Origin of the sequence: Reyranella humidisoli, from assembly GCF_019039055.1 — a bacterium.
GTDB lineage: Bacteria > Pseudomonadota > Alphaproteobacteria > Reyranellales > Reyranellaceae > Reyranella > Reyranella humidisoli.
The window spans coordinates 55,764-113,434 of sequence record NZ_JAHOPB010000004.1 but is presented as its reverse complement, the minus strand read 5'-3'; the positions used below and the strand labels follow the sequence as shown (position 1 = coordinate 113,434).

Annotated in this window: 47 protein-coding genes and 1 pseudogene (2 of these 48 cut by a window edge); 17 read left to right on the top strand and 31 right to left on the bottom strand. The window is 67.1% G+C overall.

Annotated features, from left to right (window positions below):
• The 10 genes from KQ910_RS26300 to KQ910_RS26255 form a co-directional block, all read right to left on the bottom strand.
• Window positions 1-327, bottom strand: the 5' portion of a protein-coding gene (locus KQ910_RS26300) for an autotransporter outer membrane beta-barrel domain-containing protein (protein ID WP_216967033.1). Its footprint begins 2,475 nt before the window's first position; the window shows 327 of its 2,802 coding nt (coding positions 1-327); it begins with the start codon at window positions 325-327; its stop codon lies beyond the left edge, outside the window.
• A 115-nt stretch (window positions 328-442) separates the two neighbouring features.
• Complete coding sequence (locus KQ910_RS27325; protein WP_216967029.1) at window positions 443-3,706, bottom strand: autotransporter family protein; 3,264 nt, start codon at window positions 3,704-3,706, stop codon at window positions 443-445.
• Window positions 3,707-4,036: 330 nt separating this feature from the next.
• On the bottom strand, window positions 4,037-7,342 hold the full coding sequence (locus KQ910_RS27320; protein ID WP_216967026.1) for an autotransporter family protein: 3,306 nt from the start codon (window positions 7,340-7,342) through the stop codon (window positions 4,037-4,039).
• Window positions 7,343-7,393: 51 nt separating this feature from the next.
• Window positions 7,394-7,927, bottom strand: coding sequence for an inorganic diphosphatase (gene ppa / locus KQ910_RS26285; protein WP_216967023.1), 534 nt, complete (start codon window positions 7,925-7,927; stop codon window positions 7,394-7,396).
• A gap of 92 nt (window positions 7,928-8,019) precedes the next feature.
• Window positions 8,020-9,687 (bottom strand): MFS transporter, encoded by a 1,668-nt coding sequence (locus KQ910_RS26280; RefSeq protein WP_439653339.1) that lies wholly within the window; start codon window positions 9,685-9,687, stop codon window positions 8,020-8,022.
• Window positions 9,688-9,833: 146 nt separating this feature from the next.
• Complete coding sequence (locus tag KQ910_RS26275) at window positions 9,834-10,202, bottom strand: hypothetical protein (protein ID WP_216967020.1); 369 nt, start codon at window positions 10,200-10,202, stop codon at window positions 9,834-9,836.
• Window positions 10,203-10,220: 18 nt separating this feature from the next.
• A complete protein-coding gene (locus KQ910_RS26270; protein WP_216967017.1) occupies window positions 10,221-10,550 on the bottom strand; it encodes a hypothetical protein in 330 nt (109 codons plus the stop codon).
• A 2-nt stretch (window positions 10,551-10,552) separates the two neighbouring features.
• Window positions 10,553-10,873 (bottom strand): hypothetical protein, encoded by a 321-nt coding sequence (locus KQ910_RS26265; protein WP_216967014.1) that lies wholly within the window; start codon window positions 10,871-10,873, stop codon window positions 10,553-10,555.
• Between the two features lie 63 nt (window positions 10,874-10,936).
• Window positions 10,937-12,826: a sodium:solute symporter family protein gene (locus tag KQ910_RS26260; protein ID WP_216967011.1), complete on the bottom strand. Its 1,890-nt coding sequence runs from the start codon at window positions 12,824-12,826 to the stop codon at window positions 10,937-10,939.
• Between the two features lie 13 nt (window positions 12,827-12,839).
• Complete coding sequence (locus tag KQ910_RS26255; RefSeq protein ID WP_216967008.1) at window positions 12,840-13,109, bottom strand: DUF4212 domain-containing protein; 270 nt, start codon at window positions 13,107-13,109, stop codon at window positions 12,840-12,842.
• 242 nt (window positions 13,110-13,351) lie between these two features.
• Here KQ910_RS26255 and KQ910_RS26250 point away from each other — a divergent pair, with 242 nt between their 5' ends.
• On the top strand, window positions 13,352-13,948 hold the full coding sequence (locus KQ910_RS26250) for a hypothetical protein (RefSeq protein WP_216967005.1): 597 nt from the start codon (window positions 13,352-13,354) through the stop codon (window positions 13,946-13,948).
• A 31-nt stretch (window positions 13,949-13,979) separates the two neighbouring features.
• Window positions 13,980-14,621 (top strand): response regulator transcription factor, encoded by a 642-nt coding sequence (locus KQ910_RS26245; RefSeq protein ID WP_216967002.1) that lies wholly within the window; start codon window positions 13,980-13,982, stop codon window positions 14,619-14,621.
• Here KQ910_RS26245 and KQ910_RS26240 read toward each other — a convergent pair.
• Window positions 14,611-18,048, bottom strand: coding sequence for a NahK/ErcS family hybrid sensor histidine kinase/response regulator (locus KQ910_RS26240; RefSeq protein WP_216966999.1), 3,438 nt, complete (start codon window positions 18,046-18,048; stop codon window positions 14,611-14,613). The genes KQ910_RS26245 and KQ910_RS26240 overlap by 11 nt on opposite strands.
• 80 nt (window positions 18,049-18,128) lie before the next feature.
• On the opposite strand from KQ910_RS26240, the gene ettA reads away from it, so the two are divergent.
• Window positions 18,129-19,802, top strand: a complete 1,674-nt coding sequence (gene ettA / locus KQ910_RS26235) for an energy-dependent translational throttle protein EttA (protein ID WP_216966995.1) — start codon at window positions 18,129-18,131, stop codon at window positions 19,800-19,802.
• A 29-nt stretch (window positions 19,803-19,831) separates the two neighbouring features.
• Window positions 19,832-20,287 carry a hypothetical protein gene (locus tag KQ910_RS26230; RefSeq protein ID WP_216966992.1) on the top strand — a complete coding sequence of 152 codons (456 nt, stop codon included), beginning with the start codon at window positions 19,832-19,834 and terminating at the stop codon, window positions 20,285-20,287.
• A gap of 13 nt (window positions 20,288-20,300) precedes the next feature.
• On the opposite strand, the gene KQ910_RS26225 is transcribed toward KQ910_RS26230, so the two are convergent.
• Both KQ910_RS26225 and KQ910_RS26220 read right to left on the bottom strand, forming a co-directional pair.
• Window positions 20,301-21,953, bottom strand: coding sequence for a tetratricopeptide repeat protein (locus KQ910_RS26225; protein ID WP_216966989.1), 1,653 nt, complete (start codon window positions 21,951-21,953; stop codon window positions 20,301-20,303).
• 88 nt (window positions 21,954-22,041) lie between these two features.
• A complete protein-coding gene (locus KQ910_RS26220) occupies window positions 22,042-23,913 on the bottom strand; it encodes a nitrilase-related carbon-nitrogen hydrolase (protein WP_229601031.1) in 1,872 nt (623 codons plus the stop codon).
• 92 nt (window positions 23,914-24,005) lie between these two features.
• On the opposite strand from KQ910_RS26220, the gene KQ910_RS26215 reads away from it, so the two are divergent.
• Window positions 24,006-25,112 carry an NAD(P)/FAD-dependent oxidoreductase gene (locus tag KQ910_RS26215; RefSeq protein WP_216966983.1) on the top strand — a complete coding sequence of 369 codons (1,107 nt, stop codon included), beginning with the start codon at window positions 24,006-24,008 and terminating at the stop codon, window positions 25,110-25,112.
• On the opposite strand, the gene KQ910_RS26210 is transcribed toward KQ910_RS26215, so the two are convergent.
• The 5 genes from KQ910_RS26210 to KQ910_RS26190 all read right to left on the bottom strand — a co-directional run bounded on the left by KQ910_RS26210 (window position 25,109) and on the right by KQ910_RS26190 (window position 29,162).
• Window positions 25,109-25,801, bottom strand: coding sequence for a hypothetical protein (locus KQ910_RS26210; protein WP_216966980.1), 693 nt, complete (start codon window positions 25,799-25,801; stop codon window positions 25,109-25,111). The genes KQ910_RS26215 and KQ910_RS26210 overlap by 4 nt on opposite strands.
• 57 nt (window positions 25,802-25,858) lie before the next feature.
• Window positions 25,859-26,686 (bottom strand): sugar phosphate isomerase/epimerase family protein, encoded by an 828-nt coding sequence (locus tag KQ910_RS26205; RefSeq protein WP_216966977.1) that lies wholly within the window; start codon window positions 26,684-26,686, stop codon window positions 25,859-25,861.
• Between the two features lie 50 nt (window positions 26,687-26,736).
• Window positions 26,737-27,561 (bottom strand): serine O-acetyltransferase, encoded by an 825-nt coding sequence (gene cysE, locus KQ910_RS26200; protein ID WP_216966974.1) that lies wholly within the window; start codon window positions 27,559-27,561, stop codon window positions 26,737-26,739.
• Window positions 27,562-27,677: 116 nt separating this feature from the next.
• Window positions 27,678-28,268: an MlaC/ttg2D family ABC transporter substrate-binding protein gene (locus KQ910_RS26195; protein WP_216966972.1), complete on the bottom strand. Its 591-nt coding sequence runs from the start codon at window positions 28,266-28,268 to the stop codon at window positions 27,678-27,680.
• A gap of 90 nt (window positions 28,269-28,358) precedes the next feature.
• A complete protein-coding gene (locus KQ910_RS26190) occupies window positions 28,359-29,162 on the bottom strand; it encodes an MlaA family lipoprotein (RefSeq protein WP_216966969.1) in 804 nt (267 codons plus the stop codon).
• Between the two features lie 214 nt (window positions 29,163-29,376).
• On the opposite strand from KQ910_RS26190, the gene KQ910_RS26185 reads away from it, so the two are divergent.
• The 3 genes and pseudogenes from KQ910_RS26185 (at window position 29,377) to metH (ending at window position 34,992) form a co-directional block, all read left to right on the top strand.
• Window positions 29,377-30,360, top strand: coding sequence for an ArsR/SmtB family transcription factor (locus KQ910_RS26185; protein ID WP_216966966.1), 984 nt, complete (start codon window positions 29,377-29,379; stop codon window positions 30,358-30,360).
• Complete coding sequence (gene metF / locus KQ910_RS26180) at window positions 30,357-31,283, top strand: methylenetetrahydrofolate reductase [NAD(P)H] (RefSeq protein WP_216966963.1); 927 nt, start codon at window positions 30,357-30,359, stop codon at window positions 31,281-31,283. The genes KQ910_RS26185 and metF overlap by 4 nt, the downstream gene beginning before the upstream one ends.
• Window positions 31,280-34,992 (top strand): annotated as a pseudogene (gene metH, locus KQ910_RS26175) (methionine synthase). Before metF ends, metH begins: the two are co-directional and overlap by 4 nt.
• A gap of 178 nt (window positions 34,993-35,170) precedes the next feature.
• Here the strand turns inward: metH and KQ910_RS26170 are convergent.
• From KQ910_RS26170 to nthA, 3 genes are read right to left on the bottom strand one after another with little or no spacing between them, the layout of a single operon-like run.
• On the bottom strand, window positions 35,171-35,554 hold the full coding sequence (locus tag KQ910_RS26170) for a nitrile hydratase accessory protein (RefSeq protein WP_216966961.1): 384 nt from the start codon (window positions 35,552-35,554) through the stop codon (window positions 35,171-35,173).
• Entirely contained in the window at window positions 35,554-36,213 is a 660-nt protein-coding gene (nthB, locus tag KQ910_RS26165) for a nitrile hydratase subunit beta (protein WP_216966958.1), read from the bottom strand. The genes KQ910_RS26170 and nthB overlap by 1 nt, the downstream gene beginning before the upstream one ends.
• Window positions 36,210-36,839: a nitrile hydratase subunit alpha gene (gene nthA / locus KQ910_RS26160; RefSeq protein WP_216966955.1), complete on the bottom strand. Its 630-nt coding sequence runs from the start codon at window positions 36,837-36,839 to the stop codon at window positions 36,210-36,212. The genes nthB and nthA overlap by 4 nt, the downstream gene beginning before the upstream one ends.
• A 229-nt stretch (window positions 36,840-37,068) precedes the next feature.
• Here nthA and KQ910_RS26155 point away from each other — a divergent pair, with 229 nt between their 5' ends.
• The 4 genes from KQ910_RS26155 (at window position 37,069) to KQ910_RS26140 (ending at window position 39,982) form a co-directional block, all read left to right on the top strand.
• A complete protein-coding gene (locus KQ910_RS26155; protein WP_216967157.1) occupies window positions 37,069-37,791 on the top strand; it encodes a sulfite exporter TauE/SafE family protein in 723 nt (240 codons plus the stop codon).
• A gap of 53 nt (window positions 37,792-37,844) precedes the next feature.
• On the top strand, window positions 37,845-38,375 hold the full coding sequence (locus tag KQ910_RS26150; protein WP_216966952.1) for a hypothetical protein: 531 nt from the start codon (window positions 37,845-37,847) through the stop codon (window positions 38,373-38,375).
• Between the two features lie 87 nt (window positions 38,376-38,462).
• A complete protein-coding gene (locus tag KQ910_RS26145) occupies window positions 38,463-39,323 on the top strand; it encodes a phytanoyl-CoA dioxygenase family protein (RefSeq protein WP_216966949.1) in 861 nt (286 codons plus the stop codon).
• A gap of 146 nt (window positions 39,324-39,469) precedes the next feature.
• Window positions 39,470-39,982, top strand: coding sequence for a DUF992 domain-containing protein (locus KQ910_RS26140; protein ID WP_216966946.1), 513 nt, complete (start codon window positions 39,470-39,472; stop codon window positions 39,980-39,982).
• A 7-nt stretch (window positions 39,983-39,989) separates the two neighbouring features.
• Here KQ910_RS26140 and KQ910_RS26135 read toward each other — a convergent pair whose 3' ends face one another.
• From KQ910_RS26135 to KQ910_RS26110, 6 genes are all read right to left on the bottom strand, one after another.
• Window positions 39,990-40,847: a TauD/TfdA dioxygenase family protein gene (locus KQ910_RS26135; RefSeq protein ID WP_216966942.1), complete on the bottom strand. Its 858-nt coding sequence runs from the start codon at window positions 40,845-40,847 to the stop codon at window positions 39,990-39,992.
• Between the two features lie 22 nt (window positions 40,848-40,869).
• On the bottom strand, window positions 40,870-41,826 hold the full coding sequence (locus KQ910_RS26130; protein ID WP_216966940.1) for an AEC family transporter: 957 nt from the start codon (window positions 41,824-41,826) through the stop codon (window positions 40,870-40,872).
• Window positions 41,827-41,977: 151 nt separating this feature from the next.
• Window positions 41,978-43,120, bottom strand: a complete 1,143-nt coding sequence (locus tag KQ910_RS26125; protein ID WP_216966937.1) for an acyl-CoA dehydrogenase family protein — start codon at window positions 43,118-43,120, stop codon at window positions 41,978-41,980.
• Window positions 43,121-43,160: 40 nt separating this feature from the next.
• The gene (locus tag KQ910_RS26120; RefSeq protein ID WP_216966934.1) at window positions 43,161-44,357 is read right to left on the bottom strand and encodes an acyl-CoA dehydrogenase family protein; all 1,197 of its coding nucleotides are present in this window, start codon (window positions 44,355-44,357) and stop codon (window positions 43,161-43,163) included.
• A 140-nt stretch (window positions 44,358-44,497) separates the two neighbouring features.
• Entirely contained in the window at window positions 44,498-45,694 is a 1,197-nt protein-coding gene (locus KQ910_RS26115) for an acyl-CoA dehydrogenase family protein (protein WP_216966931.1), read from the bottom strand.
• 134 nt (window positions 45,695-45,828) lie between these two features.
• Window positions 45,829-47,043 (bottom strand): CaiB/BaiF CoA transferase family protein, encoded by a 1,215-nt coding sequence (locus KQ910_RS26110; protein ID WP_216966929.1) that lies wholly within the window; start codon window positions 47,041-47,043, stop codon window positions 45,829-45,831.
• Window positions 47,044-47,185: 142 nt separating this feature from the next.
• Between KQ910_RS26110 and KQ910_RS26105 the strand changes: the two genes are divergently transcribed.
• Window positions 47,186-48,313: a CaiB/BaiF CoA transferase family protein gene (locus KQ910_RS26105; protein ID WP_216966926.1), complete on the top strand. Its 1,128-nt coding sequence runs from the start codon at window positions 47,186-47,188 to the stop codon at window positions 48,311-48,313.
• Window positions 48,313-49,524, top strand: coding sequence for an MFS transporter (locus tag KQ910_RS26100; protein ID WP_216966923.1), 1,212 nt, complete (start codon window positions 48,313-48,315; stop codon window positions 49,522-49,524). Before KQ910_RS26105 ends, KQ910_RS26100 begins: the two co-directional genes overlap by 1 nt.
• 92 nt (window positions 49,525-49,616) lie before the next feature.
• On the opposite strand, the gene KQ910_RS26095 is transcribed toward KQ910_RS26100, so the two are convergent.
• The 3 genes from KQ910_RS26095 to KQ910_RS26085 all read right to left on the bottom strand — a co-directional run bounded on the left by KQ910_RS26095 (window position 49,617) and on the right by KQ910_RS26085 (window position 53,591).
• Entirely contained in the window at window positions 49,617-50,765 is a 1,149-nt protein-coding gene (locus KQ910_RS26095; protein WP_216966920.1) for a DSD1 family PLP-dependent enzyme, read from the bottom strand.
• Window positions 50,762-51,655: an SDR family NAD(P)-dependent oxidoreductase gene (locus KQ910_RS26090; protein ID WP_216966917.1), complete on the bottom strand. Its 894-nt coding sequence runs from the start codon at window positions 51,653-51,655 to the stop codon at window positions 50,762-50,764. The genes KQ910_RS26095 and KQ910_RS26090 overlap by 4 nt, the downstream gene beginning before the upstream one ends.
• A 76-nt stretch (window positions 51,656-51,731) precedes the next feature.
• Complete coding sequence (locus KQ910_RS26085; protein WP_229601030.1) at window positions 51,732-53,591, bottom strand: AMP-binding protein; 1,860 nt, start codon at window positions 53,589-53,591, stop codon at window positions 51,732-51,734.
• 78 nt (window positions 53,592-53,669) lie between these two features.
• Between KQ910_RS26085 and oxlT the strand changes: the two genes are divergently transcribed.
• A complete protein-coding gene (oxlT, locus tag KQ910_RS26080; RefSeq protein WP_216966914.1) occupies window positions 53,670-54,932 on the top strand; it encodes an oxalate/formate MFS antiporter in 1,263 nt (420 codons plus the stop codon).
• A 54-nt stretch (window positions 54,933-54,986) separates the two neighbouring features.
• Here the strand turns inward: oxlT and KQ910_RS26075 are convergent, their stop codons facing one another.
• On the bottom strand, window positions 54,987-56,078 hold the full coding sequence (locus KQ910_RS26075; protein WP_216966911.1) for a mandelate racemase/muconate lactonizing enzyme family protein: 1,092 nt from the start codon (window positions 56,076-56,078) through the stop codon (window positions 54,987-54,989).
• A gap of 115 nt (window positions 56,079-56,193) precedes the next feature.
• Here KQ910_RS26075 and KQ910_RS26070 point away from each other — a divergent pair, with 115 nt between their 5' ends.
• Entirely contained in the window at window positions 56,194-57,417 is a 1,224-nt protein-coding gene (locus KQ910_RS26070; RefSeq protein WP_216966908.1) for an acyl-CoA dehydrogenase family protein, read from the top strand.
• Window positions 57,418-57,619: 202 nt separating this feature from the next.
• Window positions 57,620-57,671 carry the 5' portion of a YidH family protein gene (locus KQ910_RS27080; protein ID WP_216966905.1) on the top strand. 317 nt of this gene lie beyond the right edge of the window, so the window shows 52 of its 369 coding nt (coding positions 1-52); its start codon is at window positions 57,620-57,622; the stop codon falls past the right edge of the window.

Genomic DNA, 57,671 nt, shown 5'->3' with positions numbered 1-57,671 from the left:
GGCAGTGATGTAGCTGCCGACCACCCGCAGGATCCCCGACGCGGAACCGAAGCTCGGCCCATAGGGCGTGCTGCTGGTAGCGCCAGGATAGTTGGAGGCGCCTACCGCCGCCGACGGGAACGGCGAGATCGAATCTCCCGACAGGCCGAATAGCAGTCCGCCCGTGCCGCCCGCGTAGGAGTAGTTTCCGGTCATGTTGTCGCCGCGGATGCCAGTGACCGTCGTGATGGCGCTCGTGCCGTACTGGTAGGTCTTGAATCCGAGCTGTGCCTGCGCCGGCCTCGTCAGGGCGCCGAGACCCGCCGCACCCACGAATACGGCGACCATGATGCGACGCGCTTGCGTGACACGCGATGACTCCAATTCTCTCACCAAACTCCTCGTCGTTGATCTGGTCTTCAGCCCGGCTCGCCGATCGTGCGTCCCTGGAAAGGCGCAGCGCTCACCACGTCATGCGGAAGCCCGCCGTGAAGGCGTGGGCGTTGTCCTGGCCGGAGACCTCGCCCTCGTAGCGCAGGTAGATCGAGGTCGCGTCGGCGATGGCGGTATTGGCCGCGAGGCCCATCACGACGCCGTCGCGCTGCGGCGCCACGCCGTAGGTCGTGAACGGCGCAACGGGTGCGCCGGCGAACGAGGCGGTCACGGGACGCGCCGTGTCGGCATACTCGTGGCTCCAGCCCAGGCGGACCTTCAGCGCCAGCCGGTCGCGCCAGCCCAAGTCCATCGAACCGCCCAGCTGCGCGCCCAGCACCGTGCGCAGCGAGTTCGTCGTCTGCTGCGCCACCGAGAGGTTCAGCGAGCCCGCCCCCGTCTCGGTGAAGGCGTTCTGGGTGCCGGTATAGGCCTGCAGCCGCACGAACGGCGTGACGAAGGCGTCGGCAAGACCGCCGAGGTCGAAGCGATAGCCGGTCTCGACCTGGCCGTAGAACTGGTTGGCGCCGGTGTTGCCGATCGCCGTGCGCGGCGCGAGGCCCGGGATCGCGATGCTGCGCCACATCTGGTTGGCGCTGTAGGCATAGCCCGCGATTGCGTCGGCATAGACCTTGTCCTGGCTGTAGTTGGCATAGAGCCCGGCCTGGAAGCTGTTGGAGTTGCCCAGCCCGCTGAAGCCCGAGACCCACTGGTTGGCGTTCTGGTAGCCCGCCGTCACGCCGACCCGCAGGCCCGGCGCCACCAGACGGTCGAGGCCGCCGGCGAAGCCGCCCGCGCTGTAGGTCAGCGTGCCGGCATTGGCGCCGCTGCTGGTCATCGTGCCCAATCCGCCCAGCGCGCCGCCCCAGGCGCTCCACAGCGCCGGCACCGTGCTGTCGCACGCCACATCGCAGGCCTCGGCCAGCGCCACGCGGGTCGAACCGCCCAGACTGACGCCGCCACCCGCCTGTCCCGCGAAGTTGCTCAGGAACATCTGGATCCCCTGCACCATCGTGCTCGAGAAGCCCGAGTAGTTCTGGCCGCTGATCGAGTTCATCACAGCCTGGCCCTGTTGCAGGGAGAGCGTGGAGAGAGCGCCGATGACCGTGGCATAGTCGCCCGTCGCACCGAGCGCCGTGGCGTCGAGAACCGCGGCGATGGCGGCCTGGTTCGGCGTTGTGGCCGCCTGCGCGAAGCCGCCGATCTGCAGGCTGAGATAGACGTTGTTGGCGTCGTAGCTGAGGCTCGGCTGCAGGAATGGCAGGGCGCTGCTGACCGAGGCGTAGGTTCCGTTCACGCCGCCCGTGGCGTTGAGCAGCGTGTAGTTCGTGCGCGCCGCGTAGATGCCGGCCTGCGGCACGACGAGCAGCGAGCTGCCCGCACCGATCGTGGCGGTGCCCGTGACATTGATGCGGTCGCTCTGGCGCGCGGCATTGACCTCGGACTGATACGCGCCGCCGTTCTGGCTGTAGTTCCCGCCGACGTTCAGCGTGCCGATCGAGTTGCCGGGTGCAACGACGCCGGTGCTGGTCAGGTCGCCGACGATCGTGCCGGTACCCGAGAGCACGCCCATGTTGGTGACGTTGCCGGTGATCGTGCCGGTGTTGCTGAACTGGCCCAGGCTGCCGTTGAACACCGAGCCCGTCAGCGTCCCCCCATTGGCCGCCAGCCCAAGGTTGGCGAGGCTGCCGTTGAAGGCGCCGTTGTTGGTGAAGCTGCCCCGATTCAGCTGCCACTGGAGCGACGTGTCGACCGTGCCGTTGTTGACGAAGCTGCCGCCGGCATTGACGGTGAGCTGACCATTGCCGCCGATCGTGCCGTTGTTGACCAGGCCGCCACCATTGTTGACGGTGACGTCGCCCAGGATCGAACCGGTGTTGGCAATCGTGAGAAGGCCGCCGTTCACGGTCGTTCCGCCCGCATAGGTGCCGGCGCCGCCCAGGGTGAGGTTGCCGCTTCCCAGCGTCAGGCCGCCAGGCCCCCAGATTGGGCCGGTCAGACCGGCCGAGCCGTTCTGCTGAACCTGCACCGTCACATTGTCCATCAGGTACGTCGTGAAACTCGCCTGGAAAGTGTCCGGCAGGTTCAGCATGCCCTGCAGGGCCAGCATCTGGATGATGCTTCCATTGCCCCGATAGTCGTGACTGACGGGGACGCTGTAGCCTACGAAGCCGTTCACCGGATCGTAGAGGTAATTGAGGTTTTCGAAGAAGGTGCGGCCGAGGTTGGTGAAGCCCGCCCCGTCCGTGACCTGCACGCCGTAGGGCAGGATGGAACTGCTGTCACCCAGGATGAAACTGTAGGCGGCCGTCGTTTGCCCCGGCAGAAAGACATCCACTGTACTGCCGGGCTGCAGGCAGTTGGTCTCCGCCTGTGTCCTAGCGCTGCACTGCCCCGTGCCGACCGGGACCTGGCCGGCGGTCGGCGCCGTGACGATCATGAAGGAGATGCCGCTATCGGGTAGCTGGTTCAGGGTCCCGAGATCGTAGGGTGGCTGTCCGTCGACCGTGATCGAGACCGACCCATTCTGGGAGCCCCATTGCACGGGGTAGGCGGTGCCACCGATGCTGTACCAGGACTGGTTGGTGCCGTTCGAAGGCAGGTTCTGGAAGGCGAAGCCGCTGGTGTTCTGGCTGTTGAGCCCAAGCAGGATACCCGGGGTGTTGCCGAGGCCGAGGCTCGGAAATCCGCTCATGCCGATGATGTAGCCCGGCTGCATGTTGCTGACGCCAGGGCCGCTCACCAGCGAGAGCAGCGGATTCATGTTCCATGAGTTGTTGGCCGCCTGCTGCAAGTCTTTACGTGCGTTAAGGTGCGGCTCGACCATGACGCCGCCGCGATCGAAGCCGACGCCCATTTGATGGAAGTCGCCTTTGGTGGCCGCGAGGATCGGAACCCGCGCGGTCACCGACTGGCCGTTTGCGCCATTGATCTGCACGTTCGTTAGGTAGAGGGAGCCCACCGGCTTGTCGCCCTTGGTGGAGTAATCGATGGTCGCATGGGGCGCGAGGACCGGATCGTTGCCGGGCGTGTAATACTTTGGGCCCGCCACAAGCCCGAGGGAGCCGGTATCCAAAATGAAATTATGGGGGTTTTTGTGGCCGTTGAGCGTCAGCGAGACGAGTACCTGGTTGGGCCCGCCAGCGGAGTTCGGCTCGGTGGTGAGCGGAACGAAAAACGTGCCGCCGCCGCCGTACATGTTCCAGGGTAGCGCCGATTGCGCCACGACCGGACCGGAAAACAACGAACACGCCGACAGGACGAGCGTTGCCCGCCAGACACCTTCACGGTTCACGCCTCTACTCCCCAGCACCCACCCTTTGCGACGCTCTGGCCGCTTCATGCCCAATCCTGAATGAAGCTCCGCCGAAGCTCAAAAAGAAAAAGCTGGTCCCTGTACGCCGGCGAGGGTAGGGGCCGGCGAATCAGAGCACGTACCCCCGTCGAGGGTGAGGCCGGCGCCCATCCTGTAGCCCGCCTCCCGGCTCGCCAGACAGGCGACCCAACCAACGGTCTCCGCCGCCTGTCCGCGCCTTGCGACAGTCGCCCACCCCGTGGATGCCGAGGAAGATGCCCTTCGCCGCGCCGATCCTGCGCGGCGCTCACCGCCCGATGGAACCTTCCTCTACCAGGTTATGCGGAAGCCGGCGGTGAAGGCGTGGGCGTTGTCCTGGCCGGAGACCTCGCCCTCGTAGCGCAGGTAGATCGACGTCGCATCGGCGATGGCGGTATTGGCCGCGAGGCCCATCACGACGCCGTCGCGCTGCGGCGCAACGCCGTAGGTCGTGAACGGCGCAACGGGTGCGCCGGCGAACGAGGCCGTCACGGGACGCGCCGTCTCGGCATACTCGTGGCTCCAGCCCAGTCGTACCTTCAGCGCCAGCCGGTCGCGCCAGCCCAGATCCATCGAACCGCCCAGCTGCGCGCCCAGCACCGTGCGCAGCGAGTTCGTCGTCTGCTGCGCCACCGAGAGGTTCAGCGAGCCCGCCCCCGTCTCGGTGAAGGCGTTCTGGGTGCCGGTATAGGCCTGCAGCCGCACGAACGGCGTGACGAAGGCGTCGGCCAGACCACCGAGGTCGAAGCGATAGCCGGTCTCGACCTGGCCGTAGAACTGGTTGGCGCCGGTGTTGCCGATCGCGGTGCGCGGCGCGAGGCCCGGGATCGCGATGCTGCGCCACATCTGGTTGGCGCTGTAGGCATAGCCCGCGATTGCGTCGGCGTAGACATTGTCCTGGCTGTAGTTGGCGTAGAGCCCGGCCTGGAAGCTGTTGGAGTTACCGAGGCCGCTGAAGCCCGAGGCCCACTGGTTGGCGTTCTGATAGCCCGCCGTCACGCCGACCCGCAGGCCCGGCGCCACCAGACGGTCGAGGCCGCCGGCGAAGCCGCCCGCGCTGTAGGTCAGCGTGCCGGCATTGGCGCTGCTGCTGGTCATCGTGCCGAGCCCGCCCAGCGCGCCGCCCCAGGCACTCCACAGCGCCGGCACCGTGCTGTCGCAGGCGACATCGCAGGCCTCGGCCAGCGCCACGCGGGTCGAACCGCCCAGACTGCCGCCGCCACCCGCCTGTCCCGCGAAGTTGCTCAGGAACATCTGGATCCCCTGCACCATCGTGCTCGAGAAGCCCGAGTAGTTCTGGCCGCTGATCGAGTTCATCACCGCCTGGCCCTGCTGCAGGGAGAGCGTGGAGAGAGCGCCGATGACCGTGGCATAGTCGCCCGTGGCACCGAGCGCCGTGGCGTCGAGAACCGCGGCGATGGCGGCCTGGTTCGGCGTTGTGGCCGCCTGCGAGAAACCGCCGATCTGCAGGCTGAGATAGACGTTGTTGGCGTCGTAGCTGAGGCTCGGCTGCAGGAATGGCAGGGCGCTGCTGACCGAGGCGTAGGCACCGGTCACCCCACCGGTCGCGTTGAGCAGCGTGTAGGTCGTACGCGGCGCGTAGCTGCCGGCCTGTGGCAGGACGAATACGGTGCTGCCCGCTCCGATGGTGGCCGTGCCCGTCGCATTGAGCCGGTCGCCCTGGCGCGAGGCGTTGACCTCGGCCTGGAAGGTCCCGCCGGCCTGCGTATAGTTGCCTGTGACGTTCAGCGTGCCGATCGAGTTTCCGGGCGCGACGACGCCGGCGTTCGTCACGTTGCCGACGATCGTGCCGCTGCCGCCCAGGCTGCCGCTGCCACCCACCGCCACATCGCTGGTGATGCTTCCGTTGACCGCGAGCAGGCCGCCGAAGATCCGGGTTTCACCGGTATAGGTGTTGTTGCCGGTCAGCGAGAGCTGACCTTTGCCGAACAGACTCAACCCGCCAGCGCCGGTGACGGAAGTGGCGAGCGAACTGGCGCCGCTGGCATTGATGCTCAGCCGGCCGGCGCCAAGGTCGAGCACGCCGCCGGAGCCGGACAGGTTGCCGATGGTCGGGCTGTTGCCGTTGAGATTGAGCTGCCCTGCGTTGATGGTCAGCGAACCGCCCGTCGGCAAGGCTCCCGCCGAAGCGATATTCAGAATGCCGCCATTGACGATGGTGCCGCCGGTGTAACCGTTGGCGCCCGACAGGTTCATCGTGCCGCTGCCGAGCGCCAGGCTGCCCGTCCCCACGATATCGCCGCTGATGGTACCGGTACCGGTCTGCTGAAAGGTCGTCGCGGCCATCAGGTAGGTCGGGAAGTTCGACGAGAAGTTGTTGTCGAAGGCGAGCGTGCCCTGCAGGGCGAGCATCGGCGTGACCGAGCCGCTTGGATCATGGTTCGATCCGCTCCAGCGATAGCCGACGAAACCGCCATAGGGATCGTAGAGATAGTCGAAGCCGCGAAAGAAATTGTGGCCGGTGTTCACATAGGGTGGACCATCGACCACCTGAACGTTGGTTGGCGCCACGCGGTCAGGCGTTCCAACCGTAAAAGAGTAGCTTGCGACGGTACCCAGCTGTCCCGGAAGTGAAATCGCAATAGTCGTGCCGTTAGGCGCATAGGTCTGTTCGCCCGCGACGAGACCGCTGCCCGGCGGCGGCGGTGACAGGAACATATACTCAATGCCGCTGTCCTGGAGCACGGTCCCGTTCATGGGGACGCCATTGGTCTTCACGCTCATCGTGGTCGGCTGGAAGTTGCCGTAGAGTAAGCAGTTATTCGTAGGCACAGAGCATCGCGGCACCGTGTTCGCGTACGGATTCGTATTCGGATTCGGATTCGGAATCGCCATCAGTTTCACGTAGGCGAAGTCGTTCAGGAACGCGCTGTCGAGGCCCAGCATCACGCCGGGCTGCGCCTGGTTGTTGGTGATGACGAAGCCCGCGCGCATGTTGGCGACCGACAGGTCGGATAGGTTCGCGAATCCGGTCAGGTTGAGAAACGGGTTGCCGCTGGGAGACAAAGCCGTCGCGGCGCCGGCGGCGGCGTTGGCGGACCCGCGGTTGAAACCCACTCCCATCATCCCGATCCCGGTAGGACTGGAATTGGGCTGGCACTGGCCCGTGGCTTGCTTGCCGGGCTCGCAGGTTATGTTGGTCACGAGAAGGACCGGCACCGTGGCCATCGCGGAGGTCTGCTGGCCGTTGACGACTGGCCCATTAATGAGGATGTCGGCGGTGTAGACGGTTCCTTCGTTGATGATGCCGCTGCTGGTGTAGGTGATGCTGCCCGAGCCCTTCGACGTGCCCGGTGCAGGCGTGAACCGATCCGAAGAGACGAGGATACCGGTCGACCCGGTGTCCATTACGAAGTTGGTGGATTTCAACCCGGGAGCTTCGCCCGGGATCGTGAAGGGCATCGACAGGCTGACACTCCCCATCGTGCCGTCACCCATCTGGCCACCGGCAAAGGGAACGTAGAAGGTCGAACTCGTCGTCGTCGGGTAATAGTTCCACGACTGGGCCGCCGCCGGCCCCGCGATCGCCATCGACAAACTGGCGACGAGCGTCGCCGACCAGCCACAATTCTTCACCCGCAACTCCTCCAGATCCCCCAATCCCCAAACCCGGCGGCGCCGCTTGCGTCAGCCCTTCGTCTTCGCCCGCTCGATCGCTTCGGTGATGAGGCGGCGGGCCTCGTCGACGTCGCCCCAGCCCAGCAGCTTCACCCACTTGCCCGGTTCGAGATCCTTGTAGTGGATGAAGAAGTGCTCGATCTGGTGGCGCGTGATCTCCGGCAGGTCGGTGTAGTTCTTCACATGGACGTAGCGCTGGGTCAGCTTGGGCGACGGCACGGCGATGATCTTCTCGTCGCCGCCGCCGTCGTCCTCCATGCGCAGCACGCCGATCGGGCGCACGTTGATCACGGCGCCGGCGATGATCGGGCGGGTATTGGCCACCAGCACGTCGATCGGGTCGCCGTCGTCGGACAGGGTATGCGGCACGAAGCCGTAATTCCCGGGGTAGCGCATGGGCGTGTAGAGGAAGCGGTCGACCACCAGGGTACCGGCTTCCTTGTCCATCTCGTACTTGATCGGCTCTCCGCCGATCGGCACTTCGATGATGGTGTTCACGTCTTCGGGCGGATTCTTGCCGATGGCAATGGCGTCGAGGTTCATGGCGCGATCCTGAACGAAGCCGCCGAAAAGCTCAAAAAGAAACCGGCGGCCCTTGCGGGGCCGCCGGTCCTTATCTTCTCGCAGACGGTGTGTCAGTCGTCGGCGTAGATGTCGCGGTCCTTGGTCTCGGGCATGAACAGGAGGCCGATCACCAGGGTCATGCCGGCCACCGCGATGGGGTACCAGAGGCCCGAGTAGATGTTGCCGGTCGCCGCCACGATGGCGAAGGCGGTGGGCGGCAGGAAGCCGCCGAACCAGCCATTGCCGATATGGTACGGCAGCGACATGCCCGAGTAGCGGATGCGGGTCGGGAACAGCTCGACCAGCAGGGCCGCGATCGGTCCGTAGACCATCGTCACGTAGATGACGAGGATGGTCAGGATGACGATGACCATCGTCATGTTGACCTGCTTGGGGTCGGCCGCGGCCGGATAGCCGGCAGCGCGGATGCCGGCGGTCGCTTCGGCGTTGAAAGCCCGCTCCTTGGCCGCGCCCTCGGCTCCCGCCTTCGCCTTGTCGAAGGAGGTCACCAGCTTGTCGCCGATCTTGATCTGCGCCGGGGTGCCGGCCGGGGCGGACTGGTTCGAGTAGTTCACCGAGTTGCGCGCGAGGAACGACTTGGCGATGTCGCACGAGCTGGTGAACGAGGCGGTGCCCGTCGGGTTGAACTGGAACGAGCACTCGTTGGGATCGGCGATCACCACGACCGGAGACTTCTCGATCGCGGCATTGAGCGCCGGGTTCACCGCGTTGGTGAGGGCATGGAACAGCGGGAAGTAGGTCACCATGGCGAGCGCGCAGCCCGCGAGGATGATCGGCTTGCGGCCGATCTTGTCCGACAGCCAGCCGAAGAAGATGAAGAACGGCGTGCCGATGGCCAGGGCCACGGCGATCACGATGTTCGAGGTCGTGCCGTCGAGCTTCAGCGTCTGGGTCAGGAAGAACAGGGCGTAGAACTGGCCCGTGTACCAGACCGCGGCCTGACCGGCGGTGCCGCCGAACAGGGCGATGAGCGCGATCTTGGCGTTCTTCCACACGCCGAACGCCTCGCGCAGCGGGGTCTTCGAACCCTTGCCCTCGGCCTTCATGCGCTGGAACGCGGGCGATTCCTGGAGCTGCAGGCGGATCCAGATCGAGACGGCCAGCAGCAGGATCGAAACCAGGAACGGCACGCGCCAGCCCCAGTCCGCGAACTGCTCGGGCGTCAGCGACAGGCGCAGCGCGAGGATGACCAGCAGCGAGAGGAACAGGCCGACGGTCGCCGTCGTCTGGATCCACGAGGTGTAGAAGCCACGCCGGCCCTGCGGCGCATGCTCGGCCACGTAGGTTGCCGCGCCGCCATACTCGCCTCCCAGCGCCAGGCCCTGGAGCAGTCGGCAGGCGATGAACAGGATCGGCGCCGCGATGCCGATCGAGGCATATCCGGGCAGCAGGCCGACGACGAAGGTCGCAATGCCCATCAGGGTCATGGTGACGAGGAAGGTGTACTTGCGGCCGATCAGGTCGCCCAGGCTGCCGAAGAACAGCGCGCCGAACGGACGGACCGCGAAGCCGGCGGCAAAGCCCAGCAGCGTGAAGATGAAGGCCGCCGTCGGATTGACGCCGGTGAAGAAGTTGGCGGCGATATTCGCGGCCAGCGAGCCCGCGAGATAGAAGTCGTACCATTCGAAGACGGTGCCGACGGAGGAGGCGATGATCACCTTCCTCTCTTCGCGCGTCATTGGACGCGAGTGGTCGTCTGCGGTGCCGGCTACGGCCATAGGCGTTTCTCCCTTATGACAATCGAATTGGACTCGATTGCTTAGAGATCGCCTTTAGTTGGACATGCGGGGTCCGTGCAATTGGACCAAGGTCACGCAAGACCAAAGTCGAATGCCGTCTGCGGAATTTCAGAAGCCGTGCGACGTCACCCGCGGAAGACCCATACGATCGCGGCACCGATGCAGAGCGCCAACGTCACGACACCCGCCATCTCCGCGTAGCGGAGGTAGGTCTTGCGCAGCACTTCGAGTAGCAGTTCGGGCGGGTAGTTGGGCGGCAGGTCCGCACCCTTGTTCAGGAGCACCCAGAGCTCCGTCGACTTGTGGTTCCATTTCGGCGCGTTGTACGCGAACAGGCCGAGCACCGATCCGTGCAGCGCCTCCAGGATCGCTCCCGACTTCAGGCAGAGCAGCAGGTCGTAGGAAAGGCCGAGCATGACCATGCAGATCGCCAGCAGCGCGAAGCCGCAGCCGCGACGCACGATGAAGTCCGCGAGATACTCGATCCGATCCATCGGCCCTCCGGGTGCAGCCTATTGCACAGCACCTGACATGAGCAAGACACGGACCAGGGCGGGGAAGCACAGAACCAGCGCGACCGCGGCCCAGACCCAGTTCGGACCGGGCGCCTCGCGCGAGGCGGGGACGGCACGCTCGATCAGGGCGGCCGGCACCCCCGAGACCAGCAGCGTCGTCGTCGCCACGATCAGACTGGAGAAATAGAACATGACGCTGGGATCGTTGGGCAGCCAGGGGGGTGCCCAGATGAGACTGTAGGCGGCGACGAGATGCACCAGCGGGGAGAAGATGCCGTTGAACACGGCCAGCCCCAGCACGAGGGCGAAGACCTGGTGGCGGAGCATCGTCAGCCTCCACCCGCAAGACGCGGCGTGAGGCCGGCCGACGCCATGGCGAAGTAGAAGCCGGTACGCAGCCAGAATAGCCAGAACGCCGTGATCAGCGGCAGCCAGCGCCGCGAAAGCGATACCGGCGTGACGAAGCCCACCGCGGCGATGGCCCATTCGGTAAGCCAGACGAAGGATCGCCAGATGTAGTTCTGCGGCTGCAGCGCCGGCACGAAGAACGACAGCGCCCAGCGCCCGATGCAGGCCCAGGCCACGAGCGACAGCCCGTAGTTCACGATCCAGAAGGGCAGGTAGCCCCAGAAGAAGTCGGGTTGGTTCATCGGTCCAAGTGGAAAGGGCGGGGCTTGCGCCCCGCCCTACCCTTCCTCAAGTCGCGGCGGCAATCAATGTGCCGCCTCGGCGTTGCGCACCGATCCGGCGGGTACCCGGATCGAATCGATGAAGTCCTGCATCTCGGCCGATGCCGGCTTGCTCACCCAGCCGGCGATCAGCATGGCGATGAAGGCCGCCGGAATACCGAAGATGCCCACCGAGATGTTGTTGATGCCCCAGATGTACGCAACGTCGCGACCGCGGATCTTCACGATGTTGATGTCGCCCATCCAGCTCAGGCTCTGCTTGACCCACGGCCCGTAGAACTCGGTCGCGATCAGGAAGAACATGCACAGGCCGAAGCCGACGATGATGCCCCAGACGCCGGCCGCATCGCCTGCCCTCTTCCACCAGATGCCGAGGACCAGGCCCGCGAACAGGCCGGCCGCCGCCATCGAGAAGGCCCACGACACCAGGAACAGGATGTCCGCCCCCAACGTGCCCGCCACGTAGGCGGCGACCAGGGCCACCAGGCCGAGAAGAACCCGGCTGATGACGAGGCGGCGCTTGGTGTCGGCGTTGGGGTCGATCATCTTGTAGTAGATGTCGTGGCTGAGCGCGTTGGCGATCGCGAGCAGCAGTCCGTCCGCGGTCGAGAGCGCGGCGGCGAGACCACCGGCCGCAACCAGGCCGGAGATCACGTAGGGCAGGCCGGCGATTTCCGGCGTCGCCAGCACGACCGCGTCGGTGTGCAGGCGGAACTCCGAGAGTTGCAGGATGCCGTCGCCGTTGCCGGTGACGCCCTTGCACAGCGCGAAGGTCTGGGCGGCGTTGGCGGCGTCGCAGGCGCCGACGAGGCCGATGCTGCCCCACGAGGAGACCCACGCCGGCAGGCTGGCGATCGGCTGCCCGATCACGTGCTGGTACACTTCCAGCTTGGCGAAGGCCGCGTAGGCCGGCGCCGTGAAGTAGAGCAGGAAGATGAAGAACAGCGACCACGCCACCGAGTCGCGGGCCTGCTTGACCGACGGCGTGGTGAAGTAGCGCATCAGGATGTGCGGGAGCGACGCCGTGCCGACCATCAGGCAGAGGATCAGCGCGAAGAAGTTCCACATCGCCGTCGGGCTGTAGGCGCCCTTGGCATCGGTGAAGGCCGAAGCGTAGGGCTGTGCGATGCCGAAGGTTTTCTCCAGCGCCTCGATCTTCTCAAGAGCCTGGCCGTACATGATCTGCGGGATCGGGATGCCCGTGACCTTGGCCGACAGCACGACGACCGGGATCAGGTAGGCAATGATCAGGATGATGTACTGAGCCACCTGCGTCCACGTGACCGCCTTCATGCCACCCAGCATCGAGCAGAGCAGGATGCCGAGCAGACCGACGAAGCAGGCCAGCTGGAACGGGATGTCGAGGAAGCGTGCGGTGATGATGCCGACACCGACGATCTGCGCGACGACATAGGTGAACGACGCGGTGATCAGGACGACGACCGCCAGGGCGCGGGCCACGTTGCCGCCGTAACGGGCGCTGAAGAAGTCCGGCACGGTGAACTGGCCGAACTTGCGCAGGTACGGCGCCATCAGGATCGAGACAAGCACATAGCCGCCGGTCCAGCCCAGTACGAACGCCAGGCCGCCATAGCCGCCGAAGTAGAGCGAGCCCGCCATGCCGATGAACGAGGCGGCGCTCATCCAGTCCGCGCCCGTCGCCATGCCGTTGTAGAAGGCGGGAACGGCGCGGCCGGCGACATAGTATTCGTTGACCTCGGCGGTCCTCGCCAGCCAGCCGATCAGCGCGTAGACGCCGAGGGTCAGGAAGATGAAGAGGTAGCCGAGTATGCGGTTCGGCACGCCCATAAACTCGAGGAGGCCGATGAAGATCGTGAACCCGATGAAGGTTCCGGTGTAGAGCGCATAGATGCGCCCGAGATTGGCGAGAAACCCGCCTTGGATGGCTGCCATGGTCGTTCCCCCGTCACTCGTCCTGGACGCCGAATTCGTGATCGATCTTGTCCTGGGACTTGGCGTTCCAGACGCACATCAGGACGAAGGCGATCAGCGAGCCTTGGGCCGCCATGTAGTAGCCCAGCGGAAATCCGATGATCCGGATCTGGTTGAGCTGCGGCGCCCAGAAGTGGATCACGAAGCTGAAGAAGAACCATGCGGCGAGGATGACCAGCATCAGCCGCTTCGTTTTTTCCCAATAGGCGGCCTGCTGCGAGGCCGTCAGTCTGCTTTCCGCCATGCTCTTGCTCCTCCAAAGACAATTGGAGGCGCCGATGCACAACCACCGCCGCGATGAGTTCGGGATTGCCCGATGGTACGCTGAACTCCCCATCGCCCGGTTTGCTCGGGCGCCTTGTTTCTTCATTTTCATTCAATCAGACTGCGTGAATATACAGCAGGTGTGATTCACTGTCAGTGCGGCTGTACCCCTACTTTAGTCGAATATCCATTCACAGGCCGTGCAGTCGACGAGAGAGCAGCATGCTTGCAGGGCTCAAGAGCTACCTTTTCCCCACGCGCATCCGCTCACGCGCGCAGCTCACGCGTTTCGTCAGCGGCGAGGCGTCCTACGTGGCCCAACGGTCGACCTACGAATTCTCCCGCAATACGCTGGCGTGGTTCGGCCAGTCGGCCTTCGGCGATCCCGCCTTCAACGACGCCTTTGCGGTCTGCCGCTGGGAAGCCTTCGCGGCCATCGCCGCCGACATGGCTTTCGTCGTGCGGTCCTTTCTCGACGGCGGCCCCGAGTTGGACCCCGCCCTGGTACGAACGTACGCCGACGCGCTGGGCGAATATCCGGCGCCGGTTCATCGGCCCGAAGGCTGGAGCGATCGCCATGCGGCCCTGCTCAGCCGCTTCGCCGGTGTCTCCTCCGATCATCGCCCCGACCTCAAGGTCATGGGACACAGGACGGGTGCGCTGATCCACGAATTCGTGCCGGCCCGGTCGAAGAACGCCGAGGAGGAACGCCAGGTGCTGGCCGCGGCCGTGACGTTCGGCCTGATCTCGTTCAACGATCGCCTGCCCAAACGCCTCGATCGCAACGCGTTGCTGGCCAATCTCCGCCTTGCGTCTTGATTCTCCCGGCCCCGGTGGTCACGCTCATCCCATGGCCGACATCGAGCGCTTCCTGGTAGCCGACGACCACCCGATGGTTCGCGACGCGCTGGCGTCGGCGCTCGGTCAGGCGTTCACCGGCGCGCAATTCAACATGGCCGGTTCCCTCGACCAGGCGAAAGCCGCGCTCGACCGCGAGCCCGAAACCGATGCGGTGCTGCTCGACCTGGACATGCCGGGCATGGACGGGCTCACCGGCCTCGCCCGCCTGCGCGCCGAGCATCCCACCGTGCCCATCGTCGTCGTGTCGGCGGCGCGCGAGGCCTCGGTGGTGCGCCGCGCCTACGAGTTCGGCGCCTCGGCCTATATCGACAAGTCCGCGCCACTCGACGAGATCGCCGCGATCGTGCGCGCCGTCCTCGACGGCGAGATCTTCGCGCCGCCCGAAGCCAGCACCGGCGAGACCTTCGCCCAGCGCGCCGCCCAGCTCACGCCGCAGCAATGGCGCGTGCTGTCGCTGATGGTGCAGGGCGACCAGAACAAGCAGATCGCGCACAAGCTCGGCGTCGGTGAAGCCACCGTGAAGGCGCACGTGACGGTGATCCTGCGCAAGCTCGGCGTCCGCTCGCGCACCCAGGCCGTGATCGAGGCGCGCGGACTGGCGTTGCCGTCGACGGAGACGATCAGGCCGTAAGCCGCCCCACGGCCGAACTCCGCAGCCTTAGCAGTGCGCGCAGCGATGCCGGCTTCACCGGCTTGTGCAGCAGTTCCACCTGCAGCGCGCGCGCGCGCAGCCGCAATGTCGGATCGCGGTCGGCCGTGACGAGCGCGGCGGGCACGGCGCGACCCCAGGCGGCGCGCATCGCGACCACGGCGTCGAGACCGTCGGCGCCCTCGTCGAGATGCAGGTCGGCCAGCACCAGGTCCGGCAGGCGCCCGGCGCGCGCCACCGCGTCCAGCGCCTCGGCCTGCGACGCAGCCGTCGCGACGTTGCAGCCCCACCCGCCCAGCAGCGCCGCCATCGCCTCGCGCACCCGCGCCTCGTTGTCGAGGCAGAGCACGAAGCTCTCGGCCTCGATCGACGGCAGCGACTGTTGCACCGGCTGCGCCACGGGCGCTGTCACGACGGCCGCCACGCGGGGCACGGTGATGGAGAAGGTCGAGCCGCGGCCCGGTGCCGAGGCAAGCGCGACCGGCAGGTCGAGCATGCGCGCGATGCGGTCGACGATGGCGAGGCCGAGCCCCAGCCCCCGCTCCTCGCGCGGCCCCTCGTCCTCGGGCTGCAGCCGCACGAACTCGTCGAAGATCACGGCCTGCTTGTCGGGCGCGATGCCCGGTCCGTTGTCCCTCACCTCGATGCGCAGCGAATCGCCGACCCGCCGGCAACCCAGCAGCACCCGCGCCGGCCGTCCCTCGACCTGCCCGTAGCGCAGCGCGTTCGAGAGAAGGTTCTGCAGGATGCGGCGCAGGAAGGCCGGATCGGTGTCGACGAAGGCGCGCGTCGGCGCCACCGCCAACGCGATTCCGCGCCGTGCCGCCATCGGCGCGAAGGCCGTCGCCAGCGACTCGAAGAGCGGCTGCAGCGCGAAGGGCCGCCGCTCGGGCTTGAAGGCGCCGGCATCGAGCTTGGAGATGTCGAGCAGCGCGTCGAGCAGCGATTCGACGGCGCCGAGGCTCGCATCGATCTTGCCGCCGAGATCGTTGCGCGGGTCGCGGTCGATCATCGCCGCCGTGAACAGCCGCGCGGCATGCAGCGGCTGCAGGAGATCATGGCTCGCCGCCGCGATGAAGCGCGTCTTGCCGAGATTGGCGGCCTCCGCCTCGGCGCGGCTGGCCTCGAGTTCGGCGGTGCGCTCGACCACGCGCTGCTCCAGCGTCTCGGCCGCGCGGCGGAGCTGGCCGTCGCTGTCGCGCAGCGCCTGGGCGATGCGCACCCGCGCCGTGACGTCGTTGCAGGTGGCCACGAACCCGTCCCCCGGCAGCGGATCGAGCCGCAGTTCGATCACGCGGCCGTCGCGCGTGGTGATCTCGTGCGTCTGCGGCGTCTCGGGCCGGCGCAGCAGCGCCACGACCTCGGGCGTCGCGCCGAACTCGCGCGGCGCGGCGCCGACGGCCACCGCGTCGTCGTCCAGTGCCAGCAGGTCGGTGAAGCGGTCGTTGAAGATCTCGAGCCGGCCCTCGCGGTCGAACGAGGCGATGCCCATGCCGACATGGTCGAGCGTGTTGCGCAGGATCTCGTAGTTGTAGCGGATCGCCTCGGAGGCCTCGTCGATGATGGCGCGCGCGCTGCGCGGCAGCAGCCGGCCGCGCCGGGCCGAGGCCGCCACGATGACGCGCGCCGAGGCCGCGCCCAGCGTGCCCGACAGCATGCGCTCGGTGCGGACCACCGCCGTTTCCAGCGACAGTTCGCCCGTGAGGGTGCGGGCCGCGCGCTCGACACCGACGAAGCGCGCGAGGAGCTGGCGCAGCTCCTCGATGCGGGCAGCGTCGGCCGGCGCGCGGCGCGGCAGCGGCCGCGGCTCGGCGCCCAGCACGAAGGCGTCGGCCTGTTCGCGGTCCCGGCCCACCGGCCGCACCAGCAGCGAGACCCCGACCAGCAGTGCCGTGTTCACCGCGACGCAGACCAGGAAGCCCTGCAACACCGGATCGAGCGCGGCCAGCGGCTCGGGCAGGTAGGGGCTGAACGGCGCCACCGGCCCCGCGCCCGCTCCCGCGCCGCTGCCGCCACCCTGGCGCAGGGTCGGCAGCAGCAGCGCGTAGAGCCACACGACGAAGCCGCCGGTCAGGCCCGCCACGACGCCGTACCTGTGGGCGCGCTGCCAGTAGAGGCCGAGCACGAGGCCGGGCGCGAAGTTGGCGACGGCGCAGAAGGAGATCAGCCCGATCGAGGCGAGCGGCAGGTAGCCCGAGATGATGCGCTCGTAGGCATAGCCCGCCATCAGGATCAGCACGACGGCGGCGCGGCGCACCAGCACCACCAGCGGCCCCATGTCCCGTGCGACGCCGGCCTGCCGCTTCAGCAGGTAGGGCATCAGCAGCTCGTTGCCGATCATGCCCGACAGCGCCATGCAGGCCACGATGACCATCGAGGTCGCCGCCGACAGGCCGCCGATGAACACGAAGGCCGACAGCCAGCTCTCGCCGCCGACCAGCGGCAGCTGCAGCACGTAGAGGTCGGGGCTGACGTTCGGCCCCAGCAGCAGCAGGCCCGCCGCCGCGATCGGGATCACGAACAGGTTGATCAGCACGAGATAGGCCGGGAACAGCCAGCGCGCCGTCTTCAGGCTCGCCGGATGGTCGTGCTCGACGACGGCGACATGGAACTGGCGCGGCAGGCAGAGGAAGGCCATGCCCGAGAGCAGCGACATCACCACCCAGGTGAGCGGCGAGGCCTCGCGCGTCAGCCGCTCGGCCACGGCCGGCGCCTCGGCGAGCCGCGCCACCATGTCGGACGGGCCGTCGAACAGGAACCACACCACGAAGGGGCCGACCGCCAGCAGCGCCAGCAGCTTGACCACCGACTCGAAGGCGATGGCCAGCATCATGCCGCGATGCTGCTCTGAGGCCTGCACGTTGCGCACGCCGAACAGGATGGTGAACAGCGCCATCAGCGCCGCCACGATCAGCGAGGTATCGGCATGCACGACACCCGGCGCGCCTCCGACCCACGGCGAGGGTGCGGCGATGGTGCGGAACGACGCCGACACGGCCTGCAGCTGCAGCGCGATGTAGGGCAGCACACCCACCGTGGCGAACAGCGTGGCGGTGACGCCGACGGCGCGGCTCTTGCCGTAGCGCGACGCCAGGAAATCGGCGATCGACGTCACGTTGTGCTGCTTGGCCACCCGCACCATTTTCCGCAGCATCGGGTAGCCCAGGGTCACGACCAGGACCGGGCCGGTGTAGATCAGGATGAAGTCGATGCCCGAGGTCGCCGCGCGGCCGACCGCGCCGTAGAAGGTCCAGGAGGTACAGTAGATGGCCAGCGACAGACCGTAGACGACCGGGGCCACCGAGTTCCGCGACCAGTCGCGCGCGTAGCGGTCGCCGAAATAGGCCACGGCGAAGAGCAGCCCCAGATAGGCCAGCGACAAGGCCAGGACAGCCGGTTCCACCAGCATGCGTGCGCGTTTCTCCCCGGCGTCATTGAACCGTCTGGGCGGGGCCGCTACAAGCTCCGCGACACAAGGATTTAGTTAGAATGGCATCCTACCAGTACATCTACGTGATGAAGGGTCTGAACAAGACCTTTCCCGGCGGCAAGCAGGTCCTGAAGGACATCTGGCTGTCGTTCCTGCCCGGCGCCAAGATCGGCGTGCTCGGCCTCAACGGCTCGGGCAAGTCCACCCTGCTCAAGGTCATGGCCGGCCGCGACGACAATTTCACCGGCGAGGCCTGGGCGGCCGAGGGCGTGAAGGTCGGCCTGCTGGAGCAGGAGCCGGGCCTCGACCCGTCCAAGGACGTGCTGGGCAACGTCATGGACGGCGCCGGCGAGATGGCGAAGATGCTGGCGCGCTTCGAGGAGGTCTCCAACGCCTTCTCCGATCCCGATGCCGACATGGACAAGCTCATCGAGGAGCAGGGCGAGCTGCAGGAGAAGATCGACGCCGGCAACGGCTGGGACCTGGGCCGCACCGTCGAGATCGCCATGGACGCGCTGCGCTGCCCACCGTCCGACGCCAGCGTCGAGAATCTCTCGGGCGGCGAGAAGCGCCGCGTGGCGCTGTGCCGCCTGCTGCTCAGCAAGCCCGACATGCTGCTGCTCGACGAGCCGACCAACCATCTCGACGCCGAGTCGGTGGCCTGGCTGGAGCGCCATCTCGCGGAGTTCCCCGGCACCGTCGTGGCCGTCACCCACGATCGCTACTTCCTCGACAATGTCGCCGGCTGGATCCTCGAACTCGACCGCGGCGCCGGCATCCCGTGGGAAGGCAACTACTCGTCCTGGCTGAAGCAGAAGGACAAGCGCCTCGAGCTGGAAGAGAAGACCGCCGACGCCCGCCGACGCACCATGCAGCGCGAGCTCGAATGGATGGGCACCAGCCCCTCGGCCCGCCGCTCCAAGAGCAAGGCGCGAATCGCGGCCTACGAGCAGATGGTCGAGGAGAACAAGCAGGAGACGCTCGACCGCGCGCAGATCGTCATCCCCGCGGGCCCGCGCCTCGGCGACCACGTCATCCGCGCCGAGGGCATCTCCAAGGGCTTCGGCGACCGGCTGCTGATCGACAACCTCACCTTCAACCTGCCGCCGGGCGGCATCGTCGGCGTCATCGGCCCCAACGGCGCCGGCAAGACCACGCTGTTCAAGATGATCACCGGCCTCGACAAGCCCGACACCGGCACCTTCTCGGTCGGCCCGTCGGTGAAGCTGGGCTACGTCGACCAGAGCCGCGAGACACTCGATCCCAACAAGAGCGTGTGGGAGGAGCTCTCGGGCGGCCTCGACATCATCAAGCTCGGCAGCAAGGAAATCTCCAGCCGCGCCTATTGCGGCTCGTTCAACTTCAAGGGCGCGGACCAGCAGAAGAAGGTGGGCCAGCTCTCGGGCGGCGAGCGCAACCGCGTGAACCTCGCCAAGATGCTGAAGAGCGGCGCCAACGTGCTGCTGCTCGACGAGCCGACCAACGATCTCGACGTCGACACGCTGCGCGCGCTCGAAGAGGCGCTGGTCGAGTTCGCCGGCTGCGCCGTCGTGATCTCGCATGATCGCTGGTTCCTCGACCGCACCGCCACCCACATGCTGGCCTTCGAGGGCGATAGCCATGTCGAGTGGTTCGAGGGCAACTACCAGGATTACGAACTCGACCGGCATCGCCGCCTCGGCACCGACGCCGACCAGCCGCACCGCATCAAGTACAAGCCGCTGGTCCGCTAGACCGGCGGGCACGGGAACGGCGGCATGGCATGAACCCGCTCGACGAAGTGCAGTGGGGACACGACTGGGCGTGGGGTGTGCCGCTGATCGCGCTGACCTGCGTGATCCATATCCTGTGCCTGGCGGTCTTCACCGCCCGGGTCGACCGGGTGCTCGACACGATGCGGGACCGCGGCCGCCACGTCACCCTCACCTTCTCCCTGGTGATGGCGATGGCGGTGACTCTGGTGACGACCCTGCACATCCTCGAAGGCGGCATCTGGGCACTGGCCTTCCGCTACCTGGACGCCATCCCCGACAACCGCTCCGCCATGCTCTATTCGCTGGGCGCGCTGACCACCTACGGCGACACCAGCATCCACCTCGCCCACCAGTGGAAGATGCTGGGCGGGCTGGAAGCGGTGAACGGCGTGCTGCTGTTCGGCCTGACGACGGCGTTCCTGTTCGCGATGATCCAGAGAGTGCTGCCACCGGCGAAGCGGTGACGAACCTTTCGCTTCAGGCCGCTTCCCTCCGACACAAGCACGACGCCCGCACCGGCATCTCGGTACGGGCAGACGCCAGATCGAGCCGCGCCTTGATCAGCGGGGCCTCGACCGTTTCGCCGCGGCGCGTCAGGCATTCGTGCAGGCCGTGCAGGCTCCACACGTTTTCGGGATGCCAGCAGGCGCGGTTGGTTTTGCCGTCGAAGCCGAGGTCGGCGCGATAGACGGCTTCGGCCTCGGCGAGATGGCCCTGCTCCAGCAGCAGCGCGCCCAGCGCATGGCGCGTCGGCTGCATCCAGCCCCAGGGCTCGTCGTAGGGCAGTGAATCGTCGAGTACGACGGCGCGGCGCAGATGAGCGAAGGCGAGGTCGAAGTTGCCGCGACGATATTCCAGCTCGCCGGTCAGCATCTCGTCGGCGATGGCCAGCAGGTCGACCATGGTGTTGTTGTGCAGGCGCCGGCTCTCGGGCACGCGCGCCCTGGCGGCGCGGAAGGCGGCGCGCGCCTGCTCGGCCTGCTCGATCTCGCCCAGCACCGAATGCGCCACGCCCTTTGCGTAGAGCGTCATCGCCGTGGTCGAGCAATAGAGGTCTGGATCCTTCGGCAGCTCCTGCGCGATGATCTCGCGCCATTTGCCGAAGCGCACCAGCACATGCTGCTTCATCGAGAGATAGCCCTCGACGAAATCGGCCATCGGCGGCGACGGGATGCGCAGCAGTTCCTCGGGCGTGGTGTCGATCAGTTCCTGCGCCGCGGTGATGGCCGGCGTGTACTGGCCGAGGAACATGGCGCCGTAGACGATGAAGTGATGGTCGTGGCTGCGGTACATAGAATAGACGTTGAGGGCGCCCTCGCGCGCCAGGTACTTGCGGTCGACCACCACGGCCTTCTGGTTGTAGACGACGACGTCGCGATAGTTGCCGCACAGCACGTCGATATGGGTCGGCATGTGCACGAGATGGCCCGAATCGGGCACGAGGTCGCGCAGCCGGTCGCCGGCGCGCAGCGCACGCTGCGGGAACGGCGACATCTCCATCAGATGGACGTAGAGGTGCAGCAGGCCGGGATGATCCCAGCTCGCCGGGATGTCGCGGAAGGCGCTCTCCAGCACCTCGACCGCCTCCTCCGTGCCGGCGCCCGGCGTCGGCTGGCCGGTCTTGAGGTCCCACATCTGCCAGGGCGTCTCGTTCATGATCGCCTCGGCATAGACCGAGCGCAGGTCGAGATCGTGCGGATGGGCGCGGAACAGCTTGCGCATCTCGACGGTGAAGGCCTTGTCCCAGGTCGTCTGGTCCTCGATCACCTCGCGCTGCGGGTAGCGCGCCGGCAGCGCGCGGATCAGCGCCTGCTCGACCGGCGAGGCGTTGGGCGCGGCGGCCAGCGCGCGCTGCATGGCGTCGTAGGAGGCTTCGAGCGCGCGCTTCTTGCCGGCCGGATCGTAGCGGTGCCAGGGCAGGTTGTAGTTCGGGCCGGCGGCGTAGGAGATGCCCCAGTGCGCCATGGCGCAGCCGGGATCGGTCTCGAGCGCCTTCTCGAAACACTTGATCGCTTCGGCATGGTTGAAACCGTAGAGCCAGTTCAGTCCGCGATCGAACCAGAGCTGCGTCTGCGGCGAAGTGGTCGTGACGCTGCGCTTGTAGGCGCCGAGATCGTAATAGTCGTCCATGGTCCATGCCCCCGCTGCGATCCGGGGGCATGGTGCCGTCGGGAAAGGGCCGGCGGCAAGCCCGGCCGTTCTCCGTGTCGTGAAGGGCTCACCGGCAGGGCGGCGCGCCGGTCCCTTGCGTCCGCCACTGCTTCAGGCAGTCGCTGTCGTCCTTCATCACCAGTGGCACGAACAGCAGCGACTGCTGCCCGCCGATCAGCTGCTGCTGGTTGATCCACGTGCCCGGCGCCGGCACGCGCGTACGGTAGCGCACGACGGTCTCGCCGGCCGCGGCCGTCAGGGTCGGCGTGTCGACGACCGGCTCCGGCCCGTAGATGCCGGCCGCAGTAGCGTTACCGACGCGGCGCCCGCCGCTCACCAGCCAGAGCTGCGCCTGCTTGGCCGAGGCATAGGGAAAGAAATCCGCACGCCCGGTCGGCGGATCGTTGACGGCGAACAGCTTCGCGTCGATCTGCACCTTCAGCGGCTCGGGCCGTCCCGCCGGCGCGGCCAGGATGTCGGCCCGCAGCGCGCCGTAGAGGCCGCCGAGTTCGGGCACGCGCAACTCCTCGCCGGTCGCCAGTGCGAGGCGGCCGAGCGGCGTGTCGATCACGACGGGCTCGTCACCCGGGCTCGCCCAGGCAGCCGTCGCGGCCGACAGGTGCGTGGCGCGATAGCGGCCGAGCACCGATCCGGCAGGACCGGCCAGAACGACCGTGTGATAGGTCCTGTCGCCGTCGCGTTCGGGATAGGAGCCCACCAGGTAGCCGCTGCCGGCCTTGGCCGACGCCGACAGGGCCTGCTCGAAGGCGCCGCCACGCGCCTCGGCCTTCGCCTTGATGTCGGCTGCGGACAGGCCCGAGGGAAGAGCCGAGAGTTCCGGCAGGACCAGCAGCTCGCCCGCTTCCGGCCGCGCCGAGGAAAGCAGCGACGATCCGTCGGGCCATTGCGCCGCCGACAGCGCGACGGAGCGCACCGACGTCGTGGCGTTGCCGTCGGTCGGGCTGCGGTGCAGTGCCATCAGCGGCACGTAGAGGTCCGGACGGCGCCGCGCGAGCTGGGCGGTGCGCTCGGCATCGGCTTCGGCCGGGACGATGCTGGTCGCGAATACGCCGGCGAGGCCGGGCGGCAGGGTCTCGGGCGGCACCACCGGCGCCTGCACCAGCTTCTCGCCCTTCGGCGACCAGATGCTCGAACCGCCATTGTAGTAGAGCTTGCCGCCGGTGATCGGATTGGTCTCGACGCCGCTGCGCGTGGCGCCGACGACCCAGACGCCGTTCTGCGCGCTCATGTACTGGACATTGGAAACCGTCGAATGATTGCCCGTCGCCTCGGCAGGCGGCGTGCCGGGCATGACGCGATCCGACACCGAATGCCAGGCGATGATCTGGGCGCCACGCAGCGCCGCCAGACGCGCATACTGCCAATAGGTATCGTCGTAGCAGATAAGCAGCGCGATGCGCCCGATCGGCGTCTCGAACACCTCGACGCCGGTGGTGCCGGGCGCGAAGACCTTCTGGTCCTGCGGGTTCAGCCCGTTCTTGCGGTATTTGCCGACGATGCCGTTCGGGCCCATCAGCACGGCCGTGTTGTAGGCGAGGCCGGTCGCGGCATCGCGCTCGGCGATGCCCACGCTCATGTACAGGCCGGTGCGCTGGAGTACGGGCAGGAGCGCGGCCGTCGTCTTGCCGGGAATGGTGTCGAGGAAAGGCGCGAGCTGCTTCGGTCCGCTGAACAGATAACCGCTGACCGCCGTCTCGGGGAACACGGCGTACTCGACTCCCTGCCGGGCCACCTCCTCGGCAGCCTTGGCGAGCCGCGCGACGTTGCCGTCGAGATCGCCCCAGGCAGGGACGAAATCCACGGCAGCCACCTTGATCTGCTTCTGCCCCACCGGCGCCTGTGCCGAGGCGCCGACCGCGAGCGACAGGCCGCACGCAATCACTGCCACGATGGCCAGAGCCCATGACTTCCAACTCATCCGCATTCTCCCTTTGGGACGATACTGCGCCGAATTCGCGATTTCCAACATCGCTTAGCATTTGCCGACGGGGGCGCTAGTGTCGTGCCGACATGAGCCCTGCCAGACGCATCATCATCTGCGGCGGCGGCGCGATCGGCGCGGCCATCGCCTATTTCCTGAGCCGGCGCGGCGCGGCGCCGGTCGTGGTCGAGCGCCACGAGGTCGGCGGCGCGGCCTCGGGCAAGTCGGGCGGGTTCCTCGCTCTCGACTGGTGCCGCGGCAGCGCGCTCGACCGGCTGGCGCGCCGCAGCTTCGCGCTGCATGCGAGCCTCGCGACAGAGCTGGGCAACCCATGGGGCTACCGCACGCTCACGACTTATGCCGGCAGCGCCGCCGAAGGCCGGCGCGCGCACGGCAATGCCCGGGCCGGGCGGCCATGGCTGTCGCCAGACGTCACGCTGACCGGCCAGATCGGATCGCCGCAGACGACCGCGCTGGTCGAACCGCATGCCTTCACGACCGGGCTGATGAAGGCCGCGCAAGCCCTGGGCGCCGAACTGACCTACGGCACCGTCACGGGGCTGCGGCGACACGTGAGCGGCGCCGTCGCCGGCGTCACGCTCGAAAGCGGTGAGACGATCGAGGGCGACGGTGTCGTGATCGCGATGGGCCCGTGGTCGATCCTCGCGTCACGCTGGCTGCCGCTCCCCGCCGTCTACGGTTTCAAGGGCCACAGTCTCGTCTTCCGCACCGGCGACGCGGTGCCGGCCGAGGCGCTGTTCCTCGAATACGAGGAGGCCGGCGGCGAGGCGCTCACGCCCGAGATCTTCGCCCGCGCCGACGGCACGGTCTGGGCCTGCGCCGTCTCCAGCACCGCGGCGCTGCCGGTCGACCCCGCCGACATTGCCGGCGACGAGAGCGCGCACGATCGGCTGGAGGCGCTGTGCCGCGCCGTCTCGCCCGCTCTGGCGACGGCACCCATCGTGGCGCATCAGGCCTGCTTCCGCCCCGTGACCGAGGACGGGCTGCCGCTGATCGGCGCGATACCCGGCATCGGCAATGCATGGGTCGCGACCGGGCACAGCGTGTGGGGCATGCTCAACGCGCCCGCGACCGGCGAGGCGATGGCCGAGCTGATTCTCGATGGCGCGTCACAACATGTCGACCTCAGGCACTTCGCGCCGGGCAGACTGCGGCCTTTCTCGGGATTGCGTTAGCCTTCCGGCTTGCTCGTCCAGCGCGGTGGCAGCAGGCGCGTGTTGAGGAAATACGGCACGCTGTTGTCGCTGAGGCGGATCGTACCGATGAATGGCAGCTCGTAAGTTGCACGGAAGTAGATCTGGGCGCGATGGGCGGTGCTGTAGTCTTCAGCGAGCGGCGGCAGGCCGAACAAGGCGCGGAAGGGGCATCGGAAGGTCGCTATCTCGCCAGGTTTCAGTTCGTCGACGGCGGCGGCGGGAAAGCGCACGTCGGTCGCCTCGATCAGCGTCGGCTCACGGCCCGAGGCGCGGACGTGATCGAGCACGCAGTTGAGCTTCAGGCCCTTCATCGGGAACCACGGGCTCGTGTTCTCCGCCGTGAACGTCGCGTCGAACGGCGAGCCCGCCTTCTGTTCCACCGAGGCGTAACTGGGCACCGGCCGCATCGACCAGGCGCCGATCCCGACGCCCGCGATCACGACCAGCACGGCCAGGAACACGATCAGGCTCTGCAGCGACTGCGCGCCGCTGTGCGCCATCATGCGCAGTTCCTGCTGGAGCGTCGTGGCCGGCGGCGGCAGTGGCTTCGGTCCCGTGAGGCGGGACGCCGGCTTGCGGGCTCTCGGCTTCGCACCGGAGGAAGGAGGCTTCGCACCGGAAGAAGCGCTCTTGCGCGGCTTGCTGGTAGGCTTCTTCTTCTGCGCCATCGCCTTCAGGCTTAACGCATCCCGTCCGGATCATCCATCCCGCGGCTGGTCGCAGGCTCAGCCCGCGAAGGCGATCTCCAGCGTGCGGCGCGTTGCCTTGGCACCTTCGCGCGCGACCTCGACGGCGGGCTTCGCCCAATGCGCGGGATTGGGCGCTTCGTAACTTACCCAACCCTCGTAGCCCTTGGCGGCGAGAAGCTGGAACAGCTCGTTCCAGCGCACCACGCCCTGTCCCGGCGGCAGGCGATCGACCGGCGGCGCGGCGTTGGGCGGCGCATTCGGCACGTCGCTGTACTGGACGTAGAAGATCTCGGCGGCCGGCACTTCCTCGAAGCCGCGGCCGGGGCGGCCGCCGCGCTGCAGGTGATAGGCGTCGAGCAGCAGGCCGACGCTCTTCTGCCCCGCCTTGGCGATCAGCTCGCGCAGGATTTCGAGACGGCTCACGATCGGATGCTGGAACTGATACTCAAGCGCGAGCCTGAGCCCGTGGCGCGCCACGATCTCGCCGGCACGACGGATGTTCGACACCGCGTCGTCGAGCGACGCACTGCCGGGACCGATGCCGCTCATCACCGTCGCGCAGTCGAGCGTGACCGCGCGCTCGCAGGCTTCCTCCAGCGACGCGAACAGGCGTTCGCGATCCTCGGGTGCCGCGAAGGTCCAGCCGTACTCGCAGCCGACGGCGCTGACCGGCAGGCCGTTCGCGCGCACCTTGCCGAGCACCGCGGTGTTGGAGAGCCCGCTCTCCTGCGCCCGCCCGAAATCAACCCGGCGCAATTCGACCGAATCGAAGCCGCCCTCTTTCGCCGCCGCCAGCGCCGCTTCGAAAGGAGTTGTATCGACGGTCCAGAGATGAAGTGCCAGACCGCGGAACTTGTGTTGCATCCGGCTTCCCCCGAGCGGCCGGGCGCCGGCCAGCGTCCAGACCGTGAAGATTAGATTCGGTGATCCATGTCGAGCGCCGGTTCGGGCACGTCGACGCAGCCGATGATTCGCGCCGGTACGCCGGCGGCGGTGCAGCCGGCCGGGACAGGGTCCAGCACCACGCTGCCGGCCGCGATCTTGGCGCAGGCGCCGATCTCGATGTTGCCCAGCACCTTGGCGCCCGCACCCAGCAGCACGCCGCGCCGCACTTTCGGGTGCCGGTCGCCGCGTTCCTTGCCGGTGCCGCCCAGCGTCACGCCATGCAGCATGGAGACGCCGTCCTCGACGACAGCGGTTTCGCCGATCACCACGCCGGTGCCGTGGTCGATGAAGATGCCCTTGCCGATCGTCGCGCCCGGATGGATGTCGAGGGCGAACAGCGAACTGGCGCGGCTCTGCAGGAAGTGCGCGAGCGTCAGGCGGCCTTGCAGCCAGAGCCAGTGCGCGGCGCGATAGGTCTGCAGCGCGTGATAACCCTTGAACCAGAGCAGCGGGTCGAGATGGGAGGTGCAGGCGGGGTCACGGTCGACGACCGCCATGAGGTCGGCGCGGGCGGCGAGGCCGATGCCGGGATCGGCAGCCAGTGCTTCGTCGAAGGTCTGACGGATCAGGGCGGCGGGCACCTCGGTGGTGCCGACGAGCCGCGCCAGGTGATAGCTGAGAGCGCTCTCGAAGCGCGGCTGGCTGAGGATCGTCGCATGCAGCGTGCCCGCGAGGACGGGCTCGGCCGCGGCGGCCGCCTGGGCGGCTTCGCGAATCCGGTCCCATACCGGGTCCACGGAACGCAGGTCTGCCGACCGCAGATCTGCCGGGTTCTTGAATACTGCGCTGTCCATGGCGCTCTCCTCCGCTCCGCTTCCGTCCCCTGCGACGCCCGCGAAACGCTCGACACGCCTCCCTGCCGGGAGACTACGCCGTGCGCCCGTTGTTCGCAATTCGGGCGGATACAGGCCTACTGGGCGGCCCGGGTTTCCAGTTCCCGAACCAGCGGCTCGACCTTGCCGCCATTGTTCTGGATGTAGGAATTGAAATCGGAACGTCTAGTCATGACCATGCTGACGCCCTCGACCTTCACGTCGGTGATGCGGTCGTTGCGGACCTCCCACTCGAGCTTGATCGGCTGGCCGCTCGTCTGGTTCAGGCGGCTGTCGACGATCATCACGCCGTTGGCGCGCGGCGTCACCTTGCCCACGGTCAGGGTCTGGCCGCCATACTGGCCGAAGCGCTCGCTGTAGGCCTTGGCCTCGGCCGTGGCGACTGCCTTGAGGAAGCGTGTGCGCTCCGCCTCGGTCGCCTGGTTCCAGTGCGTGCCCAGCGCCGACCGGCCCATGGCCGCCATGTCGAAGCTGCTCTGCAGGACGCCCAGGATCGCGGCCTGGCGGGCGGCGCCTGTCTTGGTCTTGACGATGTCGATGACCTGCTGCGCCGTGCTTTGCACGAGCTGCGCGGGATCAGCGGCGATCGCCGGGGCGATGGCCGGAAGGGTCGAGAGGATCGTGGACGCGGCGACAAGCTGCAACACGACACGACGAGAGGCGAGCATCGGCACCGTGCACTCCTGTGAACGACTGATGAGGGGAAAGGCTTCTAGCCCGGACGCAGGTTCAACGCACCCCGTCCCGGGCGCGTTGCCCTAGCGGACGAGCGCCAGGTTGTCGCGACGCTCCAGTTCGCTGCGCGTGTCGGTCTTCTCGCGCTTCTGGCGGATCTGGTCGGCGCGGTTCTGGGTGTAGGCAGAGCGCAGCGCCGCGTAGTAGTCGACGCTGTTCTTCTCGAGATCGTCGAGCGCGAAGATGGTGCGCGAGCGGTAATCGACGGCATTCATGCCGTAGCGGCCAAGCTGGTAGACGTCCCAGTTGATCGACAGGTTGAACGTCAGAATCCGGAACGGATCGACCAGGTAATCCATCATCAGGCCGGTGCCGTCGCGGGCGTTGGAGGGGCCGATGGCCGGCAGCATCAGGTAGAAGCCGCCATTTTCCGGCTCGGCGCCGGCCCACAGGCCGATCGTCTTGCCGAAATCCTCCTTGGTCCGCTCCAGGCCGAAGCTGGTCGCCACGTCGAACAGGCCGGCTACGCCGATCGTCGAATTCACGAGGAAGCGCGCCATGGTCGTGGCGGCGCGATGCGGCTCGCCCTGGAAGATCTCGTTGATGGCCGTGACAGGCTCGCCGAGATTGTCCAGCGCGTTGCGCACGCCGGTCTGGGCCCGGTCGGGCACCAGGTCGCGGTACATGACCGCCAGCGGCCGGAGCGCGATGATGTCGACGGCGCGGTTGATCGAAAAGATGAAGCGGTTGGGGGTCTCGAGCGGGTCCCAAACCTCGGCGGCACCGGTGTCGCCGGTGGCGCACCCTCCGACCACGGTCCCGGCAAGGGCGACCGCGACAACCGATCGGCGGAAGCGTGCAGCAATGGCTCTCGTCAGACCGGTCATCAACGCCTACCCCAGAATCCGTCCCGCTGGCCCACGGACGCCGGGCCAAAAAGCGTGCCGCGGCGTTGGCCGCCGCATTATCCGGAGTGTTGCATACCGGCGCCGCGGTTTGAAGGGCGGCTGAAGAATCACCACGCGCTTGTGTTTGCTAAGCCACAAACTTCCCCAGATATAGCCGTTGCATACATAAAGATATGCTTATATCATTGTTCACATGGAACACCTTCTCGCCCTGCTTCGGGCCGCCGCCGAGGATACGAGACTCAGGATCCTGGCCTTGGCGGCGCGTGAGGACCTGACGGTCAGCGACTATGTGACCGTGCTGGGCCAGAGCCAGCCGCGGGTATCGCGACACCTGAAATTGCTGGTCGAAGCGGGTCTGCTGGAGCGGTTCCGCGAGGCCCAGTTCACCCGTTTCCGCCTGACCAACAGCGGCGAGGACGCCGCCCTGGTGCGTGAGTTCGTGCGCCGGCTCGACCCCAAGCACCCGCGCATCGCGACCGACCGGTCCCGGCTGGACGCCGTTCAGCAGCGCCGCCAGACCGCCGCCGCCCGCTTCTTCCGCGACAATGCCCAGCGCTGGGACGAATTGCGGGCCCTGCACGTAGCTGACCGCGAGATCGAACGGGCGCTGGCCCATCACCTGCCATTCGGCGCCCGCCGGCTGCTCGACGTCGGCACCGGCACCGGCCGGCTGCTGGAAGTGCTGGCCCCCAAGGTCGAGCAGGCGGTGGGTGTCGACCAGAGTCGCGAGATGCTGGCCCTGGCCCGCGCCAACCTCGCGCGCGCCGGCATCGAGAATGCCGACATCCGCCAGGGCGACATGTATGCCCTGCCCTTCGAGTCCGACAGTTTCGACGTCGTCACCATCCATCACGTACTGCACTACGCCGACGATCCGGCCGCGGCGCTGGCCGAGGCGGCGCGCGTGGTGAAGCCCGGCGGCTCGGTGCTGGTGGTGGACTTCTCGCCACACGACCTGGTCGAATTGAAGCGCGAGCACGCGCACGTCCATCTGGGCTTCGCCGACAACCAGGTCCAGGGCTGGCTGCGCAGCGCCGGCCTCAACCCGCTGGAGCCCCTCCATTTTCCCGGCCGCCGCCTGATGACGGGCATCTGGCGCGGCGAACGCGAGCTGCCATCGCTCGCGACCGCACGGCCCACGGCCGACGTTTCCGTCCAAGGAGTTTCACGATGAGTCCCGATACCGGTCCGATCGGCAATCCCCTCAGCTCCGCGGGGAGCCCGACCGAATTCCCCGCCCGCGCGCCGCAGCGCCTGTCCGTCTCGTTCGAGTTCTCGCCGCCGCGAACCGACGCCGCGGAGAAGACGCTGTGGGAAACGGTCAAGCGCCTCACGCCGCTGCAGCCGTCCTTCTTCTCCGTGACCTACGGCGCTGGCGGCTCGACGCGCCAGCGCACCCACGACACGGTGGCGCGCCTCAAGAGCGAGACAGGCATCGACGCCGCCGCGCACCTCACCTGCGTGGCCGCCACCCAGGGCGAGATCGACGACATCGCGCGCGCCTACTGGGACGCCGGCATCCGCCACATCGTGGCCCTGCGCGGCGATCCGCCGGGCGGCATGGGCGGCGCGTACACGCCGCATCCCGGCGGCTATGCCAACGCCGCCGCGCTGGTGGCCGGCCTGAAGAAGATCGGCGACTTCCAGATCAGCGTCGCGGGCTATCCCGAGAAGCATCCGGCCTCGGCCGACGAGAAGGCCGACCTCGACAACCTGAAGGCCAAGGTCGATGCCGGCGCCGACCGCTGCATCACCCAGTTCTTCTTCGAGGCCGAGGACTTCCTGCGCTTCCGCGACCGCGCGGCGGCGGCGGGCGTCCACGTGCCGGTCGTGCCGGGCATCATGCCGGTGTCGAACTTCGCGGCGGTCAATCGCATCGCGGGCCTGTGCGGCTCGAAGGTGCCGCCGTGGTTCGCCAACATGTTCGAGGGGCTCGACGACGATCTCGAGACGCGGCGCATGATCGCCGCCACCGTGGCGGGCGATCTCTGCCGCCGCCTGCAGGGCGAGGGCGTCGAGCAGTTCCATTTCTACACGCTGAACCGCGCCGATCTCACCTTTGCGATCTGCCACCTGCTGGGAGTCCGCCCGCAATGACCCGCCAGGAGAAGGCCGAACAGCTACGCGAAATCGGCTCGGAACGCATCCTGATCAAGGACGGGCCTTACGGCTCGATGATCCAGAGCTACAAGCTCGACGAGGAAGGCTTCCGCGGCGGCCGCACCTTCAATCACGATCAGAAGGGCAACAACGACCTTCTGAACCTGACGCGTCCCGACGTGGTGGGCGAGATCTGCAACGCCTATCTCGACGCCGGCGCCGACATCGTGGCGACCAACACCTTCAACTCGAACTCGATCAGCCTGTCCGACTACGGCATCACCGGCATGGCACGCGAGATCAACATCGCCGCGGCGAAGCTCACGCGCGCCTGCGCCGATGCCGCCACGGCGCGCGATCCCGCCAAGCCGCGCTTCGTCGCGGGTGCGCTGGGGCCGACCAACAAGACGCTCTCGGTGTCGCCCAAGGTCAGCGATCCCGGCTTCCGCGCCGTGACGTTCGACGAGGTGAAGGACATGTATCGCGAGCAGATCGACGGTCTGCTCGACGGCGGTGTCGACTTCATCCTGGTCGAGACGGTGTTCGACACGCTGAACGCCAAGGCAGCCCTCGTCGCGGCCGACGAGGCAGGCGAGGCGCGCGGCGAGGTGCTCCCGGTCATGGTCTCGATGACGCTGACCGATCTGGCGGGCCGCAACCTCTCGGGCCAGACGGTCGAGGCCTTCTGGCATTCGGTTCGGCATGCCAAGCCGATCACCATGGGCCTCAACTGCAGCTTCGGCGCGACCGAGCTTCACCCCTACGTGCAGGCGCTGAACCCGCAGGTCGACAGCATGCTGTGCGTCTATCCCAATGCCGGCCTGCCCAACGAGCTGGGCGCCTACGACGAGCCGCCGGAGATGACCGGCAAGCTGGTCCAGGGCTGGGCGAAGAACGGCTGGATCAACGTGGTCGGCGGCTGCTGCGGCACGACGCCCGGCCACATCAAGGCGATCGCCGAGGCGGTCAAGGGCATCAAGCCACGCACGTGGCATGTCCTGCCTCCCGCATTGCGTCTCAGTGGCATGGAACCGGCGAGTTTTTTCTGATGAGCATTGACGAGAACACGGCCGGCGAGAACCGGACCGAGAGCCGCGCGACCTTCATCAACATCGGCGAGCGCACCAACGTCACCGGTTCGGCCCGCTTCAAGAAGCTGATCCTCGAAGGCGACTACACCGCCGCCGTCGAGGTTGCGCGCCAGCAGGTCGAGAGCGGCGCGCAGATCATCGACATCAACATGGACGAGGGCCTGCTCGACGCCGAGCTGGCGATGGACACGTTCCTGAAGCTGATCGCCGCCGAGCCCGACATCGCCCGCGTGCCGATCATGATCGACAGCTCGAAGTGGAGCGTGATCGAGGCTGGCTTGAAGTGCGTCGCCGGCAAGCCGATCGTGAACTCGATCTCCATGAAGGAGGGCATCGAGCCCTTCATCGCGCAGGCCCGCAAGGTGCGCCGCTACGGCGCTGCGGTCGTCGTCATGGCCTTCGACGAAAAGGGCCAGGCCGACACCAAGGAGCGCAAGGTCGAGATCTGCGCCCGCGCCTACGACATACTGGTGAACCAGGTGGGCTTCCCGGCCGAGGACATCATCTTCGACCCCAACGTCTTCGCGGTGGCGACCGGCATCGAGGAGCACAACAATTACGGCGTCGACTTCATCGAGGCGACGCGCGAGATCAAGGCGCGCTGCCCTGCCGCCAAGATTTCCGGCGGCGTCTCCAACCTGTCCTTCGCCTTCCGCGGCAACGAGCCGGTGCGCAAGGCGATGCACTCGGTGTTCCTCTACTATGCCATCCAGGCCGGCATGGACATGGGCATCGTCAATGCCGGTCAGCTCGAGGTCTACGACCAGATCCCGCAGGAACTTCGCGACGCCTGCGAGGACGTGATCCTGAACCGCCGCCCCGACGCCACCGACCGGCTGCTCGAGCTGGCGCCCAAGTACAAGGGCACCGGCGAGGTCGCCGAAACGCAGGACGCGGAGTGGCGGAGCTGGCCGGTCGAGAAGCGGCTGGAGCACGCGCTGGTCAAGGGCATGGACCAGTTCGTCGTCGCCGACACCGAGGAGGCGCGCCTGCAGATCGCGCGGCCGATCGAAGTGATCGAAGGCCCGCTGATGGCCGGCATGAACGTCGTCGGCGACCTGTTCGGTGCCGGCAAGATGTTCCTGCCGCAGGTCGTGAAGAGCGCCCGCGTGATGAAGAAGGCGGTGGCGCATTTGCTGCCCTTCATCGAGGCGCAGAAGACCGAGGGATCGCGGCCCAAGGGCAAGATCGTCATGGCGACGGTCAAGGGCGACGTCCACGACATCGGCAAGAACATCGTGGGCGTGGTGCTCCAGTGCAACAACTTCGAGGTCATCGACCTCGGAGTCATGGTGCCGTTCCAGGACATCCTGAAGAGCGCCAACGACAACAAGGCCGACATCATCGGCCTCAGCGGCCTGATCACCCCGTCGCTCGACGAGATGGTAACGGTGGCCGAGGAGATGGCGCGCCAGGGAATGACGATGCCGCTGCTGATCGGCGGCGCCACGACCTCGAAGGTCCACACGGCCCTGCGCATCGCGCCGCGCTACGCCGGCCCGACCATTCATGTGCTCGACGCCTCGCGCGCCGTTGGCGTCTGCTCGGCGCTGGTCTCGGAATCGGGCTCGCAGGCCGAGGATTTCGCCATCAAGGTCGCCGCCGAATACGAGGCGATCCGGGTCGAGCGCGCGGGCGGCACCAAGGAAAAGGTGATCGCGCTCGAAGCCGCGCGCGCCAACGACTTCAAGATCGACTGGTCCGCCTACACACCGCCCAAGCCCGCGATCACAGGCACGCGCGTGTTCGCGGAGTATCCGCTGCACGAGCTGGTCGAGCGCATCGACTGGACGCCGTTCTTCCGCGCCTGGGAGCTGGCCGGCAACTATCCGGCGATCCTCGAGGATCCCGTGGTCGGCGACAGCGCGAAGAAGCTCTATGCCGACGCGCGCAAGATGCTCGACCATATCGTGCGCGAGAAGTGGCTGACGGCGAAGGGCGTGGTCACCTTCTGGCCGTGCCGCCGCGAGGGCGACGACGTGGTGCTCTACAGCGACGAGACGCGCACCAGGGAGATTTCGCGACTCTATTTCCTGCGCCAGCAGATCGAGAAGCGCGCGCCGCGCGCCAACATGTGCCTGGCCGACTTCATCTCGCCCGAGGCCGACTGGATCGGCGGCTTCGCCGTCACCGCCGGCCATGGCATCGAGGAGCATCTCGCGCGCTTCAAGGCCGACCATGACGACTATTCGGACATCCTGCTGAAGGCGCTGGCCGACCGTCTGGCCGAGGCCTTCGCCGAGCGCCTGCACGAGCGCGTACGCAAGACCCTTTGGGGCTACGCCCCCGAGGAGGCGCTCTCCAACGACGAGCTGACGCGCGAGAAGTATCGCGGCATCCGCCCGGCGCCGGGTTATCCCGCCTGCCCCGACCACAGCCAGAAACCCGAACTGTTCCGGCTGCTGAACGCCGGCCAGAACGCCGGCATTCAGCTCACCGAGAGCTTCGCGATGATCCCGACCTCGGCCGTCTCGGGTTATTACTTCGCCCATCCCGACGCGCAGTATTTCGGCGTCGCCCGCATCGGCAAGGACCAGGTCGAGGACTACGCCAGGCGTCGCGACGTCTCGATCGAACAGGCCGAACGCTGGCTGCGCCCGAACATCGGGTACTGAAAACGGCGAAGTCTCCCGCGCACTCTCGAGGCTTGCCGGGCGGGGAACGCGATCCCCGCTCCCGCCGGCAAGCCTCTAGAATCCTTCCGTCTCAGATTGACCCACTCCCCTCATCCTTCGAGACGCCGTGCGAAGCACGGCGTCTCGAAGGATCGGCGACAAACGTGGTGCGCGGACTCTAGGGAAAGTCTTCCGCCGTGAGCTCGATCGTCTGACCGTGCGGCGTACGATCGGCGGCGTGATCCCAGGCCTGATAGTAGCGATCGAGGGTCTCGGTCGACGCGATGCCCTTCCTGGACACGAGCCGTTCGAGAGTCGCGAGCCAATGACGGTAATACGTCGTCCCATCGTCGGGATCGCCGTCGGCGATCGCAGCCTTGATCTGCGCGCCGAGTTCGGTGGCCCACTCGTTCCAGGAAAAAACACCGCGTTGCTGCAGCTCGAGCGCCATGGCGAAAGCCTGGGCCTGCCACGGTTCGGCGAAGATGGGCGCCTCGCCTTCGCAAGGGATACCCGGGACCGTTTGCAGCGCCGAGCGGACGGACTCTAGATTCGCCGACATTACGGTCGTTCCAGATACGGCTCGAAAGCCTCGATGGAGACGGTGGCGCCCTCTTCCGCATCGGGCCCCCAGAGCTCCCTGCCGTCGAACACCACGGTGTAGAGCCATTCGCCCTGCTTGACGCCCTTCTCCACCATCGCATCGGGATAGGTGTGGCATCCCTGGATCCGCTCGATCACGCCGACATGGCCGCGGGCGAAGCGCGGCAGGCGCGTGTGCGAGCGGGGATGAATGTTGCGGGCACGAACCTTCTCGCCGACCGCGAAGGCGGCGGGCGCGCGCGGCGGTTGATCGTGGTTGGGCCGGCTCACGGAGGCGCCGGCGTGCGGGCCCGACAGGGGCTGGCGCTTCAAGGGCCGGCCCGGCCCGCTCGAATGGCCGCTCGCCAACTCGCGCTCGGAGACGAGGTTCAGATGCAGGCAGAGGCGTTCGAGACGCAGAAACCACTTCCTGTAGTAGGACGAGGAGAGATAGACCGCCGGCGGCAAGGTCTCGATCCAGTACCGGCCGACATCGATGTTCCATTCGCCCGCCGAGCCCATGACGCGATTGAGGGCAAAGGAGCGCGCCTGCCACTCTGCAGGGAAGGGCACTTCGTGTGCGTCGGGAGCGACCTTGCCGAAGCCGTCCATCCCGCCCATGTCGTGGACGCCGTTCATGCCGCCACCTCGTGCGCGGCCTTCGGGAACCCGGTACCGATCATCGAATCGCGCGTGACCAGGGCCGCGAGCCTGGCTTCGGACCAGCCTTCCGTGGCGGGCGGCCGCATCGGCAGGACGATGAACCGCGTCTCCGCCGTGGAGTCCCACACCCGGACCTTCATGTCGTCGGGAAGGGTCACGCCGAAATCGGCCAGCACCTTGCGCGGTTCCTTGACGGTGCGCGCGCGATAGGGCGTGGATTTGTACCAGGCCGGCGGCAGGCCCAGCAGATCCCACGGGTAGCAGGAGCACAGGGTGCAGACGATCATGTTGTGCGTGGCGGGCGTGTTCTCCACGGCAATCAGATGATCCCCGACCTTCTGCTGCAGGCCGAGCTGGGCAATCGCCTTGCTGGCGTCGGCGAGCAGCGCCGCGCGGAATTCCGGGTCGGCCCATGCCTTGGCCACGACCTGCGCGCCGATATGCGGTCCGATCTTCGTCTCGTAGGTCTCGATGATCGAATCGAGTGCGGCCGGATCGACATAGCCCTTTTCGGTCAGGATGGTTTCGAGGGCACGGACCCGCAGCTGCATTTCCGAGAGCTCGGAGCCGTGCTCATGATCGTGGTCATGGTCGTTCGACATTGCATCCCCTGATCGCCTGGGCAGGATCGGCAGCGCACGCCGCGCTTCAGCGGTGGTCGCCGGCGCGTGTCCGTCGGAATCTGCCGGCACGTTAGGGTATCCGCTTCCGCCGTGCCAGAGGGCGCTTCAGGCGCGCATGGCGGTGGAATCGGTTGGTGACTCCTGGGCGCAGCGACCGCTATGAGCACGCACCTCTTTCCCGGTGCGGACGAGGTGGGGAGACACGATGCTGAGCTATGCCCTCGTCCTGCTCGTCGGCCTCGTCGCCGGCACGGTGAGCGGCGTCGTGGGCACCGGCGCGACCGTCATCCTGCTGCCGGTGCTGGTGATCGTGTTCGGGCCGCGCGAGGCGGTGCCGATCATGGCCGTCGTCGCGCTGATGTCGAACTTCGCCAAGATCACCGCCTGGTGGCGCCACATCGACTGGCGCGCGTCGGCGGCCTATGCGCTGGGCGGCATCCCGGCGGCAGCGCTCGGCGCCCGCACGCTGCTCGCACTGCCCGAGAACACGGTCGAGACGGCGCTGGGCGTCTTCTTCCTTGCGATGATCCCGGGCCGGCGCTGGCTGGCGGCGCGCAACATCGTGCTGGGCTATGGCGGCATGGTCGTGGCCGGCATCGTGATCGGCTTCCTGACCGGCATCGTGGTCTCGACGGGACCGCTCAGCGTGCCGGCCTTCGCCGCGCACGGGCTGGTGAAGGGCGCCTTCATCGCGACCGAGGCCGCCGGCTCGCTCGCGCTGTACATCAGCAAGGCCATCACCTTCCAGGCGTTCGGCGCGCTGCCGACCGACATCGTCGTGAAGGGACTCATCACCGGTTCCTCGGTGATGGCCGGCACCTATCTCGCGCGGCTGATCGTCGAGCGATTGAGCGTGGCGGCCTTCCAGTACCTGCTCGACATCGTGATGGCGGTATCGGGCGTCGCTCTGCTTTGGCAGGCCTTGCGGTAGACGGACGCCTTCTCCTTCGGCAAGGATGATCGCCCCCCAAGAAGGAGAGAACCATGGCGATCACGACGAAGCAGGAACTGCGGGCGCTCAGCGCCGACGAGCGCGAGCTGATCGACATGTCGGGCGCGCGCGTCGTGAAGGCGCTGACCGATGCCCAGCTTTCCAGCCTGGTGAAGCGGACCCGCACCAAGCGCGACCGCGCCCGCACGCTGGCTGAGCGCCAGCGTCGCGAGCTGCGCGGCAAGTCCCGCGCGCGCGGCGCGGCGCCGGTGAAGGCCGACGACGGATCGCAGCTCAAGCTCGCCATCCTGACGGCCGCCCTCGCCCGTCTCGACGCCGAGACCGCGCGCCGCGGCACGGTGAAGGCCAAGGCTGCACTGGTCGCAAGCGCCAAGAAGGCGCTGTCGCTCAAGCAGAAGACGAAACCCGCCAAGGGCACCAAGGCGCCGGCCAAGCCGCGCGGCCCCGCCCAGCCCGCTCGCGGCAAGACGCGCGTCGCCGTGAAGAACCACGTGCCGGGATCGGTGCGCGGCAGCGTGCGCAGCCAGGGGGCGAAGGCCCAGGCCAAGCGCGATTCGCGCTGAGGCCGCTCCCGGCCGCGATGCGAGAGGGCGACGCCGACAGGGGCGTCGCGCGGCGCTAGGATGGCGGCGCTTCCAAGGGAGGACCGCATGCTGGCCAACACCACGCGCACGCTCACCGAGGCACAACGCGAGCAGTGGGCCGTCGACGGCTACCTGCAGATCGAAGACGCGCTGTCCTCCGCCGAGGTCGATTTCTTTTCCGGATTGCTCGACGACACCGTGCGCACCGCGCCGGGCTACGAGCCCGCCCCGGGCACACTGCCGCGCGGCCACTATGCGTGGAAGCTGCCCGATCCCAACAAAGACGCGTTCATGGACCGGCGCGACCTGCTGCCCTACCACCAGGCCTTCATCGACCTGATCGACCGGCCGGGGATCTTCGACCTGATCCTCGACCTGATGGGTCCTTACATCCAGTTCTCGATGAGCCAGGCGATCGTGCGTGCGTCGACGGACATGTTCCCGGGCTACATCCACACCGACGGCGGTCAGGCGCAGAAGGCGATCCGCGTCAGCGAGACCAGCCGGCCGCTGGCGGTGAAGGTGATGTACCTGCTGACCGACGTGACCGCGGCCGACAGCGGCAACTTCACGGTGTTCCCCGGCAGCCATCTCCGCCCGTTCCCCGAGCGCGCCGAGCGCATTCCGTCGCCGGGCATGCCGGGCGCGGTGCCGCTGCTCGGCAAGGCGGGCGATGCCTACGTCTTCCCGCACGCGCTGTGGCACGGCCCCTCGCCCAACCATTCCGGTAAGGCGCGCAAGACCCTGCTCTACAACTACTGCCAGATGTTCATGCGGGCCTACGATTTCAGCGGGCCATACGCGGCGATCCTCGACCGCTGCACCCCGCGCCAGCGCCGCCTGCTGGGCGACCTCGGTCACGATTTCCGCCCTGGCGATTTCTTCTACGCGCCCGAGGACCAGGAAGCCGTGATGACGGGAGCCTAGTTTCCCGTCGTCTCGAGCGACCTACTTGCATTCCCCATGGGCCACGGGGCGAATCAAGCCGTCACCCTTTCCACCGACCGCGCGACGTCGTAATGGCTGTTCCGATTGGCGCCCGTTCGGGCTGCCATTCGCTTACAGGAGCATCAATGAAGAACGTCGTCACGGCCGCCGCGATGGCCGCTCTCGCCCTCTCGACCGGCGCGTGCAGCCTGCAGCAATCGAGCGCGCAGCAGCTCAACACCACCAACGCCAATTCCCGCATCTACATCGGCTCGCTGACCTGCAATGTCGGCGGCAGCACGGGCTACATCCTGGGCTCGGCCAAGCCGCTCGACTGCGTGTTCCTCGGCAAGGATGGCGTGTCGTCGGCGCAGTACACCGGCACGATCGACAAGGTCGGCATCGATATCGGCTACACCAAGGCCGTGCACACGATCTGGCGCGTCTACTCGCTGGGCTCGGATCGCGGTCCGACGCAGATCGGCGGCACCTATGTCGGCGAGCAGGGCACGGTCGCGGCCGGCAACCAGGCCGGCGGCAACTGGATCTATGGCGGCCCGAACGCCGAGATCGGCATGCTGGCCTCGGGCGTCGTGAAGGACGCCGGCTACAACCTGGCGACCGGCGTTGCCGCCATGACGATCCGGCTGAAGCAGTAGCCTCGGCTCAAGCCGCCGCTCCCGTCGCCGCCTGCAGCGCGCATCCGGCGACGGTGATGCGGTGCATCAGACGCCGCTCGCCCTGATAGTCGTTCTGGGCGCTGTGCCAGGTCGCGCGGTTGTCCCAGAAGGCGATCGAGCCGTCGCGCCACTGGAAGCGGCTGGTGAAGTCGCCCCGCGTCACGTGCGCGTAGAGATATTCGAGCAGCGGATTGCTGTCCTCGACGCTCCAGCCCTCGAAATGCAGCGTGAAGTCCGGATTGACGTAGAGCGCCTCGCGGCCGCTCAGCGGATGACGGATCACCACCGGATGCAGCACGTCGCCGACCTGGTCGGCATTGTGGAACACGTGGTCGCTGCCGCTCGCCTTGCGCGCCGCGGCGCCGAACCGGTGCGCCGAGGAGTGCACGGCGTTCAGCCCGCGCAGCGTCTGCTTGAGGCCTTCCGACAGCGTCTCGAAGGCGCGATAGACGTTCGAGAACAGCGTGTCGCCGCCCTTCGACGGCAGCTCGCGCGCCACCAGGATCGAGCCCATGGCGGGGATCTGGTCGTAGGTGTGATCGGTGTGCCAGCGCTCGCCAATGTTCTTCTGCTGCTGCGGCTCCTTGCGAACCTCGGCGATCTCGGGATAACCGGCGACCGGCGTGAAGTAGCGGTTGATGTCGATCGGGCCCCAGCGCCGCGCGAATTCGATATGCTGCTCGGGCGTCAGCCTCTGGTCGCGGAAGAAGATCACGCCATGCTCGACGAAGGCGCGCTGCACCTCGTCCCACTGGCGGTTGCTCATCGACTTGAGATCGAGCCCCAGCACTTCGGCGCCGCAGCCACCCTCGAGTTCGCGCACCTGAACCGTCTCGTATGTCATGGGTCAACCTCCATGCCCGAGCCTACCGCGCCTGCACCCCGAGCAACAACAAGGCCGCGGACAGCGTGAAGACGCTGGCGGCAGTCGAGATCACCACGGCATTGGTCGCACGGGCGACGCCGGTGCCGTACATCTGGGCGATCAGGTAGACGTTGGCGCCGGCCGGCAGCGCGGCGTTCAGGGTCGCGACGTTGAGCCATAGCGGATCGAGCGGGAAGACGTAGCGACCGATCGTCCAGACCAATACCGGCAGCATGGCGAGCTTGAAGAACGATGCGACGGCCGCCGACTGCCAGTGGCCCTTCAGCCCGACGTGCGCGAGCGAGGCACCGACCATGATCAGGCCGCAGGGCGGCGCCGCCGCGGCGAAGGCCTGCAGAATACGGTCGATCACCGCCGGCGTCGCGAGGCTGGTGTGCGCGGTGATCTCGCCCCAGAGCAGGCCCGCGAAGATCGCCGGAATGACCGGGTGCTTCAGCATGGAGAGCGCCGCGCCGCCGAGCCGCTTCAGCACGTTGCCGCGCCGCCCGCCCGCCCCATCCATCTCCATCAGGAAACAGGTGAAGGTGAGCAGGATCAGAGAATGCACACTGATGATCATCAGCAGCGGCACCAGCCCCTGCTCGCCGAAGCCGTAGCTGATGAACGGGATGCCGATGCCGACGCCATTGGAGAAAGAGCCGCTCAGCGCAAACATCGCGCGATCGCCGAGCCGGAGCCCCTGCATCCGCCCGATCGCCATCAGCACGCCGTAGAGGACCGCGACGCCGCTGAAGAAAGCCAGCAGCACCTGCGGCTCGAGCGTCTCCAGCCGCACCTTGGCCATGGAGCGGAAGAGGAGCGCGGGGAAAAGGACGTAGAAGGTGACGGCCGTGAAGCCGCGCAGGCCCTCCGGACTGAGGAGCTTGCTGCGGCCGATCAACCAGCCGACCATCACCATGCCGAACACCGGCACGATGATGTCGAGGATGGCGTTCATTTATCGCCGACCAAACAAACCTCCTCATGCTGAGGAGGTCGCGCAGCGACCGTCTCGAAGCATGGGCCGCAGACGGGGTGCCTGCTCCCCACCCTTCGAGACGGCCCTGCGGGCCTCCTCAGGGTGAGGACTTTGGTTCGCAAAGCGCTGACTACGCAGCCATCGCGAGGTTGCTGTAGCGCGTCAGGTGATGCTGCTGATTGCCGAACATCAGGTCGATCATCGTCAGCCGCTTGAAGTAATGGCTGACCGACAGCTCGTCCGTGACGCCCATGCCGCCGTGCATCTGCACTGCGCTCTGGCCGCAGAACTTGCCCGACTTGCCGATCTGGACCTTGGCACCCGAGGCGGCCTTGGCGCGCACCGTCGGATCCTTGTCGTCGATCTTGAGCGAAGCCATCAGCGTCATCGAACGCGCTTCCTGCGCGTTGGTGAAGCAGTCGACCATGCGGTGCTGCAGCACCTGGAACTTGCCGATCGCCACGCCGAACTGCTTGCGGGTCTTGATGTAGTCGAGCGTCGCGGCGTTGATCGCGTCCATGCAGCCGGTGGCCTCTGCGCACAGCGCCACGATGGCACGGTCGACCGCCTCTTCCACGGTCGGGAAGGCGTCGTCGACCTTGCCCAGCACGGCGTCGGCGACGACCGAGACCTTGTCGAAGGTCAGTTCGGAAGCGCGCAGCGAATCCTGCGTCGGGTAATCGCGACGGCTGAGGCCCTTGGCCTTGGCGTCGACGACGAACAGCGTCAGGCCCTTGGGCTCGCGCGCCGAACCGGCGGTGCGGGCCAGCACGATGATGTTGTCGGCCGAGGCGGCGTTGTAGACCACGCCCTTGTGGCCCGACAGCGACCAGCCGTTGCCTTCCTTGGTCGCCTTGAGCGACACGTCGGCCAGGTTGTAGCGGCTCTGGCGCTCCAGCCAGGCGAAGGCGAACTGCTTCTTGCCCTCGATCATCGGCGCCAGCAGCGCCTCCTTCTGGGCCGCCGAGCCGGCGCGGGCGATCATGCCGCCGCCCAGCACCACCGTCGGCAGGAACGGCTCGAGGACCAGGCCCTTACCGAACTGCTCCATGACGATCATGGTCTCGATCGGGCCGCCGCCGTAGCCGCCATCCTCCTCGGAGAAGGCCATGCCGAGCCAGCCCAGCTCGGCGAACTGCGCCCAGTTCTCCGGCAGCCAGCCGCGCTCGGTCGCCGCGATCTTGCGGCGATTGTCGAACGTGTACTTCTCGCGCGCGAAGCGCTCGGCCGATTCCTGCAGCTGCTTCTGTTCGTCGGAAAGGGACAGATCCATGTTTCTCCTCCGGAATTCTTGATCGCGGTTATAGCCTTCGTCAGAGGCCAAGCACCATCTTCGAGACGATGTTCTTCTGAATCTCGGTGCTGCCGCCGTAGATGCTGGTCTTGCGCATGTTGAAATAGCGCGGCGCGGCCGGCGGGGCATGGTCGGGCCCGATCGGGGTCTCGTTGGTGTCGTGGAACAGCATGCCGGGCTGGTAGGGCTGGGCGTACTCGCCCACCGCCTCCATGGTCAGTTCCGCGATGCGCTGCTGGATTTCCGAGCCGCGCACCTTCAGGGACGAGACCTCAGGCCCGGGCGCGCCGCCCTGGGCCATGGTCGACAGCACGCGCAGCTCGCTCATCTCCAGCGCCTGGACCTGCAGGTCGATGTCGGCGATCTGGGCCGTGAAGGCGGGATCGTCGGCCAGCGTCCGGCCGTCCTGCGGCTCCATCCGGGCGATCTTGCGCAGCACCGAGACGCCGCGCTTGGACGACGGGACCTCGGCGATGCCCAGCCGCTCGTTGGCCAGCAGGAACTTGGCGCAGGTCCAGCCCTCGTTCTCCTTGCCGATCAGGTTCTCGACCGGGACCTTCACGTTGTCGAGGAACACGTCGTTCACGTGATGGGCGCCGTCGGTCATGATGATCGGCCGCACGGTCACGCCCGGCGTCTTCATGTCGATCAGCAGGAAGGAGATGCCCTCCTGCGGCTTGCCGTCGGTGTTGGTCCGCACCAGGCAGAAGATCCAGTCGCCCCAATGGGCGAACGAGGTCCAGGTCTTCTGGCCGTTCACGATGTAATGGTCGCCCTCCCGCACCGCGCGCGTGCGCAGGTTGGCGAGGTCGGAGCCGGCGCCCGGCTCGGAATAGCCCTGGCACCACGAGACTTCGGAGCTGCGGATGCCGGGCAGGAAGCGCTCCTTCTGCGCCTCGGTGCCGAACGTATAGATCACCGGGCCGACCATCTTCGGCCCGAACGGCAGGATGCGCGGCGCGCCCTCTTCCGCCAGCACGTTCTCGAACAGGAAGCGCTGCGTCACGTCCCAGCCCGGGCCGCCGTACTTCTTCGGCCAGGTGTAGGCGAGCCAGCCCTTCTTCCCGAGCGCCTTCTGCCAGACCATGTGATCGTCGCGGTCGTAGTGCTTGCCGGAGAAGGTCTTCTCGCGAGTCGCCGGCGACAGGTTCTCGCGCGCGAAGGCGCGCACCTCGTCGGCGAACGCCTTGTGTTCCGGCTTGAGCGACAGATCCATTTAGCGACCCTCTTGTGCCATCACGAGCACAGCCTTCCGTGTCATCCCGAGCGCAGCGAGGGATCCTTCATCGGTGCCGCCAAGGATCCCTCGCTTCGCTCGGGATGACACCGTGGGTGTTGAAAAGACAAAGCGTGCGATCAAAGTCCCAGCACCATCTTGCTGATGATGCCCTTCTGGATCTCGTTGCTGCCGCCGTAGATCGTTGTCTTGCGCGTGTTGAAGTAGCGCGGTGCGGCGAGGTGGGCGTACTCGGGGCCGACCGGCGCCTCGTTGGTGCCCTGCCACAGCAGGCCCGGCAGGTATGGCGCGGCATACTCGCCGACCGCTTCCATCGTGAGCTCGGTGATGCGCTGCTGGATCTCCGAGCCGCGGATCTTGAGGCCCGAGACCTCGGGGCCGGGCTGGCCGCCATGCGCCATCTGCGACAGGACGCGCAGCTCGGTGAACTCGAGCGCCGTCACCTGGATCTCGAGATCGGCGATCTTCTCGGCAAAGCTCTGGTTCTCGATCAGCGGCTTGCCGTTGTCCTGCTCGGCCCGCGCGATGTCCTTCAGCGCCTCGACGCCACGCTTGGACTGCGGTACGGCTGCGATTCCCAGCCGCTCGTTGGCCAGCAGGAACTTGGCGCAGGTCCAGCCCTCGTTCTCCTTGCCGACAAGGTTCTCGACCGGGACCTTCACATTGTCGAAGAAGACCTCGTTCACCTCATGGCCGCCGTCGGCCATGATGATCGGCTTCACCGTGATGCCCGGCGTCTTCATGTCGATCAGCAGGAACGAAATGCCCTCCTGCGGCTTCGACTTCGAATCGGTGCGGACGAGGCAGAAGATCCAGTCGGCCCAGTGGCCCATCGTGTTCCAGGTCTTCGACCCGTTCACGATGTAGTGGTCGCCGTCCTTCTCCGCCTTGGTGCGCAGGCTCGCGAGGTCGGAGCCTGAGCCCGGCTCGGAATAGCCCTGGCACCACCAGACGGTGCTCTCGCGGATCGCCGGGAGATACTTCTCCTTCTGCGCCTCGGTGCCGAACGTGTAGATCACGGGCCCGACCATCTTGGTGCCGAACGGGATGATGCCCGGCGCATATTCCTCGGCACAGATGTTCTCGAAGATGTAGCGCTGGGCCGGCGTGAAGCCCGGGCCGCCGTGCTTCTTCGGCCAGGTGTAGACCAGCCAGCCCTTCTTCCCGAGCGCCTGCTGCCAGCGCATGTAGTCGTCGCGGATCAGGTGCTTGCCGTTCTTCACCTTGTCGCGCACGTCGGCCGGCAGGTTGGCGCGCACGAAAGCCCGCACCTCGTCGGCGAATTTCTGTTCTTCAGGCGTAAAAGCGAGGTCCATGTTCCCCTCCCGTGGAGGCATTTTCGATTTGGCCGGAGTTTAGCCACGAGCCCGGTCCGGACAAGCACCGAGAAACCGACTAGCGGGAGAATACGCCGAGATGCGAAATGGGTTTACGTAGGTGTGGCGTTACGTCAGCCGCTCGTAGCCGGGACGATCAGCACCTTGTCCGCCTTGAGCTTCTCGATCGCCTCGTCGCTGAGGCCGGCCTCGCGCAGGACCTCGACGCCGTCGTTGCCCAGGGGTGGGGCGTGGCGGCGGAACTCGACCTTTGTCTTCTCGAAGTCGAGCGGGCTGGCGAAGGTGGTGATCGGCCCCTCGGTCGGATGCTCGCGCTCGGTGAAGAAGCCGGTGGCCTTGAGATGCGGGTCGTCCTTCAATTCTTCCAGGGTGCGTACAGGCATGGCGGGGATGTCGGCTTCGTCGAACATGTCGAGCCATTCCTGCGTCGGGCGATGCTTCAGCAGCTCGGCCAGCACCTGGTAGAGCTCGCTGAAGTGCTTGGCGCGCTCCATGCGGTCGACGAACCTCTTCTCCTTCGCGAGATCGGGCCGCTCCGCCAGCTCGAAGAACTTGATCCAGTGCGCGTCGGTATAGGGCAGCGCGCAGATGTAGCCGTCCTTCGTCGGAAACGGATGGCGGAACTTGTTGATGATGCGGTCGTAGCCCATCGGCGCGCGCTCGGGGTTCCACGTGGCGCCGAACAGGTGCTCGGTCAGCCAGAACGAGGCCAGCGTCTCCAGCATGGGCACCTCGATCATCTGCCCCTCGCCCGTGCACTTGCGATGGTAGAGCGCGCCCAGCACGGCGATGCAGAGGTGGAGCCCGGTGGTCTTGTCGGCGATCAGGCTCGGCATGAAGCGCGGTGGCAGCCCGTCGACCCGGCTCTGCAGCGAGGCCGCGCCCGAGACACCCTGCACCAGGTCGTCGAAGGCCGGCTTGTGGCCGTAGGGTCCCTTGCGCGCATAGCCCAAGGAATAGGCGTAGATGATCGACGGGTTGATCTTCTTCAGGTCCTCGTAGCCCAGGCCCAGCCGCTCGATCGCCTGCGGCCGGCTGTTGTGGATGAAGAGATCGGCGTCCTTGATCATGTCCTTCAGCACGGCGCAGGCCGCGGGCTTCTTGAGGTCGAGGCAGATCGAGCGCTTGTTGCGGTTGGCCGCCATGTAGATCGGGCCCATGGCCGGGGCGTTGCCCAGGCTGCCGCCCGAGGCGCGCAGCAGGTCGCCTTCCGGCGGCTCGACCTTGATCACGTCGGCGCCCATGTCGGCCAGATGCTGCGTGGCGAACGGCCCCAGCAGCACGGCCGTCAGATCGATCACGCGCACGCCCTGCAATGGTCCCGGCATTTCCTCGTCCCCGCTATGACGTTTTGGTCTTAGCCAGACCGTGCCATCGCCCTTTGCGAAATGGTAGTCCTACAGTAACAACCCGTCCCGAAGCGCTTCGCGATGCGATGCGCGGGGCATTCCTGAAAGTTGGGGTTTCGTGATGGCTGGAGCGCTGGACGGTCTGCTGGTGGTGAGTGTCGAGCAGGCGGTGGCCGCCCCCTATTGCGCCGCGCGGCTGGCGGATGCCGGCGCCCGCGTGATCAAGATCGAGCGCCCCGAGGGCGACTTCGCGCGCGGCTACGATGGCTACGTGCACGGCCAGTCGAGCTACTTCGTCTGGCTGAACCGCGGCAAGCAATCCCTTACCCTGGACTTCAAGGCGAAGGACGACCTCGCCCTGCTGCACCGGCTGATCGCCAAGGCCGACGTGCTGATCCAGAACCTGGCACCGGGCGCCGCCGAGCGCGCGGGCTTCGGCTCGACCGCCATGCGCGCAGAGCACAAGAAACTGATCACCGTCGACATCTCGGGCTACGGCGACCACGGGCCCTACAGGAACCGCCGAGCCTACGACCTGCTGGTCCAGGCCGAGAGCGGGCTGGCCTCGATCACCGGCACCGAGCATGCGCCGGGCCGCGTCGGCATCTCCGCCACCGACATCGGCACCGGCATGTACGCCCATGCCGCCGTGCTGGAGGCGCTGATCGCGCGCGGCCGGACCGGCGAGGGCCGCGCCATCTCGGTCTCGCTCTTCTCCTCGATGGCGGAGTGGATGACCGTGCCGCTGCTCGGCATGGAATATTCCAACTACGAATGGCCGCGGCTCGGCCTCACCCATCCGTTCATCGCGCCCTACGGCGTCTATCCGACCTCGGACAAGGTGCCGGTCCTGATCTCGATCCAGAACGACCGCGAGTTCGAGCGTCTGTGCCACGGCGTCATCGACCGGCCGGGCCTCGAGAAGGATCCGGACTACGCCACCGGCAAGGCGCGCAACGCGCGGCGCGACGACACCAACGCCATCGTGGCCAAGAGCTTCGCCATGCAGACCTTCGAGGGTCTCTCCGCCCGCCTCGAAGCCGCGCAGATCGCCTGGGCGCGCGTCAGCAGCGTGAAGGACCTGACGACGCATCCGCAGCTTCGCCGCACCGGCTTCAATTCCATCGACGGCAAGGACGTGTCGATCCCCGCGCTCGCGGCCTCCTATACCGGCGAGCCCGAGCGGCTAGGCGACGTGCCGACGCTCGGCCAGCACAGCGAGGCGATCCGCAAGGAGTTCGCCGCCTGATGTCCGACCGGCCGACGAGCCGCCTCCTCCAGGGGATGAGGCTCGCGGCCTATGGCGGGGCCTACTTCTTCGCCGCCGGCGCCTTCATGAGCTACTGGCCGGTGTGGCTGCGCGACCGCGGTGTCAGCGACACCGAGATCGGCACGCTGTTCATGTCGCGCCAGATCGTGGCGGTGATCGCCACGCTTTCGGTCGGCTGGATCGCCCATCGGCTGGGCGGCCCGCGCGGCGTCATCGTGGCGCTGGGCATCGGCGCCATCGTGATGATGGGCGCCTACCAATTCTCCTATTCGTTCCTCGCGATCTTCGTCGTCACCATGATCTGGGGCTTCCTGTGGTCGCCCCCGATGCCGCTCTACGACGGCGTGCTGGTGACCGAGACCAAGAAGCACGGACTCGACTATGCGCGCGTGCGCATGTGGAGCTCGGTGGCCTTCATCTTCGGCACCTTCATCGCCGGCATCGCCGTCGACCGCTACGGACCGCCCTGGGTGCTCTATGTCGGCATGGCGAGCATCGTGCTGCTGGCGCCGCTGGCGCTGCTGCTGCCGGCCGCCGCGCCGCGCGCCGCCGCCGCCGCTGAGCCCGGCCATGCGCCGTTCCGTGTGGCCGACCTGCTGCGCCAGCCGGCCTTCCTGCTGTTCCTGCTGGCCTGCGGCCTCTGCCAGGCCAGCCACTCGGTACTCTACAGCTTCGGCACGCTCACCTGGCGCGGCGCCGGTATCGACGACGTGACGATCAGCGCGCTATGGGCCGAGAGCGTCGCCATCGAGATCGTGCTGATGCTGTTCGGCGGCTGGCTGCTGGGGCGGCTGGGGGTCTGCGGCCTGATCGCGCTCGGCCTCGCCGCCGGCCTGGTGCGCTGGACGGCCATGGCCTTCACGACGGAGCTCTGGGCGCTGGTGCTGCTGCAGGCGCTGCATTCCTGCACCTTCGCCGCCTGTCATCTCGGCGCCATGGCCTTCCTGCAGCGCGCCCTGCCCGCGCACGGCGCCGCCATCGGCCAGAGCCTCTACTACGCGCTGGGGACCGGTGCCACGCAGGCGGTGGTCTACCAGTTCTCCGGCATTCTCTATTCCGAGTACGGCCAGCGCGCGTTTCTGGGCATGACCGTGGTCAGCGCCATCGGCATGTGCGCCGTGATCGCGCTCGCCCGTACGTGGAACGGTGGATTGCTGGTGGGGCACACTCAAGTTCCTCTCCCCCGATAGGGGGAGAGGTTAGGTGAGGGGGTTGATCGAAGCGCCGGTGCGTTGCCCCCTCACCCAGCCTCTCCCCCTATCGGGGGAGAGGAGCATGAACGTCAGCGCGACCGACCGCGCGCCGTGACCGGCCAGATCTCGACCAGCGTGTCGCCCTTCACCACGTGAAAGCTCTCGTAGAGGTTCACGGTCGGGTCGCAGTGCGGCGGGAAGAGCACCACCTGGTCGCCCAGCTTGGGCGCCTCGCCGCCCTCCGGCGCGATCACCGCGAGATGCTCGTCGCCCATGAAGCGCGTCGTCGAGCCGTCAACGGCGCCCTTCAGGATCATCGGCGGGCCCTTCTCGGTGGCCATCGCCTTCAGGCCGGCATCGACCGTCACCATTCCCGGCTTGTTGGCGCTGACGACACGAGCGTCGATCTGCAGCGCCTGCTCGAAGGTCGGCTTGTCGAGGCCGCGCAGGTCGCAGACGTTGTAGTCGTGGTCCATGAAGACGTAGGAGCCGACCTGCAACTCGGTGAAGACGCCGAGCTTGGCGTCGATGTAGTGCGTGCCGGTGCCTGAGCCGGTGACGATGCCGGGCTTCAGCCCCGCTTCTTCCAGCTTCGCCAGGATGCCCTGCAGGTACTCCGTGCGCTCCTTGATCTCGGCGGTGCGCTGCTTGAAGTCGACGATGTGCTGGTGACGGCCGCAGTAGAACTGGACACCGGCATAGGTGAGCGAGCGATAGTTGGCGATCTTCTGCACCAGCGCGACCGTGGCCTCGGGCGAAGCGGTGCCGGTGCGGTGGATGCCCGGATCGATGTCGATGATCACGGTGAGCGGCTTGCCGGCCTTTGCCGCCGCGGCGGCCAGCGCCTCGGCGTTGTCGGGATGGTCGACCACCAGCATCAGGTCGGAGACCTTCGCGTTCAGCTCGACCAACCGCTGGATCGCCTGCGGCGTCACCACCGGCGAGGTGATGTGCAGGCTCTGCACGCCCTCTTCGCCCAGCGCCTCGGCTTCGCCCAGCTTGGCGCAGCAGACGCCGAGCGCGCCGGCCGCCATCTGGCGCCTGGCGATGTCGGCCGACTTGTGCGTCTTGGAATGCGGCCGCAGCTTCACGTTATGCGCCTTCGCGAAGTTCGCCATCTCCGCGATGTTGCGATCCAGCATGTCGAGATCGAGCACGAGGGCCGGCGTGTTGAGCGACCCGCGCGATCCCTGCTGTCCGATGAGGTGCCCGTGCAGGCGCTGTGCTTCGCTGGTCATTTCTTCTGATCTCCAGATGGCAAGGTGCGGACGACCATGGCTTCGCCGGTCGTGCCGCGGTTGACGCCGGCGCTCTTCATGAAGGTGTTGTCGCTGCCGGTGCCCCAGAGCGCGACGCCCTGGGCCAGCAGGCCGCCATCCACCTTCACCGTCTCGCCGGTGATGAAACGCGCCTCGTCGGACGCGAGGAAAGTCGCCACGTCGGCAATGTGCCCGGGCTCGCCGCGGTCGGGCCAGGGCTGCTGGCCGAACTGCTTCTCGTACTTGTCGGGCCGGCCGCGATGGACCAAGGGCGTCGAGATGACGCCCGGCGCGATGCCGACCACGCGGATGCGATCGGGGCCGAGCTCCGTGGCGACGTTCTCGATCAGGCTGATGCAGGCGGCCTTCGCCGCCGAATAGGCATGGCTGCCGCCGCCGCCCACCATGCCGGCGATCGAGGCGGTGACGAGGATCACGCCACCCCTCTTTTCTCCATTGGCGCCGTGTTCCTTCATCGCCTGCGAGGCGTGCTTCATCCCGAGGAACACCGAGCGCGTCAGCACCGCGAAGGTATAGTCCCAGTCTTCGACGCTGGTCTCGGCGATCGGCCCGAAGGCGCCGCCGACGCCGGCATTGAGGTAGGCGATGTCGAGCCGGCCGAAACGACTTTTAGCCTCGGCGACCATCGCGGCGACGTCGCTTTCCTTCGCCACGTCGCAGCGCACGAAGCCGACACTGTCGCCATGACCCTGCGCCTTCGCGACCGCCAGCGTCTCCGCACCATTGGCCTCGTTGAGGTCGGCCACGATCACCTTCGCGCCCTCGGCCAGGAAACGCATAACGGTCGCGCGGCCCATGCCGCTCGCGCCCCCCGTGACGATGGCCACCTTGCCTGCCAGTCGATTCATGCCGATCTCGTTCTCCACACCGTGCGCGCCAAAGGTCCTTCGCTTCGCTCAGGATGACAAGGAATATCGAATCTTCTCAGATCTCGATCACGCCCTCTCCGCCGGCATAGAGCTTCTCGACCAGCGCCTTGCGACGCTCCAGCGTGGCGCGCTGGTTGATGTAGCCCTTGTCGGTGATTTCCTGGCCGTCGACCTGTGGCGGCTCGGTCATCAGCAGCACGCGCTTCACGCGCATCGAGGAGCCGCGGCCCTCGGCGTTCATCCGGGCAAGGCCGTTCTTCACGGTATCGACCACGGCGGGATGGGCCAGCAGTTCGGCGAGCGGGAGTTGCGCGCCGCTGTCGTTGGCAAGCTGTCGGCAGGCGGCGACATTGGGGAAACCGAGCAGGCCGACATACTCACGGTCCTGGCCGCAGACAACCGCGTCTTGCAACACCGGCGTGGCGGCGGCGATGGCCGTCGTGCGCAGCGTGCCGACCAGAACGAAGGTACCGCTGGTCAGCTTGAAATCCTCGACGACGCGGCCGTCGAAGATCAGCCCCTGCTGCGGATCGTTCGGATCGACGAAGCGGCCGGCGTCGCCGATCCTGTAGAAGCCCTCCTCGTCGAACATCTGCGCCGTGAGGTTGGGCTGCTTGTAGTAACCCGGGGTCACGATCACGCTCTTCAGCCGCAGCTCGTAGCGGCCCTCCTCGCCGGTTGGCACCATCTTGAGCTGCACGCCCGGGTACGGAAGGCCGATGAGGCCGACGCGATCGGAGGCCCAGTGCACGCTGGTCGCCGTCGGCGCGGTCTCGGTCGAGCCCCAGCCAGTGACGAAGGGAATACGATAGCCGGTGTGCTTCACCGCCAGCACCTCCATGCGATCGTAGAGATCGCCCGGCAGTGTCGCGCCGCCGTAGGAGAGTACGTTGATGTTCCTGAAGAAGCGTTTGGCGAGACTCTCGTCCTTCTCCAGCGCGGTGGCGAGCATCGCGTAGCCCGCGGGCACGTTGGAGAACGAGGTCGGCGAGACCTCGCGCAGGTTCCGCAGCGTCTCCTCGAACAGGCCGGGCAGCGGCTTGCCGTCGTCGATCCAGGTCGTGCCGCCCTCGTTCAGGTTGCCCTGGAAGGTCGCGTTGCCGCCCATCGTGTGGTTCCACGGCAGCCAGTCGAGCATGACCGGCGCGGCATCTTCCGCCTTGCGCACTCGCGCCATGCTCATCATGGCGACGTTGGCACACATCATTTCCTGCGTGTTGATGACGGCCTTGGGCATGCCGGTGCTGCCCGAGGTGAACAGAAATTTTCCAACGGTCTTCGGCCCGATCGCCGCGATCGACTTCGCGACCGCATCCGTCGCCTTCGTGGCCACCAGCTCCGACCAGGCAAGCGACTGGAAGCCTGGTGCCGGCTTCTCCACATGGACCAGCAGCACGCCTTCCAGGTTCAGCGCCGCCAGCGCACGCGCATAGATCTCGCCGTTCTGCACGAAGACCAGGCCGGGCTTCACGAGGTCGAAGACGTACTTCAGCTTGGCGTGGTCCTGGCTCATCACCGAATAGGCCGGCGACACCGGCGCGACCGGCGCGCGCGCCTGCATGGCGGCCATGGTGAGCAGCGCGAATTCGATGGAATTCGACGACAGGATCATGACCGGCCGGTCGGGCCCGAAGCCGCGGTCGAGCAGCGCCTGCGTCACCGAATCGACCTGCCTCTTGGCCTCGCCATAGCTGACCTTCAGCCAGTCGCGCGCCGGTCCACGGCGCTGCGCCAGCCAAAGCCGGTCGGGCACCTCGGCCGCCCACTTGGCCAGCAGCGCGGGGATGTGGGGGGCATAGGGCGCCAGAAGGTGGTTCGACTGCAGCACCACCGTGCCGTCGGGACGCCGCTCGACCTTGATGTCCCGGCTCAGGAATTCGATGGGCTTGAACGGAACCTGCAGTACACTGTCCAACGACGTTCTCCCCGACGCTTGTCCTGTCGCGACGATTTAGGGACGGGAACCATCGCGGGGCAAGGGAGCGTTTCGAGAGTGTCGCGCAGCAATTCGTCGGTGCCAGCACCGCCTGCATACCGCTGGCTGCAACTCTGCGCCGGCCTGCTCTGCATGATCGCGGTCGCCAACCTGCAATATGGCTGGACGCTGTTCGTCCATCCGCTTCACGAGAAGCACGGCTGGAGCCTCGGCAGCATCCAGACCGCCTTTGCGATCTTCGTGATCGCCGAGACCTGGCTGGTGCCGTTCGAAGGGTGGTTCGTGGATCGCTACGGCCCGAAACTGATCGTGTTCGGCGGCGGCGTCCTGGTGGGCGCGGCCTGGATGCTGAACTCCGTGGCCGATTCGCTGCTTCTGCTCTATCTCGGCGCGGCGCTGGGCGGCATCGGCGCGGGCGCGGTCTATGGCACCTGCGTGGGCAACGCCGTCCGCTGGTTCCCTGACCGCCGCGGCCTGGCCGTCGGCATCACCGTGGCCGGGTTCGGCGCGGGCTCGGCGCTCAGCATCATCCCGATCCAGGAGGTGATCGCCACGCGCGGCTACGAGGCCGCTTTCCTCTGGTTCGGACTGGCACAGGGACTGGTCGTGATGGTGACGGCCTGGCTGCTGCGCGCGCCGCCCGAGATCGTCGCCGCAGCAACGCCTGCACCCGCGCACCTGCCCCAGGCGGCCCGCGACGTCGGCCCGCTCGAGATGCTGCGCTCCCGCATCTTCTGGCTGCTCTACCTCATGTTCATCCTGGTCTATTCGGGCGGGCTCATGGCGACGGCCCAGATCGCGCCGATCGCGCGCGACTTCAAGGTCGCCGACGTGCCGGTGAGCCTGCTCGGGCTCACCTTGCCCGCCCTCACCTTCGCGCTGACGCTCGACCGCGTGATGAACGGCGTGACGCGGCCCCTGTGCGGCTGGATTTCCGACCGTATCGGCCGCGAGAACACGCTATTCATCGCCTTCCTGCTGGAGGGCGCCGGTATCTGGGCGCTATGGGTGTACGGTCAGGATCCCCTGCTGTTCGTGGTGCTGGGCGGCATCGCCTTCTTCGCCTGGGGCGAGACCGCGAGCCTGTTCCCGGCGATCTGCACCGACACGTTCGGCATGAAGTACGCGACGACGAACGCCGCGCTTCTCTACACCGCCAAGGGCACCGCCTCGCTGCTGATCCCGCTCGCGAGCTTCTACGTGGCCGAGACGGGGAGCTGGCGCGACGTGTTCCTGGCGGCGGCGCTGTTCAACTTCCTCGCCGCCTTCCTGGCCCTCGCCGCGCTGAAGCCGCTCAGGCTGCCGAAAACCGTTCATTGATCGTGCTCTTTCAGACGCCTCTCCCCGACAGGGGGAGAGGAATATGAAAAGCGATCAGGCCTTGAAGCTCGCCAGCGCCTTCTCGTCGAACTTCAAACCGAGGCCGGGCTTGTGCGGCAGGACCAACTCGCCGTTCTCGATGGCGGGCGTCTCCTCGTAGAGCGCCAGCATCCACGGCATGTACTCGACCGTGAGCCCATTCGGGCATGCCGCCACCATGTGCAGCAGCATCTCGGGCATGACGTGGCTCACTACCGGCAAGTTGAACGCCTCGGCCATCGCCGCGACCTTCATCCACTGGGTGACGCCGCCCACCCGCGCGAGGTCGATCATGACGATGTCGACCGAGCGCGCTTCTATCATGTGACGGAAGGGCACGATGCCCCAGACATATTCGCCGCCCGCGACCGGCGTCCTGAGTGCCGCCGTGACCCGTGCGAGGCCCGCGTAATCGTCGGCCGCCGTCACGTCCTCGAGCCAGAACAGGCCCACGTCCTCGATGCGCGAGCCGATGTCGATCGCCTGCTCGGGCCGCCAGCGCTGGTTGATGTCGCACATCAGCCTGACGTCCGGGCCGATCGCATCGCGCACCACCCGCACGCGGCGCACCTCTTCGGCCGGGGTCGGATTGCCGGGCAGCGCCATCTGGGTCTTCATCTCGCGGAAGCCCTTCTGCAGCAGGGTGCGCGCCGCCTGCTGGGCCTGCTTGTCGGTCAGGCCGCGGCGCAGCGAGCCCGACGCGTAGGTCGGGATGCGGTCGCGGTGGCCGCCCAGCAGCTTCCACAGCGGCTGGTCGAGCGCCTTGCCCTTGATGTCCCACAGCGCCGTGTCGATCGCCGAGAGGGCGAGCGTGAAGATGCCGGCCGGGCCGCTGTCGCCCGCTGCCTTGCGCAGCTTCTGGACGATATGCTCGATCCGCATCGGATCCTCGCCCACCGTCAGCGCCGCGAGTTCCTCGACCGCGGCATGCAGGCTGCGGCTCATCCGGCCGCCATAGAGCGTGACGCCGATGCCCTCGATGCCGTCGTCGGTGCGCAGGCGCAGTGCCACTGCAGGCCGTGTGCGGCCCGCCTCCTCCGGCATGTTGGCCAGCGGGTCATCTTCGGGGACCTTGAGCGCCAGTGCCTCGAAACCTGTGATCTTCATTGCGTCTTGTTCTCTCTCCACAGACCGCGATCCGAAACCCGTCTGCGACCTGAATGCCCGTTCACATTGCACCCATTTTCGGCCAGAGTCCGCCGCAGCACAAAGGGAGAGAGCGATGGACTTCGAATACTCGGACCGCAGCAAGGCGCTGCTCGAGAAACTCAACAAATTCATGGACGAGGTCATCTACCCGGCCGAGCCCATCTACGAAGAGCAGATGGAGAAGGCCAAGGATCGCTGGCAGCTCCCGCCGATCATCGAGGAGTGCAAGGCCGAGGCGAAGAAGCGCGGCCTGTGGAACATGTTCCTGCCGGCCGACCGCGAGACCGGCGACACGCACGGCACGATGGGCCTCAGCAACCTGGAATACGCGCCGATCTGCGAAGTGCTGGGCCGCTCGTCGATCGCCTCCGAGGCGGTCAACTGCTCGGCGCCCGACACCGGCAACATGGAAGTGTTCGCCCGCTACGGCACCGCGGAGCACAAGGAGAAGTGGCTGAAGCCGCTGCTGAACGGCGACATCCGCTCCTGCTTCGCCATGACCGAGCCGGCCGTTGCCTCATCCGACGCGCGCAACGTCGAGTGCCGCATCGAGTCCGACGGCAACGACTATGTCATCAACGGCCGCAAGTGGTGGTCGTCGGGCATGGGCGACCCGCGCTGCAAGGTCATCATCCTGATGGGCAAGAGCGATCCCAACGCACCGGCCTACCGCCAGCAGTCGATGATCGTCGTGCCGCGCGACACCCCCGGCATCAAGATCGTGAAGATGCTGCACGTGTTCGGCTATGACGACGCCCCGCACGGCCATGCCGAGGTGGTGTACGACAATGTGCGCGTGCCGAAGTCGGCCATCCTGCTGGGCGAGGGCCGCGGCTTCGAGATCGCCCAGGGCCGTCTCGGACCGGGTCGCATCCATCACTGCATGCGTGCGATCGGCGTCGCCGAGCGCGCGCTCGAGATGGCGATCAAGCGCGCCAAGAGCCGCGTCGCCTTCGGCCAGCGCATCTCCGAGATGGGCGTGACCAAGGCCCATGTCGCCGACATGCGCATGGAGATCGACATGGCCCGCCTGCTGGTCCTCAAGGCCGCCTGGGCGATGGACAAGTTCGGCAACAAGGAAGCCCGCCAGCAGATCGCGATGATCAAGGTGGCGGTGCCGAACATCACCTCGAAGGTCGTCGACCGCTGCTTGCAGCTGCATGGCGCCGGCGGCGTCAGCCAGGTGTTCAAGCTCGCGAGCATGTACGCCCACCAGCGCACCCTGCGCCTGGCCGACGGTCCGGACGAGGTGCATCGCGACCAGGTTGGCCGTCTCGAGATCGCCAAGTACAACTAGGTCCCTCACCGGGACGGAACGAGGCGCGATCCCCCGGGATCGCGCCTTTTTCTTTTGGGCAATGCGAAGACGAAAGGTCCCTCGCTGCGCTCGGGATGACAATGGTTTTTGGATCGGCGCACTGCGTCAATCACAGCAATGGTGTCATCCTGAGCGCAGCGAAGGACCTTTAAGCCGACGCCAGACGCAGGAGACAGACAGCGTGGACACTCCGAAGAAGAACCCGCACGTCACCGAGCATCTCGCCAACGAAC

Bases quoted from the DNA above. Each gene is read 5' to 3' on its own strand.
- ettA (WP_216966995.1), top strand. From the start codon at position 18,129: ATGGCATCCTACCAGTACATCTACGTGATGAAGGGTCTGAACAAGACC.
- KQ910_RS26170 (WP_216966961.1), bottom strand. From the start codon at position 35,554: ATGTCGGCGAATCTAGAGTCCGTCCGCTCGGCGCTGCAAACGGTCCCG.
- KQ910_RS26135 (WP_216966942.1), bottom strand. From the start codon at position 40,847: ATGACATACGAGACGGTTCAGGTGCGCGAACTCGAGGGTGGCTGCGGC.
- nthB (WP_216966958.1), bottom strand. From the start codon at position 36,213: ATGAACGGCGTCCACGACATGGGCGGGATGGACGGCTTCGGCAAGGTC.
- KQ910_RS26120 (WP_216966934.1), bottom strand. From the start codon at position 44,357: ATGGATCTGTCGCTCAAGCCGGAACACAAGGCGTTCGCCGACGAGGTG.
- ppa (WP_216967023.1), bottom strand. From the start codon at position 7,927: ATGAACCTCGACGCCATTGCCATCGGCAAGAATCCGCCCGAAGACGTG.
- cysE (WP_216966974.1), bottom strand. From the start codon at position 27,561: ATGGACAGCGCAGTATTCAAGAACCCGGCAGATCTGCGGTCGGCAGAC.
- KQ910_RS26150 (WP_216966952.1), top strand. From the start codon at position 37,845: ATGGCGATCACGACGAAGCAGGAACTGCGGGCGCTCAGCGCCGACGAG.
- KQ910_RS26110 (WP_216966929.1), bottom strand. From the start codon at position 47,043: ATGCCGGGACCATTGCAGGGCGTGCGCGTGATCGATCTGACGGCCGTG.
- KQ910_RS26070 (WP_216966908.1), top strand. From the start codon at position 56,194: ATGGACTTCGAATACTCGGACCGCAGCAAGGCGCTGCTCGAGAAACTC.
- KQ910_RS26075 (WP_216966911.1), bottom strand. From the start codon at position 56,078: ATGAAGATCACAGGTTTCGAGGCACTGGCGCTCAAGGTCCCCGAAGAT.
- KQ910_RS26210 (WP_216966980.1), bottom strand. From the start codon at position 25,801: ATGGCGCAGAAGAAGAAGCCTACCAGCAAGCCGCGCAAGAGCGCTTCT.
- KQ910_RS26230 (WP_216966992.1), top strand. From the start codon at position 19,832: ATGAACCCGCTCGACGAAGTGCAGTGGGGACACGACTGGGCGTGGGGT.
- KQ910_RS26105 (WP_216966926.1), top strand. From the start codon at position 47,186: ATGGCTGGAGCGCTGGACGGTCTGCTGGTGGTGAGTGTCGAGCAGGCG.
- KQ910_RS26115 (WP_216966931.1), bottom strand. From the start codon at position 45,694: ATGGACCTCGCTTTTACGCCTGAAGAACAGAAATTCGCCGACGAGGTG.
- KQ910_RS26225 (WP_216966989.1), bottom strand. From the start codon at position 21,953: ATGGACGACTATTACGATCTCGGCGCCTACAAGCGCAGCGTCACGACC.
- KQ910_RS26275 (WP_216967020.1), bottom strand. From the start codon at position 10,202: ATGGATCGGATCGAGTATCTCGCGGACTTCATCGTGCGTCGCGGCTGC.
- KQ910_RS26205 (WP_216966977.1), bottom strand. From the start codon at position 26,686: ATGCAACACAAGTTCCGCGGTCTGGCACTTCATCTCTGGACCGTCGAT.
- KQ910_RS26145 (WP_216966949.1), top strand. From the start codon at position 38,463: ATGCTGGCCAACACCACGCGCACGCTCACCGAGGCACAACGCGAGCAG.
- KQ910_RS26220 (WP_229601031.1), bottom strand. From the start codon at position 23,913: ATGAGTTGGAAGTCATGGGCTCTGGCCATCGTGGCAGTGATTGCGTGC.
- KQ910_RS26195 (WP_216966972.1), bottom strand. From the start codon at position 28,268: ATGCTCGCCTCTCGTCGTGTCGTGTTGCAGCTTGTCGCCGCGTCCACG.
- KQ910_RS26270 (WP_216967017.1), bottom strand. From the start codon at position 10,550: ATGCTCCGCCACCAGGTCTTCGCCCTCGTGCTGGGGCTGGCCGTGTTC.
- KQ910_RS26125 (WP_216966937.1), bottom strand. From the start codon at position 43,120: ATGGATCTGTCCCTTTCCGACGAACAGAAGCAGCTGCAGGAATCGGCC.
- KQ910_RS26245 (WP_216967002.1), top strand. From the start codon at position 13,980: ATGGCCGACATCGAGCGCTTCCTGGTAGCCGACGACCACCCGATGGTT.
- KQ910_RS26090 (WP_216966917.1), bottom strand. From the start codon at position 51,655: ATGAATCGACTGGCAGGCAAGGTGGCCATCGTCACGGGGGGCGCGAGC.
- KQ910_RS26100 (WP_216966923.1), top strand. From the start codon at position 48,313: ATGTCCGACCGGCCGACGAGCCGCCTCCTCCAGGGGATGAGGCTCGCG.
- KQ910_RS26095 (WP_216966920.1), bottom strand. From the start codon at position 50,765: ATGACCAGCGAAGCACAGCGCCTGCACGGGCACCTCATCGGACAGCAG.
- metF (WP_216966963.1), top strand. From the start codon at position 30,357: ATGAGTCCCGATACCGGTCCGATCGGCAATCCCCTCAGCTCCGCGGGG.
- KQ910_RS26215 (WP_216966983.1), top strand. From the start codon at position 24,006: ATGAGCCCTGCCAGACGCATCATCATCTGCGGCGGCGGCGCGATCGGC.
- KQ910_RS26140 (WP_216966946.1), top strand. From the start codon at position 39,470: ATGAAGAACGTCGTCACGGCCGCCGCGATGGCCGCTCTCGCCCTCTCG.
- KQ910_RS26280 (WP_439653339.1), bottom strand. From the start codon at position 9,687: ATGGCCGTAGCCGGCACCGCAGACGACCACTCGCGTCCAATGACGCGC.
- KQ910_RS26260 (WP_216967011.1), bottom strand. From the start codon at position 12,826: ATGGCAGCCATCCAAGGCGGGTTTCTCGCCAATCTCGGGCGCATCTAT.
- nthA (WP_216966955.1), bottom strand. From the start codon at position 36,839: ATGTCGAACGACCATGACCACGATCATGAGCACGGCTCCGAGCTCTCG.
- KQ910_RS26185 (WP_216966966.1), top strand. From the start codon at position 29,377: ATGGAACACCTTCTCGCCCTGCTTCGGGCCGCCGCCGAGGATACGAGA.
- KQ910_RS26190 (WP_216966969.1), bottom strand. From the start codon at position 29,162: ATGACCGGTCTGACGAGAGCCATTGCTGCACGCTTCCGCCGATCGGTT.
- KQ910_RS26255 (WP_216967008.1), bottom strand. From the start codon at position 13,109: ATGGCGGAAAGCAGACTGACGGCCTCGCAGCAGGCCGCCTATTGGGAA.
- KQ910_RS26265 (WP_216967014.1), bottom strand. From the start codon at position 10,873: ATGAACCAACCCGACTTCTTCTGGGGCTACCTGCCCTTCTGGATCGTG.
- KQ910_RS26250 (WP_216967005.1), top strand. From the start codon at position 13,352: ATGCTTGCAGGGCTCAAGAGCTACCTTTTCCCCACGCGCATCCGCTCA.
- KQ910_RS26240 (WP_216966999.1), bottom strand. From the start codon at position 18,048: ATGCTGGTGGAACCGGCTGTCCTGGCCTTGTCGCTGGCCTATCTGGGG.
- KQ910_RS26130 (WP_216966940.1), bottom strand. From the start codon at position 41,826: ATGAACGCCATCCTCGACATCATCGTGCCGGTGTTCGGCATGGTGATG.